This is a genomic window from Thermococcus marinus (assembly GCF_055389025.1).
This window is the reverse complement of the sequence record NZ_AP042417.1, coordinates 2011865-2065923: the sequence shown is the minus strand read 5'-3', so window position 1 is coordinate 2065923 and position 54059 is coordinate 2011865. Positions and strand designations below refer to the sequence as shown.

Below are 54059 nucleotides of genomic sequence, written 5' to 3'. Positions count from 1 at the left end.
AGAAGGGCTTGTTTTTAACGCGGACTTAGTTGGGGCCTTCAACATTTTAAAGAAGGTTAAGAAAACCATAACCCCGAATCTGAGCGGTCTTTACGCTCAGAGGGGGGTAATTGGCCGGAGACCCGGCCAGAGGGGTTCAAAGAACCCGCTCTAACGGGTTCCCTGATGAGAACCCCCTCGAACCTCTCCGTCCGTGGCGAGGGGTTAACCCGTTGAAACCCTCGCCTTGGCTGGGGGGAGGTCAGTCATCATCGCCCCGCACTATCTCAAGGGAGTACGTGACCTCGGCACCGCTCATCTTGATGTGGGCCGAGGCGGAGCAGTACTTGTCCTGGCTGAGCTCTATTGCACGCCTCGCCTTTTCTTCCTTGACGTCACCATAAATCCTGTAGTGGATGTTAACCTTTGTGTAGACCCTTGGGTGTTCTTCCCTTCTCTCTCCCGAGATTTCGACTTCCAGGCCTTCAATCGGCTCGCGCATCTTCTTGAGAATCATCATGACGTCGTAGGCCGTACAGCCAGCGACGCTGAGGAGCAGGAGCTTCATGGGGCTGATTCCGCCCTCTCCAAGGACTATGGAGCACCCTCCGTCTTCTATTGAGCCGATGAACTGCATCCCTTCGACCCACTTTACGCGGCCTTTCACGCTCATGCCATCACCGTAACCATTACGTCTGGATTTTTAAAGCCCTTCCCCAACTTTCTCCCATGTACATCCGTCCCTTCGACCCCTGGAAGTCAGAGCTCTGCACGTGCCCCTTCAAGTACACCCTCAACGTCTACACCGGTTGCGACCACGCCTGCGTCTACTGCTACATAACCAGCTACATCCCAAGGGCATTTCACGTCAGGACGAAGGAGGGCCTTCTGCCCAAGCTGGAAAAGGAGCTGAGGAAGTTCGACAGACGTTACATAATAGCCCTGTCCTACTCCTCCGACCCGTATCCGACGGTGGAGCGCGAGCTCGGGATAACGCGGAAAGTTCTTGAGCTGTTCAGGCGCCACGACGTCCGCTGTCTCCTCCTGACGAAGTCAGACATCTTTGAGCGCGACATAGACGTACTGAGCGAGCTCCGCTGTGCGGTCGGAGTTACGGTGACGACCGTTGACGAGCGTAAGGCCAGGCTCCTTGAACCGAACGCTCCCTCTCCGAAGGCCAGAATACGGGCCCTTAGGAAAGCCAGGAAGGCCGGGATACCAGTTTACGCGAGGATAGACCCAATAATTCCTTTCTACACGTGGGAGGACTTCGACGAGACCCTCGATGCCCTGAGCTTTGTGGGCCACATAACGGTCTCGACGCTTAAGCTCAGGCCGGACTCAAAGAAGAGAATGTTCGCCAAGTTCCCCGAGCTGATGGAAAAGCTGTGGCCCCTCTATGAGAAAGGAGAGAGAATAGGTGGCTACTATTACCTCCCAAAGGAGCTCCGCTTCAGAATTCTCAGGGAGGCAGAAAGGAAAATAACCGAAAGGGGCATCACGTTTGGTTCGTGTCGAGAAGGCTACCGCTCGCTTCCGAGCTGTGATGGCTCTCATCTTGTTCCTTAGCCAGCTCTTCGCGGATTTCCGCCTCAATGGCCCTCCTCATAACCTCATTGTTCTCCTCGTGCTTCCTAAGGGACGCTTCAACGAGGGCCTTGTAAAGGGCCAGCATCTCTGGGAGGTGCTCGGGCTGCCACTGGACGCCAATAACAAAGCCATCGGTTGCCTCTATGGCCTCAATGAGTCCATCAACAGCAAAGGCGACCTGCCTGAGGCCCTCGCCTACCCTCTTGACAGCCTGGTGGTGGAAGCTGTTGACCCACGTCCACCCATCGTTTGTGCCCTCGATGTTGAGGGCTCCGCGGAGAATGGCGTACAGGTGGGAATCTGCCTTTACCCTGACTGTGTGAAGCCTCTGGTCAGGGGCCACTGATTCGAACCTCCAGTCGTGCTTTATGGCCTTGGGAATTTCGTAGATGTCCTGGTAAAGCGTCCCGCCGAGGGCGACGTTTATGACGTGCATTCCTCTCCCAACGCCGAGTGTGGGGATGTTTGCCCGGGTTGCGAGCTTCACCAGCTCAATCTCAAACTCGTCCCGCAGAACGTCGACTTCCCTGATGCTCGGTGAGGGGTCTTCCCCATAGAACCTGGGGTGGACGTCTGGGCCCTCAATGAGAAGTATTCCATCTGCGACTTCTATGACGTCTTCAGGGTCTGTTTCGGGGCTGAACACTGCGGGAAGGCCCCCCGCCTGGATGATGCGTTTCAAATGGGCCCTTCCAGCGGAAACTGACTCGCTCCAAGGAGAACCTATGATTGCTATCAGCGGCTTCATGTCACCACCAAGTAAGTGTGAAAAGAAAAGAGGGTAAAAAGCTTTCCCTATCCCCTCACTTCCCGAGGGCCTTGATTTCCTCTTCTATGACCTCGGCGAGCCTCCTGACGCCTTCGCGTATCTTCTCTTCGGGCACGTAGGTGAAGTTCAGGCGCATCGTGTTCTTGACGTCGCGGTGGGCGAAGAACGCCTCGCCGGGGACGTAGGCGACGCCCTTTGCGACGGCCTTCTCCATCATGAGCTTGGTGTCTATGCCCTCTGGGAGGGTAACCCAGATGAACATTCCTCCGTCCGGCCTGGTCCACTCGACGCCCTCGGGCATGTACTCTTCGAGGGCCTCGAGCATCGCATCGCGTCTTGGCTTGTAGAACTCGATGACCTTCGGGATGTGCTCGTCGAGGTAGCCGTCGGCGACGTACTTCCAGGCGATGACCTGTCCGAACGGGTTGGTACAGAGGTCAACGGCCTGCTTGGCTATCTCAAGCTTCCTGATGAAGTGCGGGTGAGCGGCTATCCAGCCAACCCTGAAGCCGGGGGCGAATATCTTTGAGAACGTACCGAGGTAGAAGACCCTGCCCTCGTCGTCGAAGTGCTTTATCGGCGGGATGGGCTCGCCTGAGTAGCGGAGCTCGCTGTACGGGTTGTCTTCTACGATGAGGAAGTCGTACTCCTTAGCCAGCTCTACGAGGTGCTTCCTCCTCTCCAGGCTCATTGTGACTCCTGCGGGGTTCTGGAACGTGGAGACGGTGTAAACGAACTTGACCCTCTTGCCCTCGGCCTTGAGCTCCTTCAGCTTCTCCTCAAGGATATCAACCCTCATTCCGTTGTGGTCCATGGGAATGCTGAGGAACTCTGGGTCATAGTACTTGAAGGCGTTGAGGGCCGCGAGGTAGGTTGGCCCCTCGACGGCGACTATGTCTCCCGGGTTTATGAAGACCCTTCCGATGAGGTCGAGGGCCTGCTGGCTGCCGGAGACGATCATAACCTCGATGTCGCTGGCGGGGATTCCGTAGCGCTTCTCCATCCACTCCGCGAGCGTGAGGCGGAGCGGTGTGAAGCCGAGGGTGGTGCCGTACTGGAGAGCCTTATCAGCGTGGTGGGTGAGGACTTCCTGGGTTATCTTCTTAATGATCTCAACCGGGAACGTCTCCGGGGCCGGCAGACCCCCGGCAAGGCTTATGACGTCGCTCGTCTCGACGAGCTTGAGGAGCTCCCTAACCTCTGAAGCCTTCATCTGGAGGGCTTTCTCCGAGAAGAATAACTCAAAGTTAAGGGTTCCAGGGGCGGGGTTTCCTTCGGGTTTTCCACTCATATCAACCACCTCTTAATGAACAGATTTGGTCACGTCACCAATTCTATACACTAAGAACTTCTGGTCTTTCATTATAAACCTTTCCCAACTCTCCGATTTTGTCTTTACAAACGTAAATACCGCCTCTCGGGAAAATTTTAGGTCATCTAAGGACTTTTGGGCGCATTGATGTCCGGAAGGTGTCTCCAATAATCTCAAGCTGTTTTCAGAAAATCTTCAGAAAAAATATAAACCCTCATTCCAAAACCTGAGTTTACCCGGAGGTGACGACGATGCCAGTGGTGAAGGAAGTACTGGAGATAGCGGAGAAGATAAAGAACATGGAGATACGCGGTGCAGGAAAGATAGCCCGTTCAGCGGCCTACGCGCTTCAGATACAGGCCGAGAAGAGCGGTGCCAAGACGGTTGATGAGTTCTGGAGTGAGATGAAGCAGGCCGCGAAGATACTCTTCGAGACGAGGCCCACAGCTGTTTCCCTCCCCAACGCGCTCCGTTATGTGATGCACAGGGGCAGGATAGCATATTCGAGCGGCGCCGACCTTGACCAGCTCCGCTTTGTTGTCATCAACGCCGCCAAGGAGTTCATCCACAACTCCGAGAACGCCGTCAAAAGGATAGGCGAAATCGGTGCGAAGCGCATAGAGGACGGCGACGTCATAATGACCCACTGCCACAGCAAAGCGGCAATAAGCGTCATGAAGACCGCATGGGAGCAGGGCAAGGACATAAAGGTCATCGTCACCGAGACGAGGCCCAAGTGGCAGGGCAAGATTACCGCCAAGGAGCTTGCCAGCTATGGCATTCCAGTTATCTATGTCGTCGACAGCGCGGCGAGGCACTACATGAAGATGACCGACAAGGTCGTCATGGGAGCCGACAGCATAACGGTCAACGGCGCGGTGATAAACAAGATTGGAACGGCCCTGATAGCGCTCACTGCAAAGGAGCACCGCGTCTGGACGATGATTGCCGCTGAAACCTACAAGTTCCACCCCGAGACAATGCTCGGCCAGCTGGTCGAGATAGAGATGCGCGACCCCTACGAGGTAATCCCGAGAGAGGAGCTTGAGACCTGGCCGAAGAACATCGAGGTCTGGAACCCGGCCTTCGACGTTACCCCGCCGGAGTACGTTGACGTCATCATCACCGAGCGCGGTGTAATCCCGCCGAGCGCGGCCATAGACATCCTCAAGGAGGAGTTCGGCTGGGCCCTCAAGTACACCGAACCCTGGGAGGATTAAAGGAGCTCTTCAAGCATTTTTCTTTCGTTTTCGTTTCTTAAATTGAGCAGGTATATAACCACACCCTCTCCGTTTTCTTGCTTCTTTTCCGCGGTAAACATCTTGTGCAAACTAGGACAAGCGCTTTTTTGGTGTTGAATTTCAGTGCCCCTGTCTTGGCGGAGTTTAGGAGGTGGAGGTCTTTTCTTCCAACGGGTTCTCCCTTGATAGTGAACTCGTGCACTTCAACGGGTACCTTTTTGGACTTCGCTTTGATTATCCTCAACAGCGAGAAGAATTGGGGGTAGATTCTTTTTCGCCGAATCTTCTGCCTGACGGCCTCAATGTGTCTGGAGTATTCTTTCGCAGTCTCTTCGTTGAGTACGAGAATCACAGTATCACTGCTGAGGAGTTTGATAAGAACCTCATAAGCGGTCATTGTCTCCTTGTCTGAGCGGATGTTTTTCTCGGCCTCAAGGGCGTATCTAAGCACATTGGTATCTACAACTGCCACGATCAGCATTTTAATCACGCCTTGAGCCAGTCAAGGAATGCATCAATGTCTGCTTCAAGGAAGTCAGAAAGGTTCCCTTCGAGGCTTCCGTCTTTGTGGACTCTCATTTTTTCAAATACTGACTTTCCGTTCTCCTTCCTCGTGGAATATATGGTAAGTTCGTCTGGCTTCAGGCGCTTTCCAGAAACAGCGTTCAGCAGGCCGTAGAGGAGGTGCTCCGAGTGGGTCTCGATTATCAGCTGGTGGTTTCTTTTCTCGGATACCATTAAGAGAAACTCGGCGAGCTCGTACTGGAGTTTGGGGTGGAGATGCATCTCTGGGTGTTCTATAAAGACCGTGCTTCCTTTCGGATAAAACGAGAGGGCAACGACTATCGGGAACAGAGCCGCCAAACCGGCTCCCGCATCGGCGAGATTTACATCAACCCCTTCCGATGTTGTTGCTATGATTTCGTATTCGTTCTGTCTTTCAGTGGGGACCCATCTAACATCATGAAGACCGTAGCGGGAGTAGAACTCCCGTATCATTTTGATGTTCTCCTTAAACTCGGTGCGGTAGCAGGCGTAGTAAAAGAGTTGGTGTGCATTGGTCGTATCAATATTGTATGTATTGCCGGTAACACCATGTAAGCGTCGTTCAATTTTCCGATTCGCCTTCAGTATGTGGAGGATACGTGAAATCTCAACGTCGACAGAGGATTTTAAAGACGCCTGTGTAATAATCTTTCTTTCTCCCTGTTCTAGAGCTAGTCTGACCTCGATAGTGGAAATGATGGAATTTTCGAATTCTCCTGATATCAGGATCTCTCTGTTGGTTTCATGATTATAAACAAGATTGCCAAAAAATGCCATGCTTTCAAGTTTTTCGATAATCCTGTTGTTGGATACGTGAGTGGCTATTGAAGACACGTACTTCTTTGTAAACCCCATGATTTCCGCACTCTCAAGCACAGAGCTTTTACCGCTCCCATTCGGCCCGATAAGCAGGTTTATTTTCGAGAAGTCGAGCTCGGCTCGTTCTATTGATTTGTAGTTCTCAATGGTGAGCTTAGTGAGCATAATCTTTCCCCCGCGCTTTTATATGGGCCCAAAGTTATTTAAGAATTTGCCCGCAAGGATTTAAAACGAGCAACCCTTTTTATACCCCAGAAACAAAAACTTGGAAGGTGATGATGATGAAAGTTTACATTGCCGAGAACGTCAGGGGCATTTACGCCTTCGACGAGAGCGGGAAGCTCATCGCGAGTAAACCCTTCAACGGAAAGCCAGAGACAAGCCTCGACAGGCTCCTGAAGGGAGAGCCGAGCGACGAGCTGATTGCCCTCCTCGACGGGCTGAAGGGAGAGGGCTACGAAGAGTTCATCGTGGAGGACACCGAGCTGAGCAGAAAGCTCAAGGAGCTCGGCTACAACGCAACAGCTGAGTTCCCGAACCTTGCGGGAGAAAAGCTCCGCTCAAGCCCGGAAGAGTTCCTCGGCGATAACTGGTTTGACGAGTACTACACCGTTGGCGTTGCATTAACGAGGCTCCGCATACAGGAGCAGAGCGGTGCGCGCGATAAGATGATTATACAGGCCATCGAGGCGCTCGATGACATTGACAAGGTCATTAACCTGCTCGTTTCGAGGCTGAGGGAGTGGTACGGCCTCCACTTCCCCGAGCTCGACGAGCTCCTGCCCAAGCACCCGCAGTACGTTGCCTTCGTCAAGGAAATTGGCCCGAGGGAGAACGTGAGCAGGGAGAAGCTTGAAAAGCTCGGCTTCTCGGAGGGCAAGGTTGAGAAAATTCTCAAAGCGGCCGAGAAGTCCATGGGAGCACCGCTCGGCAAGTTCGACAGCGAAATCATAAGGAAGCTCGCCAGCGAGATTTCCGACCTCTACAAGCTGAGGGAGCAGATTGAGGACTACCTTGAGACAGCGATGGACGAGGTGGCTCCAAACCTGAAGGCCCTCGTCGGTGCAAAGCTTGCCGCTCGCTTGATGAGCCTCGCTGGAGGCCTTAAGGAGCTCGCCATGATGCCCGCCTCGACGATACAGGTTCTTGGAGCCGAGAAGGCCCTCTTCAGGCACCTGAGAACTGGTGCCAAGCCGCCCAAGCACGGCGTCATCTTCCAGTATCCGGCCATAAACCGCTCACCGTGGTGGCAGAGGGGTAAGATTGCGAGGGCATTGGCTGGAAAGCTGGCCATAGCGGCGCGTGTTGACTACTTCTCCGGCGAATACATCGGTGAGGAGCTCAAGAAGGAGCTTGAGCAGAGAATCAAGGAAATCAAGGAGAAGTACCCGAACCCGCCCAAGAGGAAGGCCAAGCCGGAAAAGAAGAAAAAGAAGAAGTTCAAGGGCAAGGACAAGAAGGGCAGGAAGGAGAAGAAGGGTAAGGGCAAGCCCGATAAGAAGGGTAAGAAGAAAAAGAAGGGCAAGAGGTGAGGTAGATGAAGGTTAAGAAGCACAGGTTCCCGGGCGTTTACATAGTCATTGACGACGACGGGAGTGAGAAGATAGCCACCAAGAACCTCGTCCCCGGCCAGAGGGTTTACGGGGAGAGGGTTATCAAGTTCGAGGGCGGGGAGTACAGGATTTGGAACCCGAGCCGTTCAAAGCTCGGTGCGGCAATACTCAACGGCCTCAAGAACTTTCCGATTAAGCCCGGCTCAACGGTGCTCTACCTCGGAATAGCGAGCGGAACCACCGCTTCCCACGTCAGCGACATCGTTGGCTGGGAGGGCAAGATATTCGGCGTCGAGTTCTCGCCGAGGGTTCTCAGGGAGCTCGTCCCGATAGTCGAGGATAGGAGGAACATCGTCCCGATACTCGGCGATGCTACCAAGCCCGAAGGCTACCGCGCACTCGTTCCAAAAGTTGACGTCATCTTCGAGGACGTTGCCCAGCCGACTCAGGCGAAAATCCTCATCGACAACGCCAAGGTGTTCCTCAAGAGCGGCGGCTACGGCATGATTTCGGTCAAGAGCAGGAGCATTGACGTCACCAAGGAGCCGGAGCAGGTCTTCAAGGAGGTTGAGAGGGAGCTCGCGAGCTACTTTGAGGTCGTCGAGAGGCTTTCCCTTGAGCCCTACGAGAAAGACCACGCGCTGTTCGTAGTGAGGAAGCCTTGAGGCTTTCCTTTTTGAACTTTTAGGCCCTTTAAATTTTGAAAAGAAAATCGGAGCATCAATCCCTTTTTGGCAGGTTCGGGATTATCCAGCTCAGGAAACCGTCCATACTCCTCGTCTGTATGTACAGAGTCCCGGTGCCGTAGAACTCGGCAACAAGCCCTTCTCCGCTGAGGAGAGTGCTCTTCAGTCCGCCGACCCGCTTCACCGTGAAGTCCAGGCCCTCGCTGAAGGCCACGAGGTGTCCTGTGTCTATGATAAAGCGCTCGTTGTGGAGCTCCTTTCTGACTATGGCCCCAAAGCTTGAGAGGAATACCAGTCCCCTTCCGCTCATTTTGAGGAGGAACAGTCCTTCCCTGCCGAAGAACGTTTTCGCCCCTCCCCATTTCGTGTCTATACTTATCCCCTCACTGCTGGCTAGAAAGGCACCGCTCTGTGCGTAGAGCGTTCCATCGAGCTCAAAGGCCTCAATGTCTCCAGGATACGGTGGGGCAAGCCCCACGGTTCCGGGCCCTCCTTCGGCACGGAACGTGTTTATGAAGAAGCTCTCGCCGCCGAGCATTGAGCGCTTCAGCGCCCCAAAGATGCCACCTTTTGCTTTCGTCTCGAGCTTTATCGTGGGGCTCATATAGACCATGGCCCCGCTCTCGGCCTGAATGCTCTCTCCAGTGTTGAGCTCAACCTCAAGCACCGAGAAGCTCGGCCGGTGTTTAATTTCGTACTTCATGCAATCACCAGTTTTAATTTTGTCCAGTGGTATATAGCGGTTTCTATCGCTGATTGCCGAAAACTCCTTTTACTTTCACCGAAAGGCTTTTATAAGGCCCTATTTAACCTTTGGCGAAGTCACGTTCAAGCGTTTGTAGGTGATGCCCATGAGGAAACTTCTGAAGCCGAAGAGGGAAGTGGGCATCGTCGGCTACGGTGCCTACGTTCCGGTGTATAGAATCAAGGCCGAGGAGATAGGAAGGGTCTGGGGTGTTTCGAGCTTTCCAATCGAGGAGAAGGCCGTTCCCGGCCTCGACGAGGACGCGCTCACCATAGGGCTCGAAGCCGCCAGAAACGCTCTCAAGAGGGCAGGCATTGACCCCAAGCTCATAAGGGCGGTCTGGTTCGGCTCGGAGAGCAAGCCCTACGCGGTAAAGCCGACCGGAACGGTTATAGCCGAGGCAATCGGAGCAACGCCAGACGTCAGCACGGCCGACTTCGAGTTCGCCTGTAAGGCCGGAACCGAGGCTTTGCAGACTGCCATCAGCTTCGTAGGTTCAGAGATGGCCGACTACGCGATGGCCATCGGTGCCGACACCGCCCAGGGAAGGCCGGGAGACCACCTTGAGTTCACTGCCGGAGCCGGAGGTGCCGCCTTCATAGTTGGTCCCAAGAGCTCCGAGACGGTTGCCTACTTCGAGGGAAGCTACTCCTACGTTACGGACACACCAGACTTCTGGAGGCGCCAGCACGAGCACTACCCGAGGCACGGAAACCGCTTCACCGGTGAGCCTGCTTACTTCCACCACATAATCAACGCGGCCAAGACCCTCATGGAGGAGCTTGGCCTTACAGTCAACGACTTCGACTACGCCGTCTTCCACCAGCCGAACGTCAAGTTCCCGCTCACCGTCGCGAAAATCCTTGGAATCCCAAAGGAGAAGGTTCTCCCCGGCCTGCTCACCGGCAAGATTGGAAACACCTACAGTGGTGCCACTATGGTCGGCGTTTCAGCGGTTCTCGACATAGCCAAGCCCGGCGACAGGATTCTGTGGGTCTCCTTCGGTTCTGGCGCTGGAAGTGACGCCTTCAGCATCGTCGTTCAGGACGCCATTGAGGAGAAGCGCGACCTAGCTCCAAAGACCATGGACTACGTGAACAGGAAGAAGTACATCGACTACGCCCTCTACGCGAAGGCGAGGAGGAAGTACATAGTGTGAGGTGGTCGAGATGAGGAAGGCAGTCATAATCGGTGCCGGTATGACCCCGGTTGGTGAGCACTGGAAGCTCGGGCTTAGGGACCTCGCAGTCGAGGCGCTCCTCAACGCGATGGACGACGCCGGGATTGACAAGGTTGACTCCCTCTACGTCGGAAACATGATATCCGGCCCCCTTGTGGAGCAGGAGAACCTCGGTGCGCTCATAGCTGACTGGGCCGGCCTCGGGAACATCCCCGCGGTTAAAATCGAGGCTGCCTGTGCATCTGGCGGTGCCGCCGTTCAGGAGGGTGTTAAGGCCGTCCTCAGCGGTCTCGAAGACGTAGTCGCTGTCGTCGGCGTTGAAAAGATGACCGACGCCTGGCCGAGCGACACCACCAGGTACCTCGGATACGCGGCGGATGCCGAGTGGGAGCTCTTCCACGGGGCGAGCTTCGTCGCCCTCAACGCGCTCGTGATGCGCTACTACATGAAGACCTACGGCTACACCGAGGAAGACCTTGCGCTCTTCGCCGTCAACGCTCACGCCAACGGAGCCAAGAACCCCTATGCGATGTTTAAGCGCCCGATTAAGGTTGAGACCGTCCTCAAGAGCCCCTACATAGCCGACCCGCTCAAGCTCTTCGACGCCTCGCCGGTCTGCGACGGTGCCGCCGCCGTCATAATCACCACGCCCGAGAAGGCGGAGGAGCTCGGCGTCCCGAAGGAGAAGTGGGTCGAAGTTGCTGGAATGGGAAGGGCGATAGACACAATTAACCTCGCCAACAGGGAAGATTTGCTCACCCTCAAGGCCGCAAAGATTGCCGCCGAGAGGGCCTACAAGATGGCCGGCGTCGAGCCGAAGGACATCGACTTCTTTGAGGTTCACGACGCCTTCACTATCATGGCCGCACTCAGCCTGGAAGCCCTCGGCGTCGCGAAGAAGGGTGAGGGGGCAAAGCTCGCCAGGGAAGGACAGATAGCGATTGACGCGGACTACCCGATACAGACGATGGGCGGACTAAAAGCGAGGGGCCACCCGGTTGGAGCCACCGGCGTTTATCAGACGGTCGAAGCAGTGCTCCAGCTGCGCGGTGAGGCGCCAAGCCAGGTTCCCGACGCTGAGGTTGGCCTCACCCAGAACATCGGTGGAACCGGCTCGAACATAACCGTTAGCATATTCAGGAGGGTGTGAAAATGAGCCGCCCGATGCAGGTTTCCCGCTACTGGAGGCACTTCCGCGAGAAGTACCGCCTCATAGGTGGAAAGTGTGAGAACGGCCACGTCTTCTTCCCGCACAGGCAGGTTTGCCCCGTATGTGGCTCAAGAAACGTTGAGGAATACGAGTTCAGCGGAAAGGGCAAGGTCATCAGCTGGACGATAGTGAGGAACCCACCGAGCGGGTTCGAGTACTACAAGCCCTACCCGCTTGCCCTTGTCCAGCTCGAGGAGGGCCCGATAGTCCTCGCCCAGCTGACCGACGTTGACCCGGAGGAGATAGACTTTGGTATGGAGGTCGAGGTCGTCACCAAGAAGATAAGGGAGTTCGAGGAGGACGGAATTATCCTCTACGGCTACAAGTTCAGGCCTCCAGTGAAGTGAGGGGCGCTTTTCGCCCTTTTAATACTCTACTCCTCTTTTGTTTTCCTGTTCTCGGGTTTTAGAAGGATTGTTGTATCCCAGTGTGCCGTCGGCCAAGCAAATCAAAAAGAAGCAGAGGCCGTCATGCCTTTTCAATCTTCATCTTGTCCCCGTTCTCGAACTCAAGCTCAAGCTTTCCTTTCTCCATCCTGACCTTCACGCCGTCAACTACCGCGTCTATCTTCCCGTCCTTGACCTCGACGCCGAGCATCTCCGCGACTTCTTCAACGCTCTTCAGCCTTCCGCTCATCGTCGTTTCGAGGGTTTCACTTCCTTCTATCGTGACCCTGAGCTTTCCTTTCCCATCTCTAATGAAGCTCTCCTCTTTCATGTTCCTCACCTTGTCGGGACTTGGCGGATGAATGCACGGCATTGCAACCACCGATAAAACCACTTTTCCTTACTCACTTATCACCTTTTCCTTCTAACCATCCTCACCCAGATGCCGTGCTTTCCGACCTCTCTGAAACCGTACTCCTCGTAAAACCTCTTTGCCCGCTCGTTCTTCTCGCCGACCCAGAGCTCAATATCTTTTCCGCTGAGATATTCGAGGCACTTTTTCATCAGCTTGTGACCTATCCCCTTCCCCTGGAACTTTTTATCAACGACGAACTCGTGGATTGCCCCGACGGTTCTGCCCTCGTACTTGCTATACCAGTCGTTGTCGCAGACTATGAAGCCCGCTATTTCGTCGCCGACCTTTGCAACAAAAAAGCCATCCCTAGCCTTGCCCCAGCACCAGCGGAGGTAGCGCTTCGCGTAGCTCTCCCCTTCACCGCCGTACTCGCGCATTCCCTCATAGCCCCGCATGTATATCTCAACGAGCCGTTCCAGAGTGCTCTGGTCGAGCTTCTGAAGCTTCTCTATCTTTACTTCTTCCCTCTCTGTCATCAGTTTAAATTATGGGTGGGATTTAAAAAGCCTGACCCCCAAGCCTTTAGTGGAGCAAGAAGGTGGTAGCTATGAGCAAGGCCAAGCCCCGCTACTGCGAGATCTGTGGGGCCCCAATAAAGGGTCCCGGCCACAGGATAAGGCTCGAAGGTGCCGAGGTTCTCGTCTGCGACCGCTGTTATGAGAAATACGGAAGGAAGAAGTCCGGCTTCAGCATAATGCCCACGGGAAGGGAGCCGAGGAGAAGGGTAGCCCCAGCCCCAAGGCCGAAGAGGGAGCCGAAACCCTACCGCGAGAGACCGCTCTACACCGAGGAAATAGTGGAGGACTTCGCCGAAAGGGTCTACAAGGCAATACAGCGCTCCGGCAAGAGCTACGAGGAGCTGTCCCACGAGATTGGACTTTCGGTGAACGATTTGAGAGCCATAGCGCACGGCTACCGTGAGCCAACCATTAAGGAGGCCCGGAAGCTTGAGAAGTACTTCAAAATAACGCTCATCGAGACCAGCGGAGAAGAGATAACTGAGAAGAAGGTTATCCCCAAGGACTACGAACCGACCCTCGGGGACATCGCCAACATCAGGATAAGGAAGAGGAAGAAGTGAAAACTAAAGCTCCTCGAACTCCCACTCTTCCTTTTCCTTCCGCTTCTCGGCCTTTCTCTTGACTTCCTCGGCTTTAGTCTTCTTCGGCGGGTGGAAGCCCCTGAGCTTCTCGAAGGTGCCCCACAGGCGCATGAGCTCTTCCCAGACCTCTGTGTCCGGTGGTATTACCAACACATGGGCAGGCGGGTGGATGTCCATCAGCCTGCCGATGGCCTTCCTTGGGGGGAGGTCAATCTGGGCAACGACGTGGGCCTTAAAGCGCTTCCTCGGCTTCTCGCCGCTTATCTTCTCAAAGGCCCAGTCAGAGAGCGCGGGGGGTATGATTCTCGGGTCACCGCGAATCTTCATGCCACCGTATCTCACGAGGTCGGCCAGCGCAATACTCGCCTTCTGAAAGTTGTCCGTTCTAACTAACACTATCGTGTTTCTCATAGTCTCACCTGGAGAGGGTTGCACGAACTGCTTATAAACCTGCCCTGTTGCGTACAAAGTTACAAAGTCTTTAAATATTGGAAAAGCGTAAAGACAGTGTCAAAACCAGTGAGGTGAAGGCTATGGATCCGCTGAGCGGATTTTTCGGCTCGCTCCTGTGGTGGCTGTTCTTCATGTATCTGCTGTTGTGGCCGCAGATGCAGTACAGGGGGCTGCAGGTAGCGAGGGCCAAAATGCTCCAGCAGCTTTCCAGAAAACGCGGTTCGACGGTCATAACCATGATACACAGGCAGGAGAGTATAGGGCTCTTTGGAATCCCCGTTTATAAGTTCATCAGTGTCGAGGACAGTGAGGAAGTCCTCAGGGCGATAAGGGCGGCACCGAAGGACAAGCCAATAGACCTTATAATCCACACGCCCGGCGGTCTCGTTCTTGCCGCCACCCAGATAGCAAGGGCATTGAAAGACCACCCTGCCGAGACGCGCGTTATAATCCCCCACTACGCCATGAGCGGTGGCACGCTGATAGCACTCGCCGCCGACAAGATAATAATGGATCCACACGCCGTTCTTGGGCCGGTTGACCCCCAGCTGGGACAATATCCGGCCCCGAGCATCATCAGAGCCGTTGAGAAGAAAGGTGCAGACAAGGTAGACGATCAGACACTTATCCTTGCAGACGTTGCCGAGAAGGCCATAAAACAGGTGCGGGACTTCGTGTTCTACCTGCTCAAGGACAGGTATGGAGAGGAGAAGGCGAGGGAACTCGCCCAGATACTCACCGAGGGTAGGTGGACGCACGACTATCCAATAACCTACGAGCAGGCTAAGGAGCTCGGACTTCACGTGGAGACGGACGTGCCTGAAGAAGTCTACGCGCTGATGGAGCTCTACAAACAGCCCATCAGGCAGAGAGGGACGGTAGAGTTCATGCCCTACCCCGTTAAGCAGGAGGGCAGTGGCAAGTGAGCCCTTTATTTTTTGAATCTTTTTAGTTACCGAAAGTTTTAAAAACTTCATGTTTCTAAAATGGGCCGGTCTTTCAAGCATTAAAAACTGATAAGGAGGGGATAGGATGTACCTGAAGAGGAGGCACATTGAGATACTCAGGGAGATGAAGAAGACCGAAAGCCAGGCCGAGATTGAGGCCAAGCTCCCGGAGGAGTTCCAGATAAGGGCGATCGAACTCTACATACTCGGCTTTGCGGAGCTTGAGGGCGGGAAGATCAAGCTTACCGATGCCGGAAGAAAGCTCCTTGAGATTAGCGATTCTCTCAACCTCGATGAGCTCCCTGAGCTAATCGCCGACACCGAGATAATGAAGATGCTTGAGCTCCTTGAGGAGACCGGAAAGGTTCCGGAGAGCTGGCTTGAAAAGCTCAAGGAGAGGAAGCTCGCCGATGAGAACGGCCTCACCGAGTTCGGAAAGGCGCTCCTTGAGCTCTACCGCGAGACTCACCCCGTCGTGTACCTGACCCCGGAGATAGTCTCGTTCCTCAGGGGAATGCCCAAGATAGGCACACTCGACGAGCTTGTCACCTTCAAGAACTCCAGGCTTTACGGCAACAACATCATCAACGCCCTCCAAGCCATGAGGTTGCTCCTCATCTCGCCGCCGACCGAGAAGGGGAGGGCCTTTGCAACAACTCCCGCTGCGAGGCTCGCCCTTAAGGCTGTTAACATGATTCCGGTCTTCGCGAGGGCCATAGTCCTCAGGAAGGAGGACTTTGAGGCCCTCAGGGCCGGAAAGAGCAACGCCGAGCTTGAGAGCATGGGTCTCAGCGACGAGAAGGGCGTAACCGAGTTCGGAAAGGCCATGATGGAGACCTATGAGGCGATGGGCAGGGTTGAGAAGAAGGTTCTCCCGATTTACCTGCTCGACGATGAGCTTGCAGTCCTCAAGGCTATCAAGGAGATAGAAGAAAAGTACAGGACAAATCCAGACATACTGCCGACCGGGAAGGAAATCGCCAGGCACGTTGAGGTTGAGGACATCGGAGCCGTCCTGCACCTCCTTGAGAGCAAAGAGCTCATTGAGAGGAAACTCGTCAAGGGCAAGGGCACCTACTGGCTCACCGAGTGGGGTAAAGAAGCCATAAACTTCGGAACCGTTAGTCCTGATGCGATGAAGGCCGTAACCTACGCAGAGAGCGGAGACGTGCCAATCGCTGAGTGGGTCATAAAGGCTCAGGAGGAAGGTGTTGTAAAGGCCGGAATAACCGACAAGGGCAGGTTCTACCTCAGGCTCAGCAGGAGCATCAAGAGGAAGCCGTTCATCACCAGGTACGACGCCGCGATACTCGCCAAGACCCCGAGGAAGAAGTACATTCACAGGGACGAGCTCGTTGAGCTCGTGAAGGACTACGTCGGCGGAGAAGAGAAGGAGATAACCAGAGCAATCGGCGAGGCAGAGGCCAAGGGCTTCATCGTGGAGCTCCAGAACGGTATGGTCAAGCTAACCGAGCTCGGAGACAGGGTCAAGACAGCCCTCGAAAACGCCAAGCTCCAGGAGATAGTCAAGGTCAAGTTCAGCGTCACGCCGACGCTCTACAACGTGCTAAGGGTCATCTACGACAACATCGAGACCTTCAACAGGATATGGAAGGAGAAGGGAGAGGCAAGGGACTACAAGATTGAGGAAGTTGACGTCATCAGGAAGCACCTCAGTCTCAGCGACGACGAGATAAAGAAGGCCCTGACGATGCTCCGCCAGCTCGGCTTCCTCGGAACCAAGAGCCTGACCGAAGCAGGCAAGACCCTCGTTGAGGCCTACATGTGATTGTGATGTAGTCCTTCTTTTCTTTAACCGTCTACCGTTTCTTAATTTCGATGCCCTTCTCTGAGCATAAAGCTTTAAAAAGCGAGTGCCCCATTTATAAAGGGTTTTTAAACCCACCATTCGGAGGTGTAAACCTTGGTGGACATGAGCAATGTAAAGCTCAGGATTGAAAACATCGTGGCTTCTGTTGACCTCTTTACGGAGCTGAACCTTGAAAAGGTTATTGAAATATGCCCCAACTCAAAGTACAATCCGGAGGAGTTCCCGGGAATCATATGCCGTTTTGATGAACCCAAGGTCGCCCTGCTTATATTTAGCTCAGGAAAGCTCGTTGTCACCGGGGCAAAGAGCGTCGACGACATAAAGAGGGCCGTTAACAAGCTTATTATGATGCTCAAGAAGATCGGGGCAAAGTTCCACCGCGAGCCCCAGATTGACATCCAGAACATGGTTTTCAGCGGTGACATTGGTATGGAGTTTAACCTCGATGCCGTTGCGCTCAGTCTTCCCAACTGTGAGTACGAGCCCGAGCAGTTCCCGGGTGTTATCTACCGCGTAAAGGAGCCGAGGGCCGTCATACTGCTCTTCTCTTCCGGTAAAATAGTCTGTTCCGGTGCCAAGAGCGAGGACGACGCCTGGGAAGCCGTCAGAAAGCTCCTCCGCGAGCTTGAGAAGTACGGCCTTATAGAGGAAGAGGACGAAGAATGGTGAGGCCGTTTGGCCTTTTCAGTAATTTATTCCCCGGTTTTTCTTGAACATAGGCCTGAAAACTACCACCCCGAGAACCCCGGCAGGCTGCTGCGGGCCATAAAGGCTCTCCAGCGTTTGGGCCTGTGGAAGCCAATTGAGCCCAGCCCCGTACCTGAGGAAGAGCTTCTGACCGTCCACACAGAGGACTACGTTGAGCTTGTCAGGGAGAGAAGCATAAAATTCTCCTACCTTGACCCGGACACCTACGTCTCCCCGGGCACATGGGAGGCTTCTCTCCTCGCATTTGGGGCCTCGCGGACGGCTGTCGAGATGGCTTTAAAGAGAAAGGGCCTCTACCTTGCCCTCGTCAGGCCTCCCGGCCACCACGCCGGCAGGTCTGGCAGGGCCTTTAATGCCCCGACTCTGGGCTTCTGCATCTTCAACAACGCTGCATACGCGGCAAAGGTCGCCGAGGAGCTCACCGGGAAGGTTCTCGTCATAGACTTCGACGCCCACCACGGCAACGGGACGCAGGAGGTACTCTGGAACGACAACAAAGTAGTCCACGTAGACCTGCACGAGCGCGACATCTATCCGTGGAGCGGTTATGAATACGAGGTCGGCGGTAATGGAGCTGAGGGGACGAAAATAAACCTGCCGATGCCCCACTATGCGAGAGACGATGACTACATCTATGCATGGAACGAAATAGTTCTTCCGATACTGGCCCAGTTCAAACCAAAGCTTGTTGTCATTTCAGCCGGCTTCGACGGCTTCCTCGGCGAGAATCTAACAACGCTAAGACTGAGTGAGCTCTTCTTCGCCTATGCTGGTTCAACTCTTTCGCGCTATCCGCTGGCGGTGGTTTTTGAGGGTGGCTACTCGGTTGGTCTTGACAAAGGTCTTCCCGCGTTCATCAGGGGCTACCTGAGCGGGGAAATCCGCGAGGTTCCGGTCAGTCCATCGTACGAGGCGCTCAGAACCGTTGCGAGGGTGAAAGAGATACATTCCGAGTGGTGGGAGTTCTAACTTACGGGGGGATAAGTGGCTTACCCTGGGGTAAGTTGGTCCTCTTTATGACTTCCTTGACTACTGGGTCAGGAATGGAATAGCCATCTTCACCCTTTTCAAGGTAGCCGTACTTAACGAGGTTCTTCAACAGAGCAGAGAACTTCGCATCGTTTATCTTTCCCGCCTTGAACTCCACGTACTCCTTTATGGAGCTCCATGAGCTGTTTCCAAGGGCAACGGCTTTGAGAATGAACCGGTACCTCGCGCTGTACCTCGTGAGGGCCGAGATTTCGTCAAGAACCAGCGCTTTGGCCCGTTCAAAGAGCTCATCGAGGGCATCTTTTTCGGGGAGCTTTCTAACTCCTCTTATGTAGCCGTAAAGGGTCAGCCATCCGACTATGCCGTCGAGCTTTTCTACGGCTTTCTTGATTTCCTCTTCTTGAACTTTTACCCCAAGCTCGTCGAACCCCCTTCTCAGGAAATCCCCGCTCTGCTCCTTCGAAAACCTCTTCAGTGTTATTTCCCTCGCGTACCTACCAAATAAGGGCTTTTTGGGGTCGTCGAGTCCGATGAAATCGTGGAGCATTCCAACTTCGGAGCCGGTCAGTACAAACGTCAGGTTCGGCAGGTTGTCCACGGCGTACGCTATGAGCCCATCATACTGTATCCCCGAAAGCCTCAGGTACTGGGCCTCGTCGAAGGCGATTATAACTCTCCTCCCGGTTTTCTCGGCCCATGCGTCAAGCCTCTCAAGAAGTCCTGCAAGGTCGGGCTTTTCATCAAACTCCACCTGAAGACCCGAAACCTTAACCCCCTTAATCCTTGAGAGAGCCTTCACAAGTTCCATCCTCACTTTGTCTCTTCCCTTCAGAGACTTGAGAAGGCCTTCGAGGAGTTTTCTCGCAAGCAACTCCTGGGGAATCGAGCCGTGGGTGAAGTATAGCGAGCGAACGTCGATCTTGGAGAAGGGTTTTCCAGATTCGGAGAGAGCAACGTTGAGGAGGGAGCTTTTGCCGAGCCTTCTGATGCCGAGTAGAAGAACGAGAGTTTCTCCGAGCTCGACGGCATCGAAAAACTCTTTGAGTTCTTCTTCCCTGTCGTAAAGGTCTTCCCTTCTCCTCTTTGGCTGGAGGTCGAACAGCAACTTACCCCACCGTAAGTTACTTACCCCGGGGTAAGTTATAAGGGTTTTGGAAAAAATAAATGTCAGCTGAAGCTCGCGAAGCCTATCTCGTACAGCTGGCGGAGCATGCGGAGGACTTTCCTGGCCGTGTGTTTGAAGCGGAAGTTTTCTTTTTCCTTTTCCCAGTTTTTGAGCATGCTTAGAACAGCTTCCCTTCCAAGGTCTTGAACTCTGGTTTTCGCGTTCTCTGAGAGGCACAGCTTTAAGATGACTTTCAAAGGCTCTTCGAGCTTCTTCCTGTTCCCGTGGAACTTCGGGAGAACTTTCATCAGGAGTGCGAGGTCGAAGATTTCGTCATCATCCCTGAATTCCACGATGCCTTTGTCCTGGCTCTCCTTGGCGCTCTGGAAAAACAGCGCAATCTCATCAACGACGCGATAGCCGAAGTGCATATCGTAGGGTTCAAGGACCCCGTTAAGTTCAACGAGAACTCTCCAGTACTCTGTACCTTTTAGCTCTCTGACTGCTTTGTTTGCCTCTTCCTTTGAACGGGCGAGGAATTTGCCCTTTTCGCCGCGAAGGTCGTCCAGTATGAGGCCTTTCAAGGCGTTAATAGTTTCTGGGGATAACTCAGACTCCGAATCCTGTGATGGGTAGTTTTCGAGGTCAACGTCATGGAACTCTACAACGAAAGCTCTGTCCAGAACCTTCGGGCTGAATGAGTAAGTGGTCTCGTCCACGTTCACAGTTCCGATGATGTAAAGGTTTGGTGGGAGTTTGAGTTCCCTTGGAATCTCCCCTTCTTTTTCAACCTTCCCAACCTCGTGGAGCGGTATGGGTTCCCTTGTGAATCCATCATCGTCTCTCCCACTCTCAAGGACGCTGAGGAAGTCAGCGAAGTAGTACTCGACGTGGGCAAGGTTCATCTCGTCGAGAATAACGAAGTAGGGCATGGCGTTTTTTCTGTTGGTTTCATAGTCCCTTTTGGCTTTGAGAATGAAGTTGAGGAGCTTTGTCCGATGGTACTCGCCGGTCAGCGGATTGTAATATCCGAGCAATGCCTTTGAGTCCCTCCAGTCCGGGCGGACGGGGAGAAACAGGAGGTTTTTCTTAGAGTCATCGAGGAGTTCCGCGAGCTCCTGCGCTATCTTTGTCTTTCCGGTTCCCGTCAGGCCCGAGAGGATTACAAAGCCCTTGGTTTTGAGTGCCGTATAGAACTGGGAAACGAGATATGTGAAGAAGTGGTAGCCTTTGGACTTCAAATAACCTACAAGATTTTGGTCATATGTTTTTTCGCTATGTTCTACAGGGATACCGAGCTCCTCTAAAACTTTGGGGTTAATCTCTGTTAAATAAACACCCTGAAGTCTTGCGGGATGTGGGAGGTATTTGATACTGGTATACTTGTACTTTTTATCAAATTCACTGAAGTCCTTAAGTCTTACTAAGTAAAATCTCCCATTCTGGGACTTCTTAAACCAATCCTCAGCAAACTTTGCATATTTTTCACTCCAAATGCCCTCGTTGGTAAATATCTCAATAATCTCCTCTTTTGAAACTTCTTTAACGTTTTCTTTTACTTTAGAATATCCCACTATCTCTCCGTTAACGTCATGAAGCACAATATCTCCTGGTTTCAACAGGCTCATTTTCCCCTCACGGCCATCCCAGTATTTTTGATCCGCTGGAGACCAAAGAAACCTGCCTACATGGTTTTCTTCGTAGGGCTTTCCGGGAGGCTTTGTGATTTCAAGAAAATATCTTTGTTGTCCTTGAGGCTTCTTAGCTTTGTGTTTAAGCCACCACCCAAAATGATCAACAACTATGAAATTGATGTCTTCTGCTTTGCACTCCTCTTTAAAAATAGCTTCTAGCTCTTTAAGACGTTTGAGAATATCTGAGTATTTCTGTGGCTTTTCCCATCCAAGTTCTTGGAAGTACCAATCAACAGTGTTGTTCCAAGGAGCAAAGTATTGGGGGTAATAAAATGCTAAGACCTCTGATATAAGTCCCCTGCCTGCGCCTCTAATTTGTTTCCATTTTTCAAACCGTTCATCAATGTTTCTAAGAAGTTCCTCAGGTGGAGTTTCAACAACCTCCCTAATGAAGTTCTCCCAGAGGTTTTTCAGGTCTTCTGTCGTTCTGATATGAAACCTGAAGATGTTTCTTCCAGAGTGCAAGTTCTGAAGTGCTGTTTTCAGGTCTTCATAATTTCCGCTTTCTTTGACTGTGTTGAAGGTTTTTCTGATATTTTCAATATTGGGAACTATCCACTCAGCTTTTGCTTTGGGAAGTTCTGTTTGACAGTACTCCCTAATCAGATTTCTAAGCTCTGTCATATCTATCATCTTTCCACCCCCGGAACGAACCTGATATATCCAACACCCTTCAAATCTCTGGACAAAAGGCTGCTAAAATCAAAACTCCCGCTTAACTTGCCTTTGTCAGTATCAAAGAACACACTCCTCCTTCCCGGATACAGCACAACCGCGAACCTGCATCCTAACGCGTCCCTGTATGTGTGCATCTTGTAAATGTCCTCCAGCTTTGCCCAGGTCTCGTAGTTTCCGGTTCTCTCCGCGGCCTCATCCAGCTCGTCCAAGTTCTCGACTTCTTCAGTTCTATCAACAACGTCGAGCTTGAACTTGGCGTCGAAAACGCCTATAATTTCAGTGCCCTTCCTTAAGGGGTCACCATTAAATAGTGAGAAGTCTGGCCTCAGAGTCACGGAGTAGCTCCACTTCCTTGGGATTAGCCTTTTGTTGTAGTAGAGCCTCCGGCCATTGTCAAATTGTGCGTAAACGTCTCCGCTTTCTGATAACTCCCCCGCGGGTGTGACAACGATGCGGATGTCCTTCTTCCCAAGGACTCTGCCAAGTTCCTCCACGGGCCTGAAGAAAGCCCAGTACTCGTAGAGCTTTGCTATGTCCCTGTTGTCTATTGCCTTTTGAAGCCCCTCGAAGAAAGGCGAGTACGCCGTGAACTCCCTATACAGCTCAAGCAGGTCACGGTAGCCGTCGCCCTTCAGTAGAGTTTGTGAAGTATATGGGAATAGCGTCATGTCCCCTATTTCTTCCCAGATGCCATCGCCTCTAACGAACTCAAGCTCTTCAAGGAGCTCCCTAATGAGCTTCAGGTCAGCCTTTTTTCCGTTCTCGAAGGCGTTTATTACCCTCTCACTCCACTCGATAAGAATACCAAGAAAATGCTTTGCAAACCTGTTCTCTGGGGTGTCAAAGCTCTTGTACTTTCTACTTCCGAGAACTTTGGTGGGCACGTAGCCGTTCAGGTATCTCGCCACAAGAACACCCTCTCCAGCCGGTGCCAGGTATTCCGGGTGTTCGGTGATTGAAATCAGCGTTTCTGGGGTTACTTCGTCGACCTCATCTGGCCTTAGCCACTCTTCCTCCACTCTAAGTTCTCGTTTCATTCTGTGCACGACTATCTCAAAGGCCTCGATGATTCGAGTTTTGTTTGAGCGGAGGTAATGGTAAGCAAAGAGCTCGTTTACGGGCTCATCGCTTTCTTTCACAGTAAACGCAGTGGGAGACTGTATTGAGAAATTAAGTTTGGAGGAGATGCGCGTTATGTCATCTGTTAAAGCTTGACTTAGGATGTTGAATCTTTCAATCAATTTTTCTACGGCTTTTTCTCTCTTCGACATCTTCTATTTTGCCGAGGTCTATGACTTCCCAGTGTTCTGGGGCAATCTTTTCAAACTTTTCAGAAAGCACAATAATAGGAAATTCACGCTTTTTTCCATCCGACTCTTTGATAATTAGCTTCGATTTTCCAACGTAGTTTTTGAATGCGAAAGTGAATATGTTCTCATTGATGCCACTTCTTGAAATATCCTCCAATCCGGGAATAATAACCTTGGCTCCGTTTGCATCTATTTCGTAAGTCTTCCATTCAAAGAGCACTATCTCGCCACTTTCCTGTAGAAAAGCCCAACAGCTATCTTCAACACTTCCCAACTGAAACGGAAGATTCAACTTTCCATTCTCAATGCACGTAATGACCAATGAAGGCACCAAAAAGCTACTATACACAGAAGTTAATAAGTATTTCGGAGAGAATAAAATTAAAGCTCCTATATTTCCCCAACTTCGCCCAGTGTTTTCCGTATCCCTCTCCAATTAACTCAATACTTCCCCATTAGATTACCATCCGAAGACTTCAAGGCTGGTCCCCCACCCACAAACCAGCCCTCATTTTATTGTGTCAAAGTAGTTTTCTCGTGTTTGCCCTGTAAGGCTCAAAATCATGCCCTCAATTATTTTCCCTGCCAAATGAAACTCATGCTTTGTTTTTACTCCAATGCGCTCTTGTTTCCGGTTATTTTTGCAACGTCTTGCAGGAGCCTGGCACACTCCACAATTTCACTCGATAACATGTACTCTTTCCCGCTTAGTATTGAGAGCAGGGCATCGGTCAGCGGCCATTCATCGCGGTCAATCTGCTCAAGCAATTTTTTAGCTTCCTCAATAGTTAAATTCCCACTGACCAAGTCAAGCGCAACCTTCAGTGCATAAATGTCCGTGTTAGCATCACCAGTCATTTCAGTTATCCTGTCGATATCTTCATCGTAAAACGAAACATCACCAAAATCGTGCTGTGTTGAATAGTGAATGCAGATTGATTTCACCATGCAATCGACTGCCTCCCTCTTCATCCCCAAGTCAGCGTAAGCCAGTGCAAGGTTGTGGAGAACGAGTCCCCTCTCTTTTGCGGTCTCAGCGTATTCCAACGCCTTCTTGAGCACTGGGAGTGCTTCTTCGGAGCGGTTGGTTTCGTAATAGTGGGTCCCGAGATTGTTCAGGGCTATCGCGTAGTACCTCGGGATAACGCCAAGTTCCATGGCCCTTTCTTCAAATTCCACTGCCAGCTTCAGGTACCTCTCGGCCTCTTCCGGGTAGTTCTGCTGAGGGAAATAGATCATGGAGACTGAAGTTGCAACGGCGGCGGCCTTAATGTAGTAATCTGCAACCAGCTTTTTGTAGGTAGGACTTTCGGCCGTGCCAAAGATTTCATCCAAAAGCCTTTTGAGCTTATACTTACTATCGCTTTCGTGCTTTTTCTTGTAATACTCGGCAAGGCTGACGAGCAGTTTTATGTAACCATCAGCATAAAGAAGCTTCTCTCGTTCCCAGGCCTCGTCATACGCTTTCTCAAGGTCCTTCAGAGACTCCTCCGAAAATCCTCCCGCAAGGAATTCTTGAACTGTAATCCCTTCTGGCCTCACAAACTTTCTAACCAGCCCACTCATTGGCATCCCTCTTCTCTATCTCCATAAACGTCTGCAGGGAGCTCTCTATCAAAGCCTTTCAAATCAACTTCCAAGGAGACTATTAATGAAGGCGTTAATTATTTCTCCAGCATACTCCCTCGCCTCAATCTTCTCAAACCACTCCTCGGGAATGGCACCAATTCCATAATACGTTCCAGCCAAACCGCCAGTGACGGCTCCAGTAGTGTCAGCATCCTCCCCAAGAGAGACTACCTCTTTTATCGCATCGGCAAAGCTCTCGTTTCTTAGAAAAGCCCATAGACTCGCCTCAAGGGTGTGGACAGCGTAACCACTGCCCCTAATCTCGTTCCTCTTAACCTCGTGAATCCTCCCGCTCAAGACCCTCTCATAGTGAGTAATCTCCCTGATAAAGGGCTCTTTTGAGTAAAATCTTTTCGCTGTTGCTATCGCTTCATGGTAGGCCCCAAGCTTATCAATTCCGCTGAGGATGTTCCAGACTATTAACGAGTAGATGCCGCAACCAATGAGCGAGCGGGGATGGGCGTGTGTAATCATTGAGACTTCGTGAATGAGCTTGAGCCTCTCCTCCAGCGAGCCGAGCTTGAAGTAAGCGTAATACGCCGCTGGCAGGATTCTCATCAGCGAACCATTACCGTTGTCCCATTCTCCCCTACCACCAGCCTCAAGCGGCGGAACACCCCTAGCAATGCGCTCTATTGCCCTTGAGGTCGTGTTGCCCGGGTCAAATGCATAGCCCCTCGGTGTGAATTCACCTTCATAATACCAGCGAAGGAAGTTCTCTGCAATCCTTTCAATGGTGTAGCCTTCTGTCAGCGCTTGAGCGGTTGCCAGAGTCAACGAGGAGTCATCGCTCCACAAGCCGTCGAGCATTGGAATTTCTTTGGGTTTTGGGTAATCCAATTCCATTGCAAGCCTGCTGGTGAACTAGAAGGTCAGGCCAAAGGCATCTCCAACGAGGACTCCCCAGAGGCCGCCCTCAAGCCTTGAGCGGAGCACACTCACCACCCCTCAAGCTTGACATCATCAAAATCCCCGCTTTTCACTCTTTCTCCACTCGGTTCATGCGCCCACTCCCAGAGAACTGCCCTGCCGAACTTTGTATCAACCTCAACCGGCTTGTAGCCGGCATTTACCTCCATGCGATTGATTTCCTCGAATGTTTCCTCATCAACATCATAGACCTCAACCTTTCAGCTTTCCATTGCCTTTGACGGCGTAAGGGAGGACGTCAACGTAAAGGTCGTAGCCCTTAATCCAGTCCTCTCCAAGGAACTTGCTGTCTCTCAGATAGCCGTGCAGGGGCTTACCCTTCCTCAGGGTGCCGTAAACTGCTATCTTCATAATCACTCCCCCACAATCAGTTTGACTATTGCCGTCCTGTAATCGTTTATTACAACCCCACTCTTGGTGATTTTCAGGAGTTTTAAGTCCACGAGCCGTTTAACGGTCTCATTGAGCTCAACGTTTTCTCCGTTCAAAACCGCTCTGAGGACTTCTACGTCTTTACTATCAAGCATTGGCTCGATTCTCTTACCAATCTTGAGCAGCAAAGCACCGTCCCTGAAGATGTAAAGCTTCTTTTTCTCTATCTCTTCCCAGTCTTCGTTAGTGAGCCTTTTTGTTGCCACAAGGTATGCATACTCGTCTTTGGCTTTCACGTCCCTAAGTGAGACTTCGAAGTCCTCGTCAAGGAGTCTTGCGCGGGCCTTATGCGGTGGGTGGCGCTTCAGCAACCACATGCCCTTGCCCGGGTAATGACTGTATGCAAACAGGTACCTCCCATTGCTCATTAGAACGTTTAGTCTACCATAATCACTGAGCTCGCTCAAAAGCTGGTAGAGTTTGGTGAAGAGTTCCCTTATGGTTCTTATTCCCTCCAAGTTCTCCATTATGTAGCAGAATGCTACTTCAGAGTCCGTCGTCCCTAAGGGCTTGAAACGCTTAGGCAGTCTCTCAACACCGTGTAGCACTCCATTGTGGGCGAAAATCCACTCATCGTACTGTCCAATGCTCTTGATTCTCCTCACGAATGGATGAGTGTTCAGGTAGTTGATTTCACTGGTGGCAAATCTTACGTGGCTTACGATGATTTGGCTCCTTATGTTAAGCCTTGGAAGTGTGAGGGCAATCATGCTTTCGTAAGCAGGAATTGGCTGTTTTATCAGTGAGGCGGCCCTCTTTCCATTGGCGGCTTTTAGATACCAGCCAACGCCCCATCCATGTGGGTTAAATTCACCTTTCCTCACAAAGCCTCGCCACGTAAAGTTGACATCTACCTCTTTGTTTGCGTTAACGCCGAAGAGCTCGCACATATCCCATCCCTCAAGGCACTACTTTGTAAATCCTAATTGCTATCTCTTTGTTTCCGAATTTTGGGTCTCTCCTAAATCTGCAGATTACTATAGGCTCTGGGAAGTCTTCTTTTTCAGTAATCTTCTTCAATTGCCTGATGAAAGTTGGTGGCTTTCTAATCACATATTCTCGGGTAACTTTGAATCCAGTATTCTCCTTCAAGCTGATAAATGGTTCGTATCCATGAGTAGAGTTGCTGAGATAGTTGATCATATGCTCATCAGCAACATAGACGAAGTATCTCTCAATATTGCCCTGCTCTTTTCTAAAGAGGGCGAGCTTGAGAATATCGGCAAACACTGCTCCAGCATTGTCTGGTTTTGGTACTGCATTGTTACCAATCTTCTTCTGGAATTTCATCTCGAACGCTAAGGCTGGCCTGTCTTCTTTGGGAGATACAAACGTGTCGAGCTTTGCATACTTCTTGTTGGGGACTTCTGGATGCAGGTATTCAAGATAAACGTCGAGGGGATCTACTCCCCCAACAGTTGTCAATGCATAGAACATCATGTACCTAATCGTGTCCTCGCTTTCTTGGTAAATTTCCTCAAGCTCAGAGCGCTTCTCAGTTATTGCTTCGAGCCTCTCCTCTACAAGAGAAGCAAATTTCTCAAAAACACTGTACATTTTTCTGTCAAATTCATCAGGTGGGTATTCTCCGAGGTTTGCTGGTAGTTCTATGAGGCTGCTTTGGCTGGGGATCTCCGTTTCAACTTTGTCAGTGCTTTCTCTTATCTCTTCTGCTGTTATTCTGGCTATTTGGAATCCAAGTCTTCTCAGGTATCCCACAGCCTCTTGGGTAGTAAATTTTGAATGATTCAGAGGTTTACCGTTAGCGTATTTATTTGCCAAGGTTATCACGTACTTTGGTGGATACACTCGACCGTTATACACTAAAAGCTGCGTTCTGGGTTTTCTGTTTTCAGGAATTCCATTCTTCTCAATTTCCTCAATTGCTCTTAATACGTGTTCCTGAGAAATATTTCTAGGAATTGCCATTTACCTCCCCCCTAAACCTCCCAGCTTTCTCCATTCTCCAAGATAACGGCCTTTTCACCCCAGTTGGCCTCAAACCATCTCGGATTCTCAGTGTGGACTGGGATAATGTAATCAGGGTCAATTTCTCCAATAACCTCTCTCAGTTCTTCTCGGGAGATATGTCCGGAAGCGTGGAGTCCTTTCTCAAAGATTGGCTTTCCACTTTTGTCAACCTTAAAACCGTGAACTTCAAAGCCAAAGTACTGAAGCCAGTTCCACAATCGTAAAAAGCTGAACTCCTGCTCCTCTCCAAAGGCTTCGCTTGAGGAGTATATGTAAGTGCCGCCGTCGGGCATTACATCGAGCAGGTGGGGCATGTCGTAGAACGAGAAGCAGAGGATGTAGTTTTCCGGGTTTCTCCTGATCTCGAAGGGGGAGACGTAGTAGTCCGAGTAGTTGCCCCAGACCACAAGGGTTTCCCATTTTTGCTGGGTGGCCTTAAAGTTTCCATAGATTCTCAGGTTTTCAAGTCTATCAGCCCCATCAACCATCTTTAGGGCGTGTAGAAAGTAAGCGTCCTTGGCCGTTACCACGAGCTCTCTTCCGGTTTTCTCTGCAATTTTCTTGAAGGTTTCGAGTCTCTCAAAGTTCCTTGCCGAAAAGTCCGCTATTACAAGACCTTTGGCCTCCTCAACGATTTTTAGGGCGTTTTCATGAACTTCCCTCTCGGAGACGTTCTCGTGTTCTTCCCTGCCGACCCTCGTGCCTTCAGTAATCAGGACGCTGGCATTCTTTGCCGCCTTGATGAATTTCTTCGTTTCGTCCCCGTTTTTCCCGTGAAGCCTAAAATCTCCAGTATAAGCTAAACTGACGTCCCCTTCAACTATATAGGCTGTTGCACCGTAAATTGAGTGATCCACGGGGAAAGCCCTGACCTCAAAGCCCAGCCCCTCCTCCCCGAGGGTTTTAACCTCATTGGGGATTATTTTCTTTGTGGGTCTTATGGGATGAAACAGGAATTCGTCAAGCTGTTCCGCTTTCTCGGTGAGAATCACCTTCCTTGATGGATAATGGGCTTTTCTGTCCGCTTCGAGGATATATCCTTCCTCATCTTTGTTCTTTCTTACTTTGTAGTAGGGAATCTCCATTCCAAAATGGCCGCCGCTGGCAGCAGTATCGTTTAAGGCCTTGAGGATTGTGATTGTGGTTGGAGAACCCACTATCGGAATGTTCTCATCGAGAAGAGCGATATTGCCCACGTGGTCGAGGTGGGCGTGGCTTATTAGAACCGCATTGACCGGGACTTTTGGGTATTGGATAACTTCGCTCGTGAGATCTCTCGGAATTAAGTCGGCCCGATAAATGTTGAGCTTTGGTATTAATCCGAGGTGCCAGAGGTCGTAAATTCCCCTCGCGGTTCTTTCAGTTATGAATTCCTCGTAATAGCGGGAGTATTTGGCAAAGTTCATCCCAAAGTCCAAGAAAAGCCCGTTTCCGTTCTCCTCTATGTGAATTTTTGACCCGCCAATGGTATTGGCCCCGTCATAAATAACTACTTTCATGAAGGCACACCAATATACAACTTAGCAATTGCTATTAAATGGTTTTTGTGTTGAATCTTGACTTAATTGAAAATAAAATCCAAATAAAGTTTGCACAAAATTTTGAGTAATTCACCCGTTTGGAAATTCACAAATACAAGGTAAGAAGGGGCCTTAAAGCCCCAGAATCTCCTTAGCGGCCTGGACACCGAGGTCGAAGGCCTTCATGTTCATCTCGACGGCCTTTGGCGGGACGCTGAGCCTTATGACATCTCTAACGTGCTCCGCGTCAAGCGGGAACTCCGGAATCTGGGTCAGGGCACCGATGAGGACGGTGTTAGTAGTTACGACGTGGCCGGCCTTTATGGCGAGCTCCTCGGCGTTGAAGCCTATCCACTTGGCCTTGAAGTCCTCCTCGACTATCTTCCTGATTTCTTCGAGCTCGGGGTAGCGGGCCTTGCCCATCGAGACCTGGACCGGGACGATGGGCTTGGTGTTCACGACGACCATTCCGCCCTCCTTGAGGTAGTTGATGTAGCGGAGCGCCTCGACAGGCTCAAAAGCGAGGATAACGTCGCCCTTTCCTTCAGGAACCATCGAGCCGTAGACTTCCTCACCGAAGCGGACGTAAGAGACGACGCTACCAAAGCGCTGGCTCATGCCGTGAACTTCACCCATCCTGACCTTGTGGCCGGCGTGAAGGGCGGCCCAACCGAGGATGTTTGCGGCCGTAAGGACACCCTGGCCGCCGACACCGGTGATGACAATGTTATACTCCTTCATTCTTCTCCCCCCTCTACGGGCTTAAAGGCTCCAAACGGACAGATCTGAGCACAGCCTCCACAGCCCCAGCACATGCTCGGCTCTATTCTCGCCTGCTTCTTCTCCTCGTCCCAGTAGATTGCCGGACAGCCGTAGGCGTTGATACATATCTTACAGCCGGTACACTTCTCCTCGTCCACGTAGTAGATTGGCCACTTCTCTCCCTTCCTTCTCATCTGGCCTATCCTGTAGAGGGCACAGATCTGCCTCGCGACGACGACGCTGACGCCATCAACCTCAAGGGCCTTCTTTATGGTCTCGTAGGTGGCCTTTATGTCGTATGGGTCGACGACGGCAACGAAGTCGGCACCCATCGCCTTGGCGACGTCCTCTATTGGTATCCTCCTACCCTCACCGTGCGGAGTCTGGCCGGTGCTCGGGTTGGGCTGGTCGCCGGTCATTGCCGTCACGAGGTTGTCGAGGACGACGACGAGCACGTTGGAGCGGTTGTAGATGGCGTTGGCCAGGGCAGGAAGTCCGGTGTGGTAGAAGGTCGAGTCACCGATGGTAGCAACGATGACCTTCTTCTCCTTGCCGGTCTTCCTCTCTTCCTCGGCGAGGCTTCCGTTGAGGGCAACGCTGAGGCCGTGGGCGATGCCTATTGAAGCACCCATTGCGACGGTGGTGTCAACGGCGTTGAGCGGCGGCAGGAGACCGAGGGTGTAACAGCCTATGTCGCTGGGGTAGATGCCCTTTGAGTGGGTGGCCTTCTTTATGGCGAAGAAGCTGTTCCTGTGAGGACAGGCCGGACAGAGGCTCGGTGGCCTCGGCGGGACTATCTCAAGCGCCTTCTTGTACTTTGCGTCAAGCTCCTCGTAGTTGACCGGTGTGGGGATACCGAGGAACTTGGCTATGGCCTCGACGGCCCTCCTCGTGGTCATCTCGTAGACCCTCGGCACGAGGTCCTTTCCGTGGATTGGAATTCTGATGCCCCTGTCGTAGGCCCAGGTCTTGACCTGCTCCTCGACGACCGGCTCAAGTTCCTCGACGATGAGAACCTTCTCAATGCCGTCGAAGAACTTCTCAAGGAGCCCGTACGGGACGGGGAACGGCGTTCCGAGCTTGAGAACCTTGACGTCCTCAACACCGAGCCAGTGGAGGGCTTCCTTGACGTAGGCGTAGCTGAGGCCGGGGGCGATTATACCGACCTTGGCATCTTCCTTGCCCTCTATCCAGTTGAACGGGCAGTCGTTGAGCTCCTCGCGTATCTTCTCTATCTTCTCGAGTATTATCGGGTGGAACTTCCTGGCGTTGGCCGGGACGTCCACGAACCTGCTCGGGTCCTTCTTGAAGTTGCCGAACTTCCTCTTGCCGGTCTTTATTTCCTCCGGGAGTTCCCCAAGGATGACGTCACCGCGGGCGTGGGAAGTCCTTGTCGTTGTCCTAAGGATGACAAAGTGCTTGAACTTCTCGCTGAGCTCGAAGGCGTACTTCGTCATCTCCTTGGCCTCGTGCGGGTCGGAGGGCTCAAGAACCGGGACGTTGGCGAACTTCGCGTAAACACGCGTATCCTGCTCGTTCTGGCTGCTCCACATGCTCGGGTCGTCGGCGACCATTATGACAAAGCCGCCCTCGACGCCCATTCCGACGGCGCTCATGAAGGTATCTGCCGCGACGTTCAGTCCGACGTGCTTCATTGCCGTCATGGCCCTGAGGCCGCTCCAGGCCGCGGCAAGGGCAGTCTCAAAGGCGACCTTCTCGTTGGTGGAGTACTCCATGTAAACGCCCGCCTTCTTTGCCACGATGGCCATCGTGTCAGTGAGCTCCGAGCTCGGGGTTCCGGGGTAGGCGGCGTAAACCGCTATGTTCGCCTCCAGAGCACCGCGTGCTATGGCCTGGTTGCCGAGGAGGAGAACCTTCTCCCCCGGCTTGTCCCACAACACCATGTCTGTAACCTTCGCCATCAAACAACACCTCCATTGCCAGTCGTAATAAATCGAAACTCCCTTATCTCCCTCAAGATGTCGTGCGGGTCATTCTCAGCCGTGCCCAGCATATCCTTCATACGCTCATAGACTTCCCTAACGGTAATGGGAGAAGTAGAGGGAAATTCAGCTTTCTGCCTCGGGGTTGTCCTCATCTCACTCCTCCTCCAAAACGCCGGCGTTCCTCGCCTGCTGGACGAGGGCATAAGCGCCAGCGGCGACATCTTCCGGCCTCTCGTAGCTCGGAATCCCGTTTGCCTCAAGGAGCTCCTTAGCCTTCTCACTCACGTAGCCGGCCATGAAGAGGCCGAGAACCGGCTTTCCGTTGTTGACTTCCTTAACTGCCCTGATGATGCCCTCCGCGTGCTCGGTTGGCGTCATGCCCGCGAAGGTCGGAACGACACATATTGCGATGAGCATGTCCACGTTCGGGTCTTCGAGGAGGGCCTTCGCGGTCCTGTAGTAGTCCTCACCGCGGGCGCTCGCTATCATGTCAACCGGGTTCTTCACGGCTGCCATCGGCGGAAGGAACGAGCGGAGCTTCTCTATCGTCTTCTCCTCAAGGTTCGCCAGCTTCAGTCCGCGCTTGTCTATCTCGTCCGCGGTCAGAACTCCCGGCCCACCGGCGTTGGTCATTATCGCGACGCGCTTTCCTTTTGGCAATGGCTGGGTAAAGGCCCTCGCCATGCTGAGCATGTCGTCTATTGTCTCGGCCACGAGGACGCCGCTCTGCTTGAAGGCAGCTTCATAAATCTTCCAGCTTCCGGCTAAAGAACCCGTGTGGCTCGAAGCGGCCCTCGCACCGCTCTCGCTTTTTCCTGCCTTGAGGGCTATGACGGGCTTCCTCTTAGTAACGCGCTTGGCTATTTCTATGAACTTCCTTCCGTCCCTTACTCCCTCGATGTAGAGGGCGATGGCCTTGTCCTCCTCGGTGTCGGCTAGATACTCCATCAGCTCAGCGAAGTCGAGGTCGGCCATGTTTCCGACGCTGATGAACTTGGAGAAGCCTATTCCTTCCTTGACGGTCTTGTAGACGATTCCGGCTCCCAAAGCACCGCTCTGGCTCACGAATGCTATGCTCCCCTTCTTGGCGTCCATTATGAATGTCGCGTTCATGTCGTTGTGTGTGTTCATTACGCCGACACAGTTGGGCCCGATGAGCCTCATGCCGTAGCTGTGCGCTATCTCGACAAGCTCGCGCTCTTCCTTCTTGCCCTCTTCACCGGTCTCACCGAAGCCGGCAGTTATAATGACGGCCCCTTTGACGCCCTTTTCGCCGCAGTCGATTATCGCCTGCTTCACGAACCTCTTCGGGACGACGATTATGGCGAGGTCAACTTCGTCCGGGATGTCCCTGACGTTCTTGTATGCTTTGACGCCCTGAACGGTCTCGTCCTTGACGTTGACGGGGTAAACCCTGCCGTCCTTGTACTTCTTGAGGTTCTTAAAGACTTCATAGCCGAGCTTCATGGGGTCGTTGGATGCTCCAATGACGGCTATAGCCTTCGGTTTGAAGAAGTAGTCCAGGTTCATGGTCTCACCGTTAAAATCTCCGGTGAATCGTATATAAGCTTTCCCAAAAAGGACAGCGTGATGAATATGGGCACTAAAGTGAAAAAACAGGGCCTCAATGGGCCAAAGAGAGCATTAATGGATAAAAAATAAAACTCAGGCGGTGGAGACGGTTTCTTTGGGCTTCAGGGCGTAAGTCGCTATCACTGCGACCACAGCGGTCACTATGAACGTCATCAGCCTCGCTGAGACAACCTCTTCAAGTCCCGAGCTTATCCAGAAGATTGTGAACAGCAGACCAGCGACGATAGTCGGCGGGACGGCCCTCCCGTGGAATCTCTTCCAGAACAGCGTCAGTATGACTATCACGGAGAAAGTGTCACCTATACCCGCCCATGTGTAGCCAACAATGGTGTAGATAAGGTTCGACGGCACCAGGTACGCGGTAATCAGTGCTATAATGCCCAGGACAATCGTGGTAATTCTTGAGAGCATGAGGCCCCTCTTCGGGTCAAAGCCCTCCTTGTAAACGAAGGGCTTGAGCAAGTTCTCGGAAAGCTCGGTGGCGGAGAGTATAAGCAGTGAATCCGCGGTCGAGAGCATGGCCGCTATGGCGCCGGTTATGAACACCGCCGCGAGGAAGGGCGGGAACAGCCTCAGCATGACTTCTGGCATGACAGATTCCTGGTCTGCAAGGCCGGTGGGGCCGAAGATTGCTATTCCAATCCACCCGATTAGAAGGGCGCCGATGTAGGCGAGTATGGTCCAGGTGACTCCGACGTTCCTAGCGAGTTTGGCGTTCTCTTCGTCCTTGATGGCCATGAACCTAATGCTGAGCTGGGGCATTCCGCCGAGATACCCAAAGAACCAGGAGAACTCGGCTATGACAAAGACGATCGCCGCACTGCCTGCAAGACCGCCGAGAATCGTTGAGTACTCCGGCCCCGCCATCTTTAGGGCGCTGGATACCGAGTGGGCAAAGACGTCCGGGTTGTTGGCTATGTAGATGAGACCGACGATCGGCGCTATCGTCAGGGTGAGTATCATGACTATCGCCTGAACCGTGTCGGTGTAGGCGACGCTCTTAAGGCCCCCAAGAACAGTGTAGGGCAGGATTATCGCCGCAGTTATCAGCATTCCGACCTTTGGGTCTATGCCAAAGAGTGCGTTCAGGGTCTTTCCTCCGCCGAGGAACTGGGCACCCACGTAGAAGAAAAAGAAGAACACCACCGTAATACTGCCGAGAATTCTTATCCACTTCCCCGCATCGGAGTGGCGCTTGGCAATGTAGTCAATGAAGGTCGTCGCGTCGTACTTCTCGGCCTCTCTCCTGAGTTTTCCTGCAAAGACCACCCAGGCAACGATGATACCTGCCACACACCCAACCGCGACCCAAATCGCCGAGAGGCCCGCGGCATAGGCAAAGCCTGGAAGACCCAGAAGAGCCCACGCTGACTCGCCGGTGGCACGCTCTGAGAGGGCCGCCACCCAGCCAGGAAGCTGTCTGCCCGCGATGGCGAAGTCCTTGCCGCTCTTCGCCTTCCTCCCCTGGTAAACTCCAAGCCCTATCAAAAACGAAAGGTACAGAACCAGGACAGTCAGTATTTGAGTCTGGCCCTCCACGATTATCACCAAAATATGTTAAATAATGTTCATGTTTATAAGCTTAACTATTTTTGTACAATGATGTATATATATGGCATGACGTACTTATAAGTTCGGCAGAAACACGCTCTCTTGGACACCCCCGAAAGGTTTAAGTAAGCTCTGGTTATTTTATCTTCGGAGGTGATGGCCAATGGTGAAGGTGAAGTTCCTCGGACATGCTGCCTTTCTGATTGAGGGAAGCAAGAAAATCCTGATAGACCCGTTCCTGACCGGAAACCCGAAGGCGGCGGCCAAGCCGGAGGAGCTTGAAGCAGACCTCATACTCGTAACCCACGCTCACGGTGACCACATAGGAGATGCGATTGAAATCGCCAAGAGGACCGGCGCGAAGATAGTTGCGATGTACGACATAGCCAACTACATAAGCGAAAAGGCGCCCGGTGTTGAAGTCGTCGGCATGAACTACGGCCCGACTGAGGTTGACGGAGTCGGCATCGTCCAGGTTCCGGCCTGGCACTCCAGCAGCGACGGGAAGTACAGCATTGGAAACCCCTGCGGCTACATCGTTAAGCTCGACGGAAAGACAATATACCACGCCGGAGACACGTTCGTGTTCCTCGACATGGGCCTCTTCGCCGAGCTCTACGGCCCAATTGACGTTGCCCTGCTCCCGATAGGGGGCCACTTCACAATGGGCGTTAAGGAGGCTGCCAAGGCCGTCGAGCTCCTTAAACCGAAGAAGGTCGTCCCGATGCACTACAACACCTGGCCCCCGATTGCGACCGACCCTGAGGAGTTTAAGAAGCTCGTTGGGGACAGGGCGGAGGTCGTTGTCCTCCAGCCGGGCGAGGAGCTTGAGCTTTGAAAAACCTTTTAAGAGCCTCCTTTTATCTTCTTCCCGGTGGTGAAATGGACAGAAGGGCAGGGTTTTTTATCCTTGCAGTGGCTCTAGTGCTCCTGACACCTCAGGTTCAGCCTGTCTTTGCCCAGACTTCCGGAGAAAGTCCGCCTTACGACCTGATAATCGTGAGAAATGACAACCTGATTGATTACATAATCGCGCTCCCCTATTCAACCCTTCTGGGGGTACCAATCCTTCCCGTTGATCCTAACGAGCTTGACGCCGCGACTATTGCCCAGCTCCAGAGCTACTACCAGTTCGGCTGGTACAAAGTGCTCGTCATAGGGGATTACCAGGCGATTAGCCAGAAGGTTCAGGAGCAGCTAATCAGTATCGGGTTTCAAGTCACAAGGATAGGCGGTGCAACGAGGGTAGATACATCGGTCAAGCTCGCAGAGGAGTTCTATCCTGAGGGTGCTAACACAGTGTTACTCGCCAGCGCCAGCGATTACGGCTCGGCCCTGGCGGCCGCGAGGTGGTCTATGAACTACAAAGATCCCCTACTCCTTACGAACCCTGAAAACCTATCCCCCTCCGTTGTCGATGCCCTCAAAAAGCTTAATCCGGATTTGATTGTCCTCATAGGTGCTGGTATGAACAAGAACATCGAGCTTGAACTCCAAAACCTCGGCTATGAAACGTACTGGGTCAAGGAACACATTAAGATAACGGTTTCCTCAACCACTCCTCCTGCCAAGACAAACTGGGCAGTTGTTGTTGGTGCGGTAGCTCTGACCCTGGCCGTGGCGATTCCCGCCTCTCTCTACTACGCCAAGAAGAAGTGGTCAGCCAACAAAGTCCCCATTGAGGTCTTAACGGAGAAAGAGCGCATAGTTGTCAAGGCAATCCTCGACCAGGGCGGAAGCGTGAAGCAGGAGGACTTACCGGAGCTTACTGGCTACTCGAGGCCGACGATAAGCAGGATAATCCAGGAGCTGGAGAAGAAACAGCTCGTCGAGAGGGAGAAGATTGGCAAGACGTTCATTGTGAGGCTCACGAAGGAAATCATAATGCGCGAGTAGCGGTCGGCTAAGCCCTCCGCTCATCACCATTTTTCAGGGTCCTGGCTGTTTCTTCATCCCGCAAGAAAAGGGAAGAGAAATCACTTGCGGAAGAGATGGCCGTGTGCCCTGTTCACGTGCCTCGTGAAGGCCTTTGCATCCTTGAAGACCATTCCGCACCTCGGACAGCGGAAGAGTATTTCTCCGTCCCTGTCCTTAATCTTGATGGCCTTCAACACCGCCATCTCCTCCACCCCCAAGCGGAGTTCCAGCTCTGGCTTTTAAACTTTGCTAAACCCATATCCGGTTGCCCTTGACCTTGAGGTAGCCGAGCGTCTGGAGAACCTTCAGGAAGTCCTCTATAGCGTCCTCGTCGTAGTATATGTTCACCCTTTCGTTCTTGCCCTCGATGGTTATCGGCTCAAGCTCCATCACGGCCTCTATGAGCTCGTTCTTTCGTTTGTACTTTTCCGCCAGCTCCAGAATCCTTCCTGCCAGCACCGAGCGGGCTATTCCGTCGAACATGGCATCAACGTAGCTCTCCTCCGTGGCGTAGTCCTCCGCGATATCGAGGGCGGCCTCTATGAGCTCCCTCTCGACCTCAAGGACTTCGACGTAGTAGCGCTTTTCGAGCGTGTACTCCGTTACGAGGGTGGCGTTGAGCCCTTTTTCAAGCTCCTCGATCTCGTCGCCTATCTCCTCCGCCGGGAAGCGCAGTTCAATATTCAGTGCATCGAGAGGCACCTTCTCCTTCAGCAAGAACCCGTCGTCGGTTTCCTCAACGGCCCCGGCTTCAACCAGGGCACTTATAACTGAGAGCTTTGCCAAATCGGGCTCCTCAAAGAGAGTGTTCAGCTCTCGGACTTCTCCGGGCTCCCAGTCCCCAATAAGCTCGTCGTAGGCCAGCTTGACGGCTTCAATCTTCTCCCCTATTGCCGGGACTTCTGAAGCCACGCTGACGAGTTCAGCGTATGTGCCCCTAACGACAAAATAGTGCTCGATTTCCGCGGTGGTCTCTTCTTTTGGTCTGTTCATTATTCCCGCCCTGCTCAGTTCGCGCGAGAGGGCGTTCATGTCCTCCTTTGTTAAAACCTCAAACCTCATGGACTTCCCCTCCAATGAGCGCCATTCCATTATTATAACCTTTCCCCTCTTCGAGCAGGGACTCCAGCATGGCCCTCACGGGTTTGTTGTGCACCCTCTCCAGTGTTTCGGAGACCTCGCTTTCGAGCCCCTCATCAAACCTCGCGTAGAGGAGCAGGGAGTACGCTATGAGCTTCGGGTCTCCCTCGCCGAGCCTCTCGATAGCACCGGCGAGTGCAGGGTTTTCCAGGAGTTCCTCGGCGATGGCCTCGATGGCCCTTTTGTCGCCGTCTGCCACGGCCTCCCTTAGGGGTTCGTAGAAGGTCTTGAGGGCCAGCCTTGCCATTCTCCCCCTCTCCGCCAGGTCTTTGCCGGGCTCTTCCTCCTGGCCTTTCGTCAGGACATAGTAGGCGAGGGGCACGCCGAACGCTATGATTATCAGCGCGTAGAGGCCTGTAGGTATCTTTACCCCGGAGGGTGCCCTCTTTGAGATTATCGCCAGGGCAACGAAGCCGATGACGAACCACAGGAGCATTCCTGCGAGGTAGTAGGGTGAGTAGTCCCTTACCTTCGGGCCCTTTGCCCTTGCGCCGAGCTCCTCTAACCTCTTCAGACCCTCTTCCGCTATCTCTATCTCGGCCTGGAGGCGGCGTATCCGCCTGTCAATCTCGTTGAGGATTGCGTCCTTCCCCATGTCCTCCACCGGGTGATGTGAATGTGACCATAAAGTATGTTGGCATAAGGGCTTAATTAGCTTTCACCTCCAGCGGTTAGGTGGTAGAAGGCGAGGGCCCCGGCTATCGCGTAGGCGTACTGGGTTATGAACTTGTAGAGAAACGCCGTGACGATGGCCGCCGGGCTGTCCCCGATTGCTATGGTAATCCCGAGCTCGTTCGCCCCTATCCCTCCGGGGGTTCCGAGGACTCCGCCGAGGAAGTTGGAGTAAAGTATAGCCTCAAGGAATTTGGGGTAGTCCCCCTCAGCCCCCACGGCCTTCGCGGTCATGTATAGTGTAATCGAGTTCGTGGCTATCAGGAGAATTCCAACCACTATTCCCAGAAGGACGGTTTTAATGTTGCCCCTTGCCCTGTGCCAGCCGGAGTACATCTCATCGAGGGTGTGACGCTTTTTAATGGCGCGGAACAGTGGGTAGAGGAAGTGGTACACGGTTTTGTCAAAGACTATTGCTACGCCCAGTGCAGCCGCGAGGAGCAGGGCCATAGTGTTCTTTCCAATGAGTGCGATTAGAATTAGGCCCGCTAGAAACTCCGTGGCTATTGCGAGCAGGCCGACGCCCATCGTGTACCAGTAGTCCGTCCCGAGGAGCCGGACTTTGACCAAGACGCCGACGGCGCTGTTGAGTGAGAACCCCAGGTAAGTCCCGGCGAGCGTCGCCAGGAGGGTCTTCCTGAACGAGACACCGGTGGAGTGGCGGACGTAGATATACCAAAGGATGGTATAGAGCAGGTACCCCACCAGGCCCGAGGCAACTGCCAGAAGGAAGTATGGGGAGAAAAACAGAGAGGCGCTCAGGTCTACTGCCGAGGCTTCCCTGTAGACCTTGTGGAGCAGGTACGCCGTTATGCCCGCTGTCAGGAGGAGCGTTGCGGGCTTTCTCCACTTCACGCCCTTCACTCCTTTTCAAGGAGTTCCCTGACGTATTTGGGCATCTGGAAGAGCGTCTCGTGCCTCTCAGGGTCGTAGTAGTAGAGCTTCTCCGGGGCCCTGCTCACGTCGACGCGGGTGAAGTCTATGTCTCCTTTGACACCCACGAGGAAGCTCCACGGTGAGGCGTAGCCTATCACCGGGAAGCTGAAGTAGTAGACCTTGTCGAAGACCTTCTTCATGGCCTTATAGGCGTCGAGGAGCTCGTTGGTGAAGAGGTAGACGCTCCCGGCCTGGGTGATGTAGAGGCCCTTCTCGTTGAGCTTCTCGTAGGCCGTTCTGTAGAACTCCTCACTGAACAGGAGCTTTGCCGGGCCAACGGGGTCTGTTGAATCAACGATTATGACGTCGAAGCGCTCTTCCGTGTTTTTCAGGTACTCAACTCCGTCTCCGATTATCAGCTTCGCCCTCTCTTCCTCTCCCTTGATTAGCCGGTCGAGGAGGTCTTTTGCAACGTCGAGATACAGGTACGATGCCTCGACGACTCCCTCATCAATCTCAACCATTATGGCTTTTTCGACGGTTTTGTGCTTCAGGACCTCTCTTAAGGTTCCCCCATCGCCACCTCCAATCACTAAAACCCTCCTCGGGTTGGGGTGTGCGAGCATTACCGGGTGGACGAGCACCTCGTGGTAGCTCTCCTCACCGACCTCCACGAGCTGGACTGTCCCATCGAGAACAAGGAGTTTGCCGAACCCTTCGGTCTCGTAGAGCTCAAGCCTTTGGTATTTCGTCTGAGTCTCGAAGAGTCTCCTCGTAACTTTGAAGCCGACACCATAGCCTCTCGGATACCACTCAATAAAGGCTCTCTCCTCTTCACTGTACGGCATGAACCTCACCAGAGCTTAGCTCTCTTTTTGAGTTTTAAACCTATGGGTTCCTTCACGATAAAGTTATTAAGTCCTCGGAAGAGTCTAGGACATTATGGAGGCGGAACTGAGGAAGCTTTTGGCGCGGAAGATTTCTGAGCTCTGGACTGAAATCAGCGGGGAAAGTGCGCCCGGCATCCCTCATCTCGTTGGAGAGATTAGTGGTGGTAATGAGATTAGAGTTGACGTAGACGTTGTTTTATTTGAAGACTATCACCTTGAGCGCTTCATTGACGATGGTACTCTTTTCTTCATACTGCCTGCCGATGAAAAAAGTCCCAGGGCCCTTTTTATTTCACTCTGGCGCTTTCTCCAGGGCAAGGGAACTCCAAAGCTTCTCCTTCCCGGAGCTAGGCTTGAAGGCCCGCTGAGGAATACCTTGGAGAAACTTGGTTTTGATGTTCTCTGGATGACGGGGGATTCGGTTGTTGATGTGTGGGCAACCAAAGGACACGTTCGTTATGAGATGAGGTTCCAGAGAGCTGGCGACAACGAGTTCACGCTGGTTGAAAAGAAAAGGGTTCAGTAGGGGAACATGACCACAACGGCCACCGCCGCGGCCGGCTTGTCCTTGACGGTTATCTCGGCGCTGGCGGCCTTAAACTCGGCCAGCTCCCAGCCCCTCTTGGCGAAGCCTTCCTCGACCATCTTCCTGACGATTCTCTCGGCCTCCTCCTTCGTGCAGTAGCCGGCGTACTCGTAGATTAAGCCACCTTCGTTGTTCTTGCTTATCCCGACTCCAAGGGCAGCGCTGATGGTCATTCCCGGCTCGTCGCTCTCGATGTGCGCGTAGACCGTCGGCAGGAGCATTCCAATTGGGACGTCGTGCACCTTATCTATCCACTCGATGTGTGCCGGGATGACACTGCTGAGCTTGACGAGGTTCACGTTGCCTATACCGAGCTTGAGGAGTGCGTTGTCAAAGGCGTTAAGCTTTGTCCCGCCCTCAGCGGCGGCCGCTCCTATGAAAGCCCTCTTTGGAGTAGTCCAGCTCATTCTCACCACCCTCAAATTCTGTCGCTCACTCCACACGCTTTGCAATTGGCTTATAAACCTTGCCCAAAAAATTTTGGGAGTTTTGTACGGCGACGGAGAGCAGTTTGGTGCCCAATCGAGCCCAGTGGCCCAAAACGAAAAGCTGCCAGACTTTTGGGGGACCTAATCCTCAGTTTTACACCTTAACGTTCAAGAAAGGTTTAAATGCCCAAACTTGCTACTGTGGACGGTGATGTTCATGATTGAAGTCGGGGAATACAAGGTTAAGGAGGGGCTCTACTACACGAAGGACCACGAGTGGGTCCAGATCCTTGAGGACGGAACCGTCCTCGTCGGAATCAGCGACTACGCCCAGAAGGAGCTCGGCGACCTTGCTTACGTCGAGCTCCCTGAGGTCGGGAAGGAGGTAAACAAGGGCGACGTCCTCTGCGAGCTGGAGAGCGTCAAGGCCGTCAGCGAGGTCTACGCCCCGGTCAGCGGGGAGGTCGTTGAGGTCAACGAGGAGCTCGAGGACTCACCGGAGCTCCTCAACGAAGACCCCTACGAGCACTGGATTGCCAAGCTCAAGCCGACTAACCTTGAAGAGGAGCTCAAGGAGCTCATGGACGCCCAGGCCTACGCAAAGTATCTGGAGAGCCTTTGAGCGCCCTCCTTTTCTCTTCCTCAGGAAGCTTTAAGTATTTTACAGCCCTATTCTCTTCGGTGGTCCCCATGAAAGTTCTGAAGGAGTGGGATGTTAAGGTTAAGCTTGTTAAGACAAAACGCGGTGCCCTTCTCCACATAATTGAGCTCGAGCCCGGGCACTTCTACCTCGAACAGAACCCGCTGAAAGACTCGAAGTACGGCGTCGCCTACAGGAAGATAAAGGAGCACTTCCCCGAGTTCTACATGTTCTGGGAGATAAAGAACAACCGCTACACAGGAAAGCTCCTCGCGGGTGCGTTCCTTGAGAAGAAGGAGATAGACGAGTTCATAACCCTGCTCGCACAGACAGAGGACTTCAAGAAGTTCGAGGAAATCCTTGAGGAAATTGAGGAGCTTGAAGAGGAGTGAGCTCGGCCCTTGGTTCTCATCATTTTTGCCGTGTAAGTCACGGACTCAGATACCCTAGAGGTCGTCATCGCTCGCTTCTCTTCAAGAAATGGAAGATAAAAGCCTAACGGCTCGGACAGTATACCCCACATCATCCTTCAGCTACCGTGAGGCTCCTCATCGCCACTTTTCTCTCTGAGATGGCTCTTAAAAGGCTACTCCTCCAGCGAGGACAGGACTTCCTCATAGGCCTTCTCAATTTTGCTCGCCACGACCTTCCATGAATATTTCTCCTCGACGGCCCGTCTTCCTGCCTCTCCCAGCTTCCTTGCGAATTCCTCATTGGAGAGAATGTCCACGATGGCCTTCGCCAGCTCCGCCTCGTCCCCAGGGGAAACGAGAATACCGCTCCCGCTTTCCTTGATTACCTCGGGAATTCCCCCGACGGTGGTCGCGACAACAGGGACTCCCGACGCCATTGCCTCAAGAACCACTATTCCAAAGGCTTCGGCTGTTATGGATGGGAGCACGAAGACATCTGCTGAAGCGTAGAGCTTTGGTAGGAGCTTACTTGGAACATAGCCCATGAACCTGACCCTGTCCTCGATCCCAAGGAACTTGGCCTGCGCCTTCAGGATAGGCAGCATCTCTCCGGAACCTACCATGACGAGAATGGCGTTGTCAACTTCTTTCAAGACCCTCTGAAAGGCGTTGAGGAGGACGTGAGCCCCTTTTCTCGGCGACATCCTGCTGACGTAGAGGACAACGCGCCCCTCGATGCTGAGCTCCTCCTTGACTTTTTCCTTCTCCCCCTCGCTAATGGGTCTGAAGACCTCGTCGTCAACGCCGTTCGGGATTATCTCGACAGGGGAGTCCGTGAAGTGCTCTATGAACGCTTTTGCTGCCTTGCTGACGGCTATTATCCTGTGGGGAAAGCCCAGATAGTGGCTGAAGAGGGGGAATGTCAGCCCGAGGGCCTTCCAGAGGGAGGACTCGTGGGAGAGCGATATGCTGTGCGTCGTCAGGAGCGTGGCCTTTCCGAGGTTTCTGCCGGCTTTTGCGGCTTTGAGAGACAGTGGCGTGAACGCGTGGTGGGAATGAATCACGTCAAAATCTTTCAGGTACTCGCCGAGCTCCCTGTTGGATTTCAAGCTGTAGGTAAGGTTTATACCCAGAATTGGGCTCATAGTCCCGGGAATCTTTCTCAGCTCGATTCCTCTCTCTTCGAGTTCTTTCTCCTTCCCGGTTTCGAGGTCGTTGGTCACGATTGCGACATCATGGCCCCTCCTTTTCAGATGTATCGCAAGATGGTGCATGTGGCTCGCAACTCCTCCGACCTTCGGGTAGTACCAGTCGCTCACGAGCGCTATCCTCATGACCTACCCCCCACCGCCCTGTAGAACTCGACCGCTCCGACAAGCGACCAGAGGTACTGATAGATGAACTTGTACGTGAAGGCAACGAGGGAGCTCTTCGTTGACGAGCCGAGGGCGAGGGTTATGCCGAGCTCGTTTGCGCCTATCCCCGATGGGATACCGCTCAGGCTCGCGAAAAGCGTGCTGAGTACAAAGGCCTTGAAGGCATCCAGCAGGCCAACAGAAAGCCCGAAGGCCCTACCAACGGCGATTATTCCAGCAACCTGCAGGAGCACCGCGAGCACAGAGAGGAGAAGTGACAGCGTGAAGGTCGTCGGGTCTCTCCTGGAGCGTCTCCACCCAGAATACGTCCTCTCAAGGTAGTTTCCAAGCCGTTCGGCGAGCTTGGGGCTGAGTGGTCGGATTACGGCAATCCCCCTGTTGAGGAGTGCGTAGACCCCTCTATCGTAGAACAGGATTAGGAAGAGAACCCCAAGCAGAAAAATACCCCACTTGGTGGCGCCGAACACGAGCAGGGAGATACCGGCGATGATTAGAACCTCCAGGGAAATCCCGAAGGCGAGGGCGGACAATGCTTTGAAGTAGTCCCCTCCGACGAGCTTCACCTTGGCAACGTGCCCCACACTCGGGGGGAGGAAGGCCATCATGTAGAAACCGCTCAGAATCGCGGTAAAGGTTTTCCTGAAGCTCGTCTCTTGGAGCTTCCTGAGGACGATGTACCACCTCAGAGTTGAGACAAGTATAGCCAAAAACGCCATTCCCAAGGCCAGGAGGAGAAACCTCGGGTCTGCCGTTGAGATGGCCTCCTTTAGCTCCTTAACGTCGATTGTATGGGCAATGTAGCCTAAGGAAAACAGGAGGGCGAGGACTGAAAGGAGGGTTCTTTTCTTCATAACGCCGTCCCTCCAGCCGCTAAAACTGCCCCGACCATAGCCATGTCGAAGATGCGGTAGACCGTCCTCTGGTTGATCCCCAGCCCGCGCCCAGCGAACATCAGGGAGGACGCGATTATCAGGTGGGGCTTGAGGGTGTACAGAGTTACCGCGATAGCGAGGACTGAGAAAACCTCCACGAGGAGCTCGCTCCTCCCTTTCCCGATGACTATCGGGGTTGTCCTGAGTCCGGCCCTTAGGTCGCTCTCGTAGTCCGAGATGTGATTCCTCAGCTCGAGGGCGAAGGAGTAGAGGGTTATCCCTGTGGCTATCAGGATTTCCGCCTCTGAAAGGCTCCCATCGATGAGCGCCCCGTAGATGAAGGGCAGGCCCCCGAAGAACAGCCCGTGAGACAGCACGTCAACTATGGGCCTCGCTTTAAGCCTCGGTGGGGCCGAATAGAGTGTGGCGAGGATTAGCATTGCAACGTAAACCGCAAACGCGGTTCCATTTGTGGTCAGTGCAAGCCCGAGCCCCGTCACCGCGAGCAGAGCAGATATCGCCAGCCCTTCTCTAAACGACAGTTCTCCGGAGGCTATGGGGTTCTTCTTAACCTTCACTGGATTTTTGGAATCCGTATCAACGTCGAAGCAGTTGTTTATTGAGAAAGCGTACCACACGAAGAGGATTCCAGCCAAAAAGGCCCTAGTTAACTTTTCTATTTCGGTATTGTTCCAGTTCATCAGAAGGGCGAACCCAATCAGTGCTATGTAGGCCCTCCCCTCCAGTGGCCGGAGGTTTCTAACAACGGCTGAAATCGATGTCATCACTACCACCGCTCACCCTTTGAAGAAAGCGTTATAAACCTTTTCACTAACTGGGGGATAGGTATGAAGGAAAATCTTCAGGGGGTTGCCGATGGAGGATGTGCTCCGTGCCCTCTCGAAAAGCCTGAAGGCCTTTGAACTCGGTGAGTCTGAGATAAAAATCTACTCCCTCCTTCAGCGGGAGTCACTGACGCCGAGGCAGATTGCGAAAACCCTCGGCTTGTCCGAGAGAATCGTCAGGGAAAAGCTGAAGCACCTCCTTGAGCTGGGCCTCGTCGAGAGAACCCTCGTGAACAGGGGTTGGCTGGGTTACGTTTACTACGCCAAGGCCCCCGGGGAGGCCCTCCGGGCGCTCTTCAGCAGGCTGGAGTCCACGCTGAAGGCCATAGAAAAGGAGGGCGAGCTGAAGCTGAAGGGTTAAACCTCATGCAACTTCCTTCTCCAAGCTTTAGAACATCAAAACCCTTATAACTCCTGCCCCGGTAGTTAACTACTGGGGTGGTAGTTCTGTACTTTGACACGAGACCAAAGAGAAAGCGTGAGGATTTGTACGACCGTGAGAAGGAGCTGAGCGATTTTGAAAACTCCCTCCGCTCGAACAACCCCCTCACGGTCATCACGGGAATCAGAAGGTTGGGGAAGACTTCCCTCCTCCTCGTGGGGCTGAACGAACTCGGCCTTCCCTACGTCCTCGTGGACTTCAGGGGGGTGAATCCAAACTCCAGAATGGACGTTTACAAGCGGATAGAGAGCTCCCTAAACCTTTTCTTCCGCGAGAACCGCAACCTCTGGGAGGAACTCAAGGAAAACCTAAGGGCCATAACGGGCCTTCGAGTTCTGAGCTTCGGCGTCAACCTCTCCTGGCGCGAGGAGAAAACCGACTTAATAGCGCTGTTCCGGGAACTTGAGAGATACGGTGTTGTTCTGGCCTTCGATGAGGTGCAGTATCTGAGGGGCCCCGTCGGGAGCGAGTTCGCGGGCCTAATCGCTCACCTCTACGACTACTCGAACCTGAGAATAGTCATGACAGGCTCTGAAGTTGGCCTGCTCCACGACTACCTCGGCGTTGACGACCCCCGGGCGCCCCTCTACGGCAGGTACTTCCACGAGGTTACACTCCCAAGGTTCACGCGGGAGCAGAGCAGGGACTTTCTGATTAAGGGGTTCGAGCAGGTTGAACTTTCCCCTCCAGAAGAGCTAATCGAGACCGCGGTGGAGAGGCTCGACGGCATCGTAGGTTGGCTCGTTCTCTTTGGCAGGAGGGTTCTTGAGAAGGGCCCCTCTGAAGAAGTCGTCGAGGAGGTCTTTGAAGAGGCCAGGAGACTCGCGCTGGAGGAGTTTGAGAACTTCCTCTCAAAGAGGCCTTTGGCGAGGAAACGCTACCTTGAAATAATGCGTGCCGTCGCGAGCGGAAGGAACACTTGGGAGGAGATAAAGGAGCACCTCGAACGGAAGGAGGGTAAAAGTGTGGTCGACAGCGTGCTGGCAAGGCTCTTGAAGGCGCTTGTTAATTCCTCCTTCCTTCAGAAGGTTAAGGACGGCCGAAACGTTCATTATAAAATCCCAGACCCGGTGCTTGAGGCAGTGTTTAAGTAACAAGAGCATATTAAGGGGGAAGGGGAAAAGAATTGAGGGCTCAGGCGTTCTGCCCCTCCCTCTTCTTCGTGAGGTATTCGTGAATGGCCTTCGCGGCCCTCCTCCCGTCGCCCATAGCCAGGATGACGGTCGCTTCGCCCCTTATCGCGTCGCCACCAGCGAAAACTCCCGGAATGCTCGTCATGAGGTTCTCATCAACGACGATCCTTCCGCGCTCGACCTTCAGGCCGGGCGTGTTGATGATGAGCCTGTTGGGGTGCTTACCGATTGCGATGATGACGGTGTCGGCCTCGATTGTCACGTACTCTCCAGTCCCGACTATCTTCCTCTTTCCGCGCTTGTCCCTCTCGTCGAGGGCCTTCATCTTCTCGAACTTTACGGCCTTAACGTTGCCGTTCTCGTCGCCGATGAACTCGACCGGGTTCAGGAAGAACTCGAACTTGACACCCTCTTCCTTCGCGTGGTGAACCTCTTCAACCCTCGCGCTGACGTCTTCCGGGCCGCGGCGGTAGGCGATGATGACCTCCGCTCCAAAGCGCCTCGCGCTCCTCGCGGCGTCCATTGCCGTGTTTCCGGCTCCGATGACTATTACCTTCTTGCCGACCTTGACTGGGGTGTCGTACTCCGGGAACTTGTAGGCCTTCATGAGGTTGACGCGCGTGAGGAACTCGTTGGCGGTGTAAATTCCATTGAGGTTTATGCCAGGTGCGTTGATGAGCCTCGGAGTTCCGGCGCCAGAGCCTATGAAGACCGCGTCGTACTCCTGGAGGAGCTCTTCAATGGTGACGGTTCTTCCCACGATGTGGTCTGTAAGGATTTTGACGCCGAGCTTCTTGAGCTTCTCAATCTCGCTCTGGACTATGCTCTTCGGAAGCCTGAACTCTGGAATTCCGTATATGAGAACTCCTCCTGGCTCGTGCAGGGCCTCGTAGATGGTAACGTCGTAGCCGAGCTTGGCCAGCTCTCCAGCGGCGGTAAGCCCTGCCGGGCCGGCCCCGATGATTGCAACTTTCTGGCCCTTCTTCTCTATCTTCGGCACCATCTCGAAGAGGAGCTCCTCGTCTATGCCCTTCTCGCGCGCGTAATCTGCCACAAACCTTTCCAGCTTGCCGATGTTTATTTTGTCACCGACCCTGCCCATGACACAGTTCATCTCACACTGGTCCTCCTGCGGGCAGACGCGGCCGGTGGTCGCTGGCAGGGAGTTGCAGGCCCAGATGACCTGGAGGGCTTCCTTCACGGCTTTGTCCGGGTCGTCGCGGTACTCGACGAGCTTTCCGATGAAGCCCGGAATGTTAATGTGGACGGGACAGCCCTTGATACAGGGCGCGTAGTTGACGGGACACTGCAAACAGCGCTCGGCCTCCTTAACGGCAAGCTCAAATGTGTAGCCGAGGTTAACTTCCTTAAAGTCGTGAATTCTCTCCTCAGCAGGCCTTTCCGGCGTGGGAACGCGTTCCTTGATGAGCTTTCTCCTAACGGCCATTTCACTCACCCCTCAGGGACTTGAGGTACTCCTCAAGGGCCTTCCTCTCCAGGTCGGTATAGAAGCCGACCCTGTGAATCAGCTCGTCCCAGTCGACCTTGTAGGCGTCGAAGCCAGGCCCGTCAATGCAGGCGAACTTGACCTCTCCCCCGACCATAACACGGCAGGCACCGCACATTCCGGTTCCGTCCACCATAATCGGGTGCAGGTCTGCGTGCATCGGGATTCCGAACTCCTTAACGACGTTGAAGACCGCTTTCTGGGCGCCTGCGGGGCCAACGGTGAGCACGAAGTCAAAGTTCTCCTCTGAGAGGAGCTCCTTTACCTTTTCGGCTCCCCTCCTCGCTATTTCCGCAACTATCTCCTTCGTTCTCCAGCCTTCCTGGATTTCAAAGCCTTCAAATATGTGCCTTGAAACGTTCTCCCTGAACTCGTCCTTGAGGATTGCCATCGGTGCGGGGGCCACGTGAAGGGTTGTAACGTCGTTTCCAGCTTCCTGAAGCGCTTTAGCTATTGGGAAAACTTCCACTATTCCGGCGCTGAGACCAACGGCCAGAACCCTGCCGAACTTCTCTATTGGCGCAGGGTTTCCGAGGGGGCCGGCAACGTTGAGGATTGAATCTCCCGGCTTGAGCTCGTTGGCCATCCTCATCGTGGTCTTTCCGCGGACGAAGGTTATCAAGACGATCCAGCCATCTTCACGGTCCCACATCACCGGAGTGAGAGGAATCCTTTCACCGTTTGGAAAGGCCCTTACGATGACGAACTGTCCTGGCTGAACCTTCCTGGCCACGTGTGGAGCCTCTATTTTGTACATAACGTGCTTCGGGGCAAGCTCCTTCTTGTCGAGTATCTTGTATGGCATTATGCACACCTCCGTACACAGGCTCAAACATGAGCATCTAAGTAGTTCAAAACCTGTGGTGTTTATAAACCTGTTCCTAACCAAAAGTTAATAACTCCGAAGGGATTTCGGGAAGGTGCCCATGGGGCTGAAAGAAACCCTTTTTAACCTCGCGAGAAACCCACCAGTGGTGTCGAGAATGTCCGGGAAAAAGCTCGTTTATATGCTTGCAGTCATAATGGCGTCGCTCGGCATGTTCATGCCCCTCCTCTACGGGACGGTTCCGTTTGTTCGGGAACTCCTTGGAAGCGACCCCCTGCCCAAGTCGCTGGCCCTGATGTTGCTTGGTTGGGCCGTTGCTTATTTCACGTACGAAGAAGAGGGGAAAGAAGGATTCACAGCTTCCTGAGGAAAGTTATGTAACCTGTATGGGCCAGCATCGTTGTTTTCGGCCTCATGCACTCTTTCTTTACTTCGTGCTCCCTTACGAGGACTTCAACGACCCTCGGCCTCATGAAGTAATCTCTGTACTCTTGAAGTGCCTGGAAGAAGCGGTGGACCTGGTTCATACAGGGTGTGTAAGCTACGAAGTAGCCGCCGGGCTTCAGGACATCAACGGCGTGGGGGAGGACGTTCTCCGGCTGGGGCAGGTCAAGGACTATATGGTCGGCACTCTCCTCGTCTATTCCGTCGTATATGCTCTTGTTTTTGATGGTTACCCTGTCTGAAAAACCTGCCAGCTCGATGTTCTTTCTGGCTATCTCGTAGAAGTCCTTCCTGACCTCGTAGCTTATGACCCTGCCCTGGGGACCCACGGCGTTCGCGAGGAATATGGTCAGCGCACCGCTCCCGGCGCCGGCCTCTATGATGGTGTCTCCCGGCGAGATACCTGCGTAGGCTATTATTATACCAGCGTCCTTGGGGTGCACTATCTGGGGGCCCCTCTTCATCTTCGCTATTATATCGTTGATGTCCGGCTTGAGCGCAACGAAGGTCTCGCCTTTGTGGGTTTCTATCCTGCTCCCGTAGGGCTTGCCAATGAGTTCTCCCAGTTTAAGTATTCCGAGGTCCGTGTGGAACTCCCGGTCTTCCACCTTCACGAGGTAGCGCTTCCCGCGCTTATCGACGAGGAGGACTCTGCTTCCTTTCTCAATCACCGATACCACCGTCCTTGTAGACTTTGAACTCCCCCTTGGAGACCTCGACTATCGCCGTGCTCAGCTCTTCGAGTATCGCCAGGTGGGGGCGGTCTACGATATCCGTGTTGATGAAGTTTATTATGATGAGGTCTTCGCCGGGGATTGTGCTCACGGCGGTTAGAATCGCCTTAACGGCGTCCTCGGGGGAAAAGTGAATGTAGTGGCTCAGCCCGAAGGTCACCATGTACTTCGGCTTCTGTGGGAGCCTCGATATCTTGCTCATTATTGAGTGGTAGTTCCTGAGGAATGTGTGTGAGTCGTAGCTCGGCACTACATCCTCAAGGATTTCACCGTAGGTCACTGTCCCGGGCCCAACTTTCACGACTTTCAGGCTCCTGAGGATCTCCAGAGTGGCAGAGTAGTCCACATTTTCTTTTCTCACGAACTTCCTCAGCAGAATCTCGCCAAGCCCAAAGAAGTCCACCACAACCACTCCACCAGGGGCTATCGCGGGCAGGAGCTCGCCCCATGCGAGGTTCTCTATGGGTTCTCGTGACTGGTACTCGATTAAAACAACGTCCCCAGGCGTCATACGGCTGAGTGCATCTTTTTTGAGGTCTTTAATGGCCATGCCCTTCACCAAAAGGGTTTTTAACTGCAAATCTTTTAAACCTTGTCGGGTGGGAAAATGAGGTTTGTAGTATGGCCGAGCGAGCTTGACTCAAGGCTGAGCAGGAAGTATGGGAGAGCCGTCCCAAAGAACCTCGCCGTTGAGGCGCCCAGGTTTTCTGAAATAGAAGATGCCGTCGTAGTTCTCGGTATGAATGTCGTTGAGAAGGATCACACCAAGCTTAACCCCCGCCTTTCTGGCCTGGACGAGGAGCTCAGGACGTACGGCTTTCTTGTGGTTGAGAGCCAGTACGGAAAGGGGAAGAGCCTAAAAATGATTGCGGAGAAGATTAGAGAACTCCGTTCAAGGGCAAAGCCCAAGAAGGGCAAGACTAAGAAGAGGAGGAAGTAGTCACTCTTCCGTCTCGACGACAATGGCAGTGGTAGTGTCTATGACGCCGTCGATGTTGTGGATGTCGTGGAGGATCTTCCTGGTAAGCTCACCGAGGTCGTTTGCCTCGATGTGGACTATGGCGTCGTAGGGGCCGGTCACGGCGTCCGCCTTGGTGACGCCGGGTATCTGCTTGAGTGCCTCAATCACACTCTCAACTTTTCCAATTTCGACTGTCAACAAAACATACGCCCTAACCATGGGTATCACCGTCGGAATTTTCTTCATTTCCTAATGCGAGTTCCGTTCATTTAAGCTTTTCGTAGTCGGGACAGATTCTTGAGTCCCACAAGTTGGGTGCATGTTGTACTTAACACAACTATTGTGTATGATAGTTGGAGTTTAGGTCCCATTTGTATTTCGAAAGGTTTATTATTTGGCATGTACATATATAACAATGCCCTAGATGTACAGAGGTGGGTATTAATGAAAAGCAGAGCTACAATAGCCATGCTGGTTGTTTTTTTGGTTGTTTTTTCGACAGTGGCCAGCGGCTGCATCGGTGGTGAAAGCGAAACCACAACCGGCACCCAGCAGACGACCTCGCCGGGTGAAACTTCGTCACAGCCAGCTCAGACCGGCGTCCTGGAGATGGGCAAAGTCTATGTCGTCACGACCGATAAGAGCGTAGTTGTTGTCGGACCTAAGGGGGCTGAACCGACGGTGGACCTTCCCTAAGGAAAGAAGGTCATAAGGGTCAGCTACGAGGTTGACACGGAGAACACCCCCGATGTCAAGACCCTCATGGAGCAGGGCCAGGGATTCGGTGCGATTAACCCCGCGTTCTTCAGGGACGAGCATGTTGATGCCCTCGTCATAGCGGCGAGGCGCGAGACCAACCCCGAGGTCAGAACTGAAATCTTCAAGGCCCTCTACATACTCGGAAACCAGCTTGTGCCTGAGGCCATTCTCGGACAGAACAAGCAGCTCCGTGTCTACTGGGACTGGGTGAAGGGCCGCTACTACCACCCGACCCTTGCCGAGCGCTACGACCTCCTCAGCGAGGACTCGAACGCCCCCTCAGTCAAGATTGGTATCAAGGACTACAAGAACGACCCCGAGACCTACGTCATAGCCACAATCGGCTGGCCGGAGAGCCTTGACCCGGCAATGACCTACGAGACCTTTGGATGGGAGCTCTGGCACGAGATTGGCGACACCCTCGTCACCTACTGGAAGGAGAACACCGAGACCGTCAGCCCCGACCTGGCGGTTGCCTGGGCCCACAACAAGGAGGGCACCGAGTGGTACTTCCTCATCCGCGGTGGAGTTAAAGCATATGACCCGTGGAACGACAAGACCTATCCGATAGACGCTACCGATGTGGCCTTCACGTTCCTCCGCGTCGAGAGGCTCGGACACAGCGTCAGCTGGATGGTCGACAGCTTTATGGACGTCAACAACTCGGCGGCGATTAGCGAGGAGGAGCTTGATGGCTACCTCAAGGACAACCCGCTCATCGCCGAGTTCAACGGTCAGGTCAAGGAAATCCACTCCGTTGAGGAGCTCAAGCAGTTCTTCGGATACAGCGGCGAGACCGCGGGCGTCTTCAAGCTCGTCCTCCCGAACCCGTACGCGCCGGTTCTGAGCATCCTCGCTGACCCGTTCCTCAGCGTCGTCCCGATGGAGTACCTCCTCGGCGACAAGTACCAAGAGGCCCTGCAGGCCAGCAACAACGGCCACGACCCGAGCGCGTGGTGGGACTACCTCCAGTCCGGCAAGGACGACCCGACCCACCAGCTCATGCATCAGAAGC

Annotated in this window: 60 protein-coding genes and 2 pseudogenes (2 of these 62 running past the window's edge); 23 read left to right on the top strand and 39 right to left on the bottom strand. The window is 53.2% G+C overall.

All coding sequences use genetic code 11. From position 1 onward, the window contains the following. Positions 1-208: pseudogene (locus tag ACZ5ER_RS11575) on the top strand (RNA-guided endonuclease InsQ/TnpB family protein) (it extends 1106 nt beyond the left edge of the window). 33 nt (positions 209-241) lie between these two features. On the opposite strand, the gene ACZ5ER_RS11570 reads toward ACZ5ER_RS11575, so the two are convergent. Then, positions 242-652 (bottom strand): OsmC family protein, encoded by a 411-nt coding sequence (locus ACZ5ER_RS11570; RefSeq protein ID WP_464934513.1) that lies wholly within the window; start codon positions 650-652, stop codon positions 242-244. A gap of 56 nt (positions 653-708) precedes the next feature. Here ACZ5ER_RS11570 and ACZ5ER_RS11565 point away from each other — a divergent pair, with 56 nt between their 5' ends. Further along, positions 709-1548, top strand: a complete 840-nt coding sequence (locus ACZ5ER_RS11565; protein WP_464934512.1) for an SPL family radical SAM protein — start codon at positions 709-711, stop codon at positions 1546-1548. Here ACZ5ER_RS11565 and ACZ5ER_RS11560 read toward each other — a convergent pair. Then, positions 1478-2317 (bottom strand): gamma-glutamyl-gamma-aminobutyrate hydrolase family protein, encoded by an 840-nt coding sequence (locus tag ACZ5ER_RS11560; protein ID WP_464934511.1) that lies wholly within the window; start codon positions 2315-2317, stop codon positions 1478-1480. The two genes, ACZ5ER_RS11565 and ACZ5ER_RS11560, sit on opposite strands and share 71 nt — an antisense overlap. 55 nt (positions 2318-2372) lie before the next feature. Continuing rightward, positions 2373-3629: an aminotransferase-like domain-containing protein gene (locus ACZ5ER_RS11555; protein ID WP_464934510.1), complete on the bottom strand. Its 1257-nt coding sequence runs from the start codon at positions 3627-3629 to the stop codon at positions 2373-2375. Positions 3630-3901: 272 nt separating this feature from the next. Between ACZ5ER_RS11555 and ACZ5ER_RS11550 the strand changes: the two genes are divergently transcribed. After that, the gene (locus ACZ5ER_RS11550) at positions 3902-4870 is read left to right on the top strand and encodes a ribose 1,5-bisphosphate isomerase (protein WP_050001939.1); all 969 of its coding nucleotides are present in this window, start codon (positions 3902-3904) and stop codon (positions 4868-4870) included. A 37-nt stretch (positions 4871-4907) separates the two neighbouring features. Here the strand turns inward: ACZ5ER_RS11550 and ACZ5ER_RS11545 are convergent, their stop codons facing one another. Next, entirely contained in the window at positions 4908-5372 is a 465-nt protein-coding gene (locus ACZ5ER_RS11545) for a hypothetical protein (protein WP_464934509.1), read from the bottom strand. A 5-nt stretch (positions 5373-5377) separates the two neighbouring features. Then, positions 5378-6421 carry an AAA family ATPase gene (locus ACZ5ER_RS11540; protein WP_464934508.1) on the bottom strand — a complete coding sequence of 348 codons (1044 nt, stop codon included), beginning with the start codon at positions 6419-6421 and terminating at the stop codon, positions 5378-5380. Between the two features lie 116 nt (positions 6422-6537). On the opposite strand from ACZ5ER_RS11540, the gene ACZ5ER_RS11535 reads away from it, so the two are divergent. Then, positions 6538-7788, top strand: coding sequence for a C/D box methylation guide ribonucleoprotein complex aNOP56 subunit (locus ACZ5ER_RS11535; RefSeq protein WP_464935223.1), 1251 nt, complete (start codon positions 6538-6540; stop codon positions 7786-7788). 5 nt (positions 7789-7793) lie between these two features. Then, positions 7794-8474, top strand: coding sequence for a fibrillarin-like rRNA/tRNA 2'-O-methyltransferase (locus tag ACZ5ER_RS11530; RefSeq protein ID WP_050001935.1), 681 nt, complete (start codon positions 7794-7796; stop codon positions 8472-8474). Positions 8475-8529: 55 nt separating this feature from the next. Here ACZ5ER_RS11530 and ACZ5ER_RS11525 read toward each other — a convergent pair whose 3' ends face one another. After that, the gene (locus tag ACZ5ER_RS11525; RefSeq protein ID WP_050001934.1) at positions 8530-9198 is read right to left on the bottom strand and encodes a TIGR00266 family protein; all 669 of its coding nucleotides are present in this window, start codon (positions 9196-9198) and stop codon (positions 8530-8532) included. A 148-nt stretch (positions 9199-9346) separates the two neighbouring features. Between ACZ5ER_RS11525 and ACZ5ER_RS11520 the strand changes: the two genes are divergently transcribed. The 3 genes from ACZ5ER_RS11520 to ACZ5ER_RS11510 are packed head-to-tail and all read left to right on the top strand — an operon-like array spanning position 9347 to position 11977. Continuing rightward, positions 9347-10399 carry a hydroxymethylglutaryl-CoA synthase gene (locus ACZ5ER_RS11520; RefSeq protein ID WP_464935222.1) on the top strand — a complete coding sequence of 351 codons (1053 nt, stop codon included), beginning with the start codon at positions 9347-9349 and terminating at the stop codon, positions 10397-10399. Positions 10400-10409: 10 nt separating this feature from the next. Continuing rightward, positions 10410-11570 carry a thiolase domain-containing protein gene (locus ACZ5ER_RS11515; protein WP_464934507.1) on the top strand — a complete coding sequence of 387 codons (1161 nt, stop codon included), beginning with the start codon at positions 10410-10412 and terminating at the stop codon, positions 11568-11570. A 2-nt stretch (positions 11571-11572) separates the two neighbouring features. After that, positions 11573-11977 carry a Zn-ribbon domain-containing OB-fold protein gene (locus ACZ5ER_RS11510; RefSeq protein WP_464934505.1) on the top strand — a complete coding sequence of 135 codons (405 nt, stop codon included), beginning with the start codon at positions 11573-11575 and terminating at the stop codon, positions 11975-11977. Between the two features lie 121 nt (positions 11978-12098). On the opposite strand, the gene ACZ5ER_RS11505 is transcribed toward ACZ5ER_RS11510, so the two are convergent. Together ACZ5ER_RS11505 and ACZ5ER_RS11500 are read right to left on the bottom strand one after the other, a co-directional pair. Further along, positions 12099-12389 (bottom strand): hypothetical protein, encoded by a 291-nt coding sequence (locus ACZ5ER_RS11505; RefSeq protein WP_050001930.1) that lies wholly within the window; start codon positions 12387-12389, stop codon positions 12099-12101. 38 nt (positions 12390-12427) lie between these two features. Next, the gene (locus ACZ5ER_RS11500) at positions 12428-12907 is read right to left on the bottom strand and encodes a GNAT family N-acetyltransferase (protein ID WP_464934504.1); all 480 of its coding nucleotides are present in this window, start codon (positions 12905-12907) and stop codon (positions 12428-12430) included. Between the two features lie 71 nt (positions 12908-12978). On the opposite strand from ACZ5ER_RS11500, the gene ACZ5ER_RS11495 reads away from it, so the two are divergent. Further along, positions 12979-13512 (top strand): multiprotein bridging factor aMBF1, encoded by a 534-nt coding sequence (locus tag ACZ5ER_RS11495; RefSeq protein WP_050001928.1) that lies wholly within the window; start codon positions 12979-12981, stop codon positions 13510-13512. Positions 13513-13515: 3 nt separating this feature from the next. On the opposite strand, the gene ACZ5ER_RS11490 is transcribed toward ACZ5ER_RS11495, so the two are convergent. Further along, positions 13516-13944 carry a DUF356 domain-containing protein gene (locus ACZ5ER_RS11490; RefSeq protein WP_050001927.1) on the bottom strand — a complete coding sequence of 143 codons (429 nt, stop codon included), beginning with the start codon at positions 13942-13944 and terminating at the stop codon, positions 13516-13518. A 122-nt stretch (positions 13945-14066) separates the two neighbouring features. On the opposite strand from ACZ5ER_RS11490, the gene ACZ5ER_RS11485 reads away from it, so the two are divergent. From ACZ5ER_RS11485 to ACZ5ER_RS11470, 4 genes are all read left to right on the top strand, one after another. Beyond that, a complete protein-coding gene (locus tag ACZ5ER_RS11485) occupies positions 14067-14912 on the top strand; it encodes an SDH family Clp fold serine proteinase (protein WP_050001926.1) in 846 nt (281 codons plus the stop codon). 106 nt (positions 14913-15018) lie between these two features. Further along, positions 15019-16722: a DUF505 family protein gene (locus ACZ5ER_RS11480; protein WP_464934503.1), complete on the top strand. Its 1704-nt coding sequence runs from the start codon at positions 15019-15021 to the stop codon at positions 16720-16722. Between the two features lie 135 nt (positions 16723-16857). Then, entirely contained in the window at positions 16858-17433 is a 576-nt protein-coding gene (locus tag ACZ5ER_RS11475) for a TATA-box-binding protein (protein ID WP_050001924.1), read from the top strand. Positions 17434-17439: 6 nt separating this feature from the next. Then, positions 17440-18441 carry a histone deacetylase family protein gene (locus ACZ5ER_RS11470; protein WP_464934502.1) on the top strand — a complete coding sequence of 334 codons (1002 nt, stop codon included), beginning with the start codon at positions 17440-17442 and terminating at the stop codon, positions 18439-18441. A gap of 1 nt (position 18442) precedes the next feature. On the opposite strand, the gene ACZ5ER_RS11465 is transcribed toward ACZ5ER_RS11470, so the two are convergent. The 16 genes from ACZ5ER_RS11465 to ACZ5ER_RS11390 all read right to left on the bottom strand — a co-directional run bounded on the left by ACZ5ER_RS11465 (position 18443) and on the right by ACZ5ER_RS11390 (position 35580). Then, positions 18443-19567 (bottom strand): AAA family ATPase, encoded by a 1125-nt coding sequence (locus ACZ5ER_RS11465; protein WP_464934501.1) that lies wholly within the window; start codon positions 19565-19567, stop codon positions 18443-18445. Positions 19568-19629: 62 nt separating this feature from the next. Next, a complete protein-coding gene (locus ACZ5ER_RS11460; RefSeq protein WP_464934500.1) occupies positions 19630-21894 on the bottom strand; it encodes an McrB family protein in 2265 nt (754 codons plus the stop codon). Further along, complete coding sequence (locus tag ACZ5ER_RS11455) at positions 21891-23210, bottom strand: DUF2357 domain-containing protein (protein WP_464934499.1); 1320 nt, start codon at positions 23208-23210, stop codon at positions 21891-21893. Before ACZ5ER_RS11455 ends, ACZ5ER_RS11460 begins: the two co-directional genes overlap by 4 nt. Further along, positions 23173-23580, bottom strand: a complete 408-nt coding sequence (locus ACZ5ER_RS11450) for a hypothetical protein (protein WP_464934498.1) — start codon at positions 23578-23580, stop codon at positions 23173-23175. Before ACZ5ER_RS11450 ends, ACZ5ER_RS11455 begins: the two co-directional genes overlap by 38 nt. A gap of 278 nt (positions 23581-23858) precedes the next feature. Beyond that, positions 23859-24815: a tetratricopeptide repeat protein gene (locus ACZ5ER_RS11445; protein ID WP_464934497.1), complete on the bottom strand. Its 957-nt coding sequence runs from the start codon at positions 24813-24815 to the stop codon at positions 23859-23861. 63 nt (positions 24816-24878) lie between these two features. Further along, positions 24879-25688 (bottom strand): ADP-ribosylglycohydrolase family protein, encoded by an 810-nt coding sequence (locus ACZ5ER_RS11440; RefSeq protein ID WP_464934496.1) that lies wholly within the window; start codon positions 25686-25688, stop codon positions 24879-24881. 128 nt (positions 25689-25816) lie between these two features. Then, a complete protein-coding gene (locus ACZ5ER_RS11435) occupies positions 25817-25957 on the bottom strand; it encodes a hypothetical protein (RefSeq protein WP_464934495.1) in 141 nt (46 codons plus the stop codon). Between the two features lie 43 nt (positions 25958-26000). Then, complete coding sequence (locus tag ACZ5ER_RS11430) at positions 26001-26159, bottom strand: gamma-glutamylcyclotransferase (protein ID WP_464934494.1); 159 nt, start codon at positions 26157-26159, stop codon at positions 26001-26003. A 2-nt stretch (positions 26160-26161) separates the two neighbouring features. Next, a complete protein-coding gene (locus tag ACZ5ER_RS11425; RefSeq protein WP_464934493.1) occupies positions 26162-27130 on the bottom strand; it encodes a class II glutamine amidotransferase in 969 nt (322 codons plus the stop codon). A 10-nt stretch (positions 27131-27140) separates the two neighbouring features. Continuing rightward, positions 27141-28169: a DUF7662 domain-containing protein gene (locus tag ACZ5ER_RS11420; protein WP_464934492.1), complete on the bottom strand. Its 1029-nt coding sequence runs from the start codon at positions 28167-28169 to the stop codon at positions 27141-27143. An 11-nt stretch (positions 28170-28180) separates the two neighbouring features. After that, a complete protein-coding gene (locus tag ACZ5ER_RS11415; protein WP_464934491.1) occupies positions 28181-29710 on the bottom strand; it encodes an MBL fold metallo-hydrolase in 1530 nt (509 codons plus the stop codon). A gap of 153 nt (positions 29711-29863) precedes the next feature. Continuing rightward, on the bottom strand, positions 29864-30472 hold the full coding sequence (locus ACZ5ER_RS11410; RefSeq protein ID WP_050001920.1) for an indolepyruvate oxidoreductase subunit beta: 609 nt from the start codon (positions 30470-30472) through the stop codon (positions 29864-29866). After that, positions 30469-32415: an indolepyruvate ferredoxin oxidoreductase subunit alpha gene (gene iorA, locus ACZ5ER_RS11405; protein WP_464934490.1), complete on the bottom strand. Its 1947-nt coding sequence runs from the start codon at positions 32413-32415 to the stop codon at positions 30469-30471. Before iorA ends, ACZ5ER_RS11410 begins: the two co-directional genes overlap by 4 nt. Next, complete coding sequence (locus tag ACZ5ER_RS11400) at positions 32415-32591, bottom strand: hypothetical protein (RefSeq protein WP_464934489.1); 177 nt, start codon at positions 32589-32591, stop codon at positions 32415-32417. The genes iorA and ACZ5ER_RS11400 overlap by 1 nt, the downstream gene beginning before the upstream one ends. 1 nt (position 32592) lies before the next feature. Continuing rightward, a complete protein-coding gene (locus ACZ5ER_RS11395; protein WP_464934487.1) occupies positions 32593-33969 on the bottom strand; it encodes an acetate--CoA ligase family protein in 1377 nt (458 codons plus the stop codon). A 135-nt stretch (positions 33970-34104) separates the two neighbouring features. After that, complete coding sequence (locus ACZ5ER_RS11390) at positions 34105-35580, bottom strand: sodium/proline symporter (protein WP_227738733.1); 1476 nt, start codon at positions 35578-35580, stop codon at positions 34105-34107. 166 nt (positions 35581-35746) lie between these two features. On the opposite strand from ACZ5ER_RS11390, the gene ACZ5ER_RS11385 reads away from it, so the two are divergent. Together ACZ5ER_RS11385 and ACZ5ER_RS11380 are read left to right on the top strand one after the other, a co-directional pair. Then, the gene (locus ACZ5ER_RS11385; protein ID WP_050001916.1) at positions 35747-36421 is read left to right on the top strand and encodes a metal-dependent hydrolase; all 675 of its coding nucleotides are present in this window, start codon (positions 35747-35749) and stop codon (positions 36419-36421) included. 44 nt (positions 36422-36465) lie between these two features. Further along, on the top strand, positions 36466-37479 hold the full coding sequence (locus ACZ5ER_RS11380) for a cell wall-binding repeat-containing protein (RefSeq protein ID WP_050001915.1): 1014 nt from the start codon (positions 36466-36468) through the stop codon (positions 37477-37479). 80 nt (positions 37480-37559) lie between these two features. Here ACZ5ER_RS11380 and ACZ5ER_RS11375 read toward each other — a convergent pair whose 3' ends face one another. From ACZ5ER_RS11375 to speE, 5 genes are read right to left on the bottom strand one after another with little or no spacing between them, the layout of a single operon-like run. Next, positions 37560-37703 (bottom strand): C2H2-type zinc finger protein, encoded by a 144-nt coding sequence (locus tag ACZ5ER_RS11375; protein WP_050001914.1) that lies wholly within the window; start codon positions 37701-37703, stop codon positions 37560-37562. A 46-nt stretch (positions 37704-37749) separates the two neighbouring features. Beyond that, on the bottom strand, positions 37750-38562 hold the full coding sequence (locus tag ACZ5ER_RS11370; RefSeq protein ID WP_464934486.1) for a hypothetical protein: 813 nt from the start codon (positions 38560-38562) through the stop codon (positions 37750-37752). Continuing rightward, positions 38552-39235 (bottom strand): hypothetical protein, encoded by a 684-nt coding sequence (locus ACZ5ER_RS11365; RefSeq protein WP_050001912.1) that lies wholly within the window; start codon positions 39233-39235, stop codon positions 38552-38554. Before ACZ5ER_RS11365 ends, ACZ5ER_RS11370 begins: the two co-directional genes overlap by 11 nt. 56 nt (positions 39236-39291) lie before the next feature. Continuing rightward, positions 39292-40167 (bottom strand): lysylphosphatidylglycerol synthase domain-containing protein, encoded by an 876-nt coding sequence (locus tag ACZ5ER_RS11360; RefSeq protein WP_464934485.1) that lies wholly within the window; start codon positions 40165-40167, stop codon positions 39292-39294. 5 nt (positions 40168-40172) lie between these two features. Further along, entirely contained in the window at positions 40173-41036 is an 864-nt protein-coding gene (speE, locus tag ACZ5ER_RS11355; protein ID WP_050001910.1) for a polyamine aminopropyltransferase, read from the bottom strand. Between the two features lie 94 nt (positions 41037-41130). Between speE and ACZ5ER_RS11350 the strand changes: the two genes are divergently transcribed. After that, complete coding sequence (locus tag ACZ5ER_RS11350) at positions 41131-41604, top strand: hypothetical protein (RefSeq protein ID WP_464934484.1); 474 nt, start codon at positions 41131-41133, stop codon at positions 41602-41604. Here the strand turns inward: ACZ5ER_RS11350 and ACZ5ER_RS11345 are convergent. Continuing rightward, positions 41598-42071 carry a pyruvoyl-dependent arginine decarboxylase gene (locus ACZ5ER_RS11345; RefSeq protein WP_050001908.1) on the bottom strand — a complete coding sequence of 158 codons (474 nt, stop codon included), beginning with the start codon at positions 42069-42071 and terminating at the stop codon, positions 41598-41600. The two genes, ACZ5ER_RS11350 and ACZ5ER_RS11345, sit on opposite strands and share 7 nt — an antisense overlap. Before the next feature lie 238 nt (positions 42072-42309). On the opposite strand from ACZ5ER_RS11345, the gene gcvH reads away from it, so the two are divergent. Both gcvH and ACZ5ER_RS11335 read left to right on the top strand, forming a co-directional pair. Beyond that, positions 42310-42714 (top strand): glycine cleavage system protein GcvH, encoded by a 405-nt coding sequence (gene gcvH / locus ACZ5ER_RS11340; RefSeq protein ID WP_050001907.1) that lies wholly within the window; start codon positions 42310-42312, stop codon positions 42712-42714. A gap of 68 nt (positions 42715-42782) precedes the next feature. Then, a complete protein-coding gene (locus ACZ5ER_RS11335; protein ID WP_050001906.1) occupies positions 42783-43124 on the top strand; it encodes a DUF7132 family protein in 342 nt (113 codons plus the stop codon). Positions 43125-43318: 194 nt separating this feature from the next. Here the strand turns inward: ACZ5ER_RS11335 and ACZ5ER_RS11330 are convergent, their stop codons facing one another. From ACZ5ER_RS11330 to ACZ5ER_RS11320, 3 genes are read right to left on the bottom strand one after another with little or no spacing between them, the layout of a single operon-like run. Next, on the bottom strand, positions 43319-44479 hold the full coding sequence (locus ACZ5ER_RS11330) for a glycosyltransferase family 4 protein (RefSeq protein ID WP_464934483.1): 1161 nt from the start codon (positions 44477-44479) through the stop codon (positions 43319-43321). Continuing rightward, positions 44476-45372 (bottom strand): lysylphosphatidylglycerol synthase transmembrane domain-containing protein, encoded by an 897-nt coding sequence (locus tag ACZ5ER_RS11325; protein WP_464934482.1) that lies wholly within the window; start codon positions 45370-45372, stop codon positions 44476-44478. The genes ACZ5ER_RS11330 and ACZ5ER_RS11325 overlap by 4 nt, the downstream gene beginning before the upstream one ends. Continuing rightward, positions 45369-46178 (bottom strand): UbiA prenyltransferase family protein, encoded by an 810-nt coding sequence (locus ACZ5ER_RS11320; RefSeq protein WP_464935221.1) that lies wholly within the window; start codon positions 46176-46178, stop codon positions 45369-45371. Before ACZ5ER_RS11320 ends, ACZ5ER_RS11325 begins: the two co-directional genes overlap by 4 nt. A 91-nt stretch (positions 46179-46269) precedes the next feature. On the opposite strand from ACZ5ER_RS11320, the gene ACZ5ER_RS11315 reads away from it, so the two are divergent. After that, a complete protein-coding gene (locus ACZ5ER_RS11315; protein ID WP_050001902.1) occupies positions 46270-46599 on the top strand; it encodes a helix-turn-helix domain-containing protein in 330 nt (109 codons plus the stop codon). A gap of 77 nt (positions 46600-46676) precedes the next feature. Beyond that, positions 46677-47774: an AAA family ATPase gene (locus tag ACZ5ER_RS11310; RefSeq protein ID WP_464934481.1), complete on the top strand. Its 1098-nt coding sequence runs from the start codon at positions 46677-46679 to the stop codon at positions 47772-47774. Between the two features lie 40 nt (positions 47775-47814). Here ACZ5ER_RS11310 and gltA read toward each other — a convergent pair whose 3' ends face one another. Both gltA and ACZ5ER_RS11300 read right to left on the bottom strand, forming a co-directional pair. Beyond that, positions 47815-49260 carry an NADPH-dependent glutamate synthase gene (gltA, locus tag ACZ5ER_RS11305; protein WP_050001901.1) on the bottom strand — a complete coding sequence of 482 codons (1446 nt, stop codon included), beginning with the start codon at positions 49258-49260 and terminating at the stop codon, positions 47815-47817. Between the two features lies 1 nt (position 49261). Then, a complete protein-coding gene (locus ACZ5ER_RS11300; protein WP_464934480.1) occupies positions 49262-50125 on the bottom strand; it encodes a sulfide/dihydroorotate dehydrogenase-like FAD/NAD-binding protein in 864 nt (287 codons plus the stop codon). A 169-nt stretch (positions 50126-50294) separates the two neighbouring features. Here ACZ5ER_RS11300 and ACZ5ER_RS11295 point away from each other — a divergent pair, with 169 nt between their 5' ends. Continuing rightward, positions 50295-50513: a hypothetical protein gene (locus ACZ5ER_RS11295; RefSeq protein WP_464934478.1), complete on the top strand. Its 219-nt coding sequence runs from the start codon at positions 50295-50297 to the stop codon at positions 50511-50513. Here the strand turns inward: ACZ5ER_RS11295 and ACZ5ER_RS11290 are convergent. Together ACZ5ER_RS11290 and ACZ5ER_RS11285 are read right to left on the bottom strand one after the other, a co-directional pair. Beyond that, on the bottom strand, positions 50500-51261 hold the full coding sequence (locus ACZ5ER_RS11290; RefSeq protein WP_050001898.1) for a tRNA (adenine-N1)-methyltransferase: 762 nt from the start codon (positions 51259-51261) through the stop codon (positions 50500-50502). The two genes, ACZ5ER_RS11295 and ACZ5ER_RS11290, sit on opposite strands and share 14 nt — an antisense overlap. Next, on the bottom strand, positions 51254-51874 hold the full coding sequence (locus ACZ5ER_RS11285) for a DUF257 family protein (RefSeq protein WP_050001897.1): 621 nt from the start codon (positions 51872-51874) through the stop codon (positions 51254-51256). Before ACZ5ER_RS11285 ends, ACZ5ER_RS11290 begins: the two co-directional genes overlap by 8 nt. 57 nt (positions 51875-51931) lie before the next feature. Between ACZ5ER_RS11285 and ACZ5ER_RS11280 the strand changes: the two genes are divergently transcribed. Further along, positions 51932-52264 carry a signal recognition particle protein Srp19 gene (locus tag ACZ5ER_RS11280; RefSeq protein WP_464934477.1) on the top strand — a complete coding sequence of 111 codons (333 nt, stop codon included), beginning with the start codon at positions 51932-51934 and terminating at the stop codon, positions 52262-52264. Here the strand turns inward: ACZ5ER_RS11280 and ACZ5ER_RS11275 are convergent, their stop codons facing one another. After that, positions 52265-52504 (bottom strand): Lrp/AsnC family transcriptional regulator, encoded by a 240-nt coding sequence (locus ACZ5ER_RS11275; protein ID WP_050001895.1) that lies wholly within the window; start codon positions 52502-52504, stop codon positions 52265-52267. 225 nt (positions 52505-52729) lie between these two features. Here ACZ5ER_RS11275 and ACZ5ER_RS11270 point away from each other — a divergent pair. Then, positions 52730-54059, top strand: a pseudogene (locus ACZ5ER_RS11270) (ABC transporter substrate-binding protein); it runs 785 nt beyond the window's last position.

Bases quoted from the DNA above. Each gene is read 5' to 3' on its own strand.
- ACZ5ER_RS11570 (WP_464934513.1), bottom strand. From the start codon at position 652: ATGAGCGTGAAAGGCCGCGTAAAGTGGGTCGAAGGGATGCAGTTCATC.
- ACZ5ER_RS11565 (WP_464934512.1), top strand. From the start codon at position 709: ATGTACATCCGTCCCTTCGACCCCTGGAAGTCAGAGCTCTGCACGTGC.
- ACZ5ER_RS11560 (WP_464934511.1), bottom strand. From the start codon at position 2,317: ATGAAGCCGCTGATAGCAATCATAGGTTCTCCTTGGAGCGAGTCAGTT.
- ACZ5ER_RS11555 (WP_464934510.1), bottom strand. From the start codon at position 3,629: ATGAGTGGAAAACCCGAAGGAAACCCCGCCCCTGGAACCCTTAACTTT.
- ACZ5ER_RS11550 (WP_050001939.1), top strand. From the start codon at position 3,902: ATGCCAGTGGTGAAGGAAGTACTGGAGATAGCGGAGAAGATAAAGAAC.
- ACZ5ER_RS11545 (WP_464934509.1), bottom strand. From the start codon at position 5,372: ATGCTGATCGTGGCAGTTGTAGATACCAATGTGCTTAGATACGCCCTT.
- ACZ5ER_RS11540 (WP_464934508.1), bottom strand. From the start codon at position 6,421: ATGCTCACTAAGCTCACCATTGAGAACTACAAATCAATAGAACGAGCC.
- ACZ5ER_RS11535 (WP_464935223.1), top strand. From the start codon at position 6,538: ATGAAAGTTTACATTGCCGAGAACGTCAGGGGCATTTACGCCTTCGAC.
- ACZ5ER_RS11530 (WP_050001935.1), top strand. From the start codon at position 7,794: ATGAAGGTTAAGAAGCACAGGTTCCCGGGCGTTTACATAGTCATTGAC.
- ACZ5ER_RS11525 (WP_050001934.1), bottom strand. From the start codon at position 9,198: ATGAAGTACGAAATTAAACACCGGCCGAGCTTCTCGGTGCTTGAGGTT.
- ACZ5ER_RS11520 (WP_464935222.1), top strand. From the start codon at position 9,347: ATGAGGAAACTTCTGAAGCCGAAGAGGGAAGTGGGCATCGTCGGCTAC.
- ACZ5ER_RS11515 (WP_464934507.1), top strand. From the start codon at position 10,410: ATGAGGAAGGCAGTCATAATCGGTGCCGGTATGACCCCGGTTGGTGAG.
- ACZ5ER_RS11510 (WP_464934505.1), top strand. From the start codon at position 11,573: ATGAGCCGCCCGATGCAGGTTTCCCGCTACTGGAGGCACTTCCGCGAG.
- ACZ5ER_RS11505 (WP_050001930.1), bottom strand. From the start codon at position 12,389: ATGCCGTGCATTCATCCGCCAAGTCCCGACAAGGTGAGGAACATGAAA.
- ACZ5ER_RS11500 (WP_464934504.1), bottom strand. From the start codon at position 12,907: ATGACAGAGAGGGAAGAAGTAAAGATAGAGAAGCTTCAGAAGCTCGAC.
- ACZ5ER_RS11495 (WP_050001928.1), top strand. From the start codon at position 12,979: ATGAGCAAGGCCAAGCCCCGCTACTGCGAGATCTGTGGGGCCCCAATA.
- ACZ5ER_RS11490 (WP_050001927.1), bottom strand. From the start codon at position 13,944: ATGAGAAACACGATAGTGTTAGTTAGAACGGACAACTTTCAGAAGGCG.
- ACZ5ER_RS11485 (WP_050001926.1), top strand. From the start codon at position 14,067: ATGGATCCGCTGAGCGGATTTTTCGGCTCGCTCCTGTGGTGGCTGTTC.
- ACZ5ER_RS11480 (WP_464934503.1), top strand. From the start codon at position 15,019: ATGTACCTGAAGAGGAGGCACATTGAGATACTCAGGGAGATGAAGAAG.
- ACZ5ER_RS11460 (WP_464934500.1), bottom strand. From the start codon at position 21,894: ATGATAGATATGACAGAGCTTAGAAATCTGATTAGGGAGTACTGTCAA.
- ACZ5ER_RS11455 (WP_464934499.1), bottom strand. From the start codon at position 23,210: ATGTCGAAGAGAGAAAAAGCCGTAGAAAAATTGATTGAAAGATTCAAC.
- ACZ5ER_RS11445 (WP_464934497.1), bottom strand. From the start codon at position 24,815: ATGAGTGGGCTGGTTAGAAAGTTTGTGAGGCCAGAAGGGATTACAGTT.
- ACZ5ER_RS11440 (WP_464934496.1), bottom strand. From the start codon at position 25,688: ATGCTCGACGGCTTGTGGAGCGATGACTCCTCGTTGACTCTGGCAACC.
- ACZ5ER_RS11435 (WP_464934495.1), bottom strand. From the start codon at position 25,957: ATGGAGGTAAATGCCGGCTACAAGCCGGTTGAGGTTGATACAAAGTTC.
- ACZ5ER_RS11430 (WP_464934494.1), bottom strand. From the start codon at position 26,159: ATGAAGATAGCAGTTTACGGCACCCTGAGGAAGGGTAAGCCCCTGCAC.
- ACZ5ER_RS11425 (WP_464934493.1), bottom strand. From the start codon at position 27,130: ATGTGCGAGCTCTTCGGCGTTAACGCAAACAAAGAGGTAGATGTCAAC.
- ACZ5ER_RS11420 (WP_464934492.1), bottom strand. From the start codon at position 28,169: ATGGCAATTCCTAGAAATATTTCTCAGGAACACGTATTAAGAGCAATT.
- ACZ5ER_RS11415 (WP_464934491.1), bottom strand. From the start codon at position 29,710: ATGAAAGTAGTTATTTATGACGGGGCCAATACCATTGGCGGGTCAAAA.
- ACZ5ER_RS11410 (WP_050001920.1), bottom strand. From the start codon at position 30,472: ATGAAGGAGTATAACATTGTCATCACCGGTGTCGGCGGCCAGGGTGTC.
- iorA (WP_464934490.1), bottom strand. From the start codon at position 32,415: ATGGCGAAGGTTACAGACATGGTGTTGTGGGACAAGCCGGGGGAGAAG.
- ACZ5ER_RS11400 (WP_464934489.1), bottom strand. From the start codon at position 32,591: ATGAGGACAACCCCGAGGCAGAAAGCTGAATTTCCCTCTACTTCTCCC.
- ACZ5ER_RS11395 (WP_464934487.1), bottom strand. From the start codon at position 33,969: ATGAACCTGGACTACTTCTTCAAACCGAAGGCTATAGCCGTCATTGGA.
- ACZ5ER_RS11385 (WP_050001916.1), top strand. From the start codon at position 35,747: ATGGTGAAGGTGAAGTTCCTCGGACATGCTGCCTTTCTGATTGAGGGA.
- ACZ5ER_RS11380 (WP_050001915.1), top strand. From the start codon at position 36,466: ATGGACAGAAGGGCAGGGTTTTTTATCCTTGCAGTGGCTCTAGTGCTC.
- ACZ5ER_RS11375 (WP_050001914.1), bottom strand. From the start codon at position 37,703: ATGGCGGTGTTGAAGGCCATCAAGATTAAGGACAGGGACGGAGAAATA.
- ACZ5ER_RS11370 (WP_464934486.1), bottom strand. From the start codon at position 38,562: ATGAGGTTTGAGGTTTTAACAAAGGAGGACATGAACGCCCTCTCGCGC.
- ACZ5ER_RS11365 (WP_050001912.1), bottom strand. From the start codon at position 39,235: ATGGGGAAGGACGCAATCCTCAACGAGATTGACAGGCGGATACGCCGC.
- speE (WP_050001910.1), bottom strand. From the start codon at position 41,036: ATGCCGTACAGTGAAGAGGAGAGAGCCTTTATTGAGTGGTATCCGAGA.
- ACZ5ER_RS11350 (WP_464934484.1), top strand. From the start codon at position 41,131: ATGGAGGCGGAACTGAGGAAGCTTTTGGCGCGGAAGATTTCTGAGCTC.
- ACZ5ER_RS11345 (WP_050001908.1), bottom strand. From the start codon at position 42,071: ATGAGCTGGACTACTCCAAAGAGGGCTTTCATAGGAGCGGCCGCCGCT.
- gcvH (WP_050001907.1), top strand. From the start codon at position 42,310: ATGATTGAAGTCGGGGAATACAAGGTTAAGGAGGGGCTCTACTACACG.
- ACZ5ER_RS11335 (WP_050001906.1), top strand. From the start codon at position 42,783: ATGAAAGTTCTGAAGGAGTGGGATGTTAAGGTTAAGCTTGTTAAGACA.
- ACZ5ER_RS11330 (WP_464934483.1), bottom strand. From the start codon at position 44,479: ATGAGGATAGCGCTCGTGAGCGACTGGTACTACCCGAAGGTCGGAGGA.
- ACZ5ER_RS11325 (WP_464934482.1), bottom strand. From the start codon at position 45,372: ATGAAGAAAAGAACCCTCCTTTCAGTCCTCGCCCTCCTGTTTTCCTTA.
- ACZ5ER_RS11320 (WP_464935221.1), bottom strand. From the start codon at position 46,178: ATGACATCGATTTCAGCCGTTGTTAGAAACCTCCGGCCACTGGAGGGG.
- ACZ5ER_RS11315 (WP_050001902.1), top strand. From the start codon at position 46,270: ATGGAGGATGTGCTCCGTGCCCTCTCGAAAAGCCTGAAGGCCTTTGAA.
- gltA (WP_050001901.1), bottom strand. From the start codon at position 49,260: ATGGCCGTTAGGAGAAAGCTCATCAAGGAACGCGTTCCCACGCCGGAA.
- ACZ5ER_RS11300 (WP_464934480.1), bottom strand. From the start codon at position 50,125: ATGCCATACAAGATACTCGACAAGAAGGAGCTTGCCCCGAAGCACGTT.
- ACZ5ER_RS11285 (WP_050001897.1), bottom strand. From the start codon at position 51,874: ATGGCCATTAAAGACCTCAAAAAAGATGCACTCAGCCGTATGACGCCT.
- ACZ5ER_RS11280 (WP_464934477.1), top strand. From the start codon at position 51,932: ATGAGGTTTGTAGTATGGCCGAGCGAGCTTGACTCAAGGCTGAGCAGG.
- ACZ5ER_RS11275 (WP_050001895.1), bottom strand. From the start codon at position 52,504: ATGGTTAGGGCGTATGTTTTGTTGACAGTCGAAATTGGAAAAGTTGAG.